Annotated in this window: 54 protein-coding genes, 2 tRNA genes and 1 riboswitch (2 of these 57 only partly in view); of the genes, 26 read left to right on the plus strand and 30 right to left on the minus strand. The window is 63.4% G+C overall.

Annotation, left to right across the window (positions count from 1 at the left end):
- The 3 genes from cobN to VWZ85_RS16820 form a co-directional block, all read right to left on the minus strand.
- A protein-coding gene (gene cobN, locus VWZ85_RS16810; RefSeq protein ID WP_416589220.1) for a cobaltochelatase subunit CobN crosses the window boundary here: on the minus strand, nt 1-51 show its 5' end (the start). 3,195 nt of this gene lie to the left of the window's left edge; the window shows 51 of its 3,246 coding nt (coding positions 1-51); its start codon is at nt 49-51; the stop codon falls past the left edge of the window.
- A 91-nt stretch (nt 52-142) separates the two neighbouring features.
- Entirely contained in the window at nt 143-1,222 is a 1,080-nt protein-coding gene (cobW, locus tag VWZ85_RS16815; protein WP_416534771.1) for a cobalamin biosynthesis protein CobW, read from the minus strand.
- Between the two features lie 4 nt (nt 1,223-1,226).
- Nucleotides 1,227-1,634: a DUF1636 family protein gene (locus tag VWZ85_RS16820; protein ID WP_416589222.1), complete on the minus strand. Its 408-nt coding sequence runs from the start codon at nt 1,632-1,634 to the stop codon at nt 1,227-1,229.
- A 97-nt stretch (nt 1,635-1,731) separates the two neighbouring features.
- Nucleotides 1,732-1,952, minus strand: a riboswitch (cobalamin riboswitch).
- Between the two features lie 50 nt (nt 1,953-2,002).
- Here VWZ85_RS16820 and cobO point away from each other — a divergent pair.
- On the plus strand, nt 2,003-2,638 hold the full coding sequence (gene cobO, locus VWZ85_RS16825; RefSeq protein WP_340544893.1) for a cob(I)yrinic acid a,c-diamide adenosyltransferase: 636 nt from the start codon (nt 2,003-2,005) through the stop codon (nt 2,636-2,638).
- 247 nt (nt 2,639-2,885) lie between these two features.
- Nucleotides 2,886-4,118: a PAS domain-containing protein gene (locus VWZ85_RS16830; protein ID WP_416589223.1), complete on the plus strand. Its 1,233-nt coding sequence runs from the start codon at nt 2,886-2,888 to the stop codon at nt 4,116-4,118.
- 306 nt (nt 4,119-4,424) lie between these two features.
- Here VWZ85_RS16830 and glpD read toward each other — a convergent pair whose 3' ends face one another.
- The 12 genes from glpD to VWZ85_RS16890 form a co-directional block, all read right to left on the minus strand.
- Nucleotides 4,425-6,014, minus strand: a complete 1,590-nt coding sequence (gene glpD, locus VWZ85_RS16835) for a glycerol-3-phosphate dehydrogenase (protein ID WP_416589225.1) — start codon at nt 6,012-6,014, stop codon at nt 4,425-4,427.
- Entirely contained in the window at nt 6,007-6,792 is a 786-nt protein-coding gene (locus VWZ85_RS16840) for a DeoR/GlpR family DNA-binding transcription regulator (RefSeq protein ID WP_416534773.1), read from the minus strand. Before VWZ85_RS16840 ends, glpD begins: the two co-directional genes overlap by 8 nt.
- A 94-nt stretch (nt 6,793-6,886) precedes the next feature.
- Entirely contained in the window at nt 6,887-7,981 is a 1,095-nt protein-coding gene (locus VWZ85_RS16845) for a DUF1513 domain-containing protein (RefSeq protein WP_416589227.1), read from the minus strand.
- Nucleotides 7,982-7,984: 3 nt separating this feature from the next.
- Complete coding sequence (locus tag VWZ85_RS16850) at nt 7,985-9,004, minus strand: imelysin family protein (RefSeq protein WP_416589383.1); 1,020 nt, start codon at nt 9,002-9,004, stop codon at nt 7,985-7,987.
- A 110-nt stretch (nt 9,005-9,114) separates the two neighbouring features.
- Complete coding sequence (locus VWZ85_RS16855; RefSeq protein WP_416589229.1) at nt 9,115-10,749, minus strand: di-heme oxidoredictase family protein; 1,635 nt, start codon at nt 10,747-10,749, stop codon at nt 9,115-9,117.
- Nucleotides 10,750-10,965: 216 nt separating this feature from the next.
- A complete protein-coding gene (locus tag VWZ85_RS16860) occupies nt 10,966-12,234 on the minus strand; it encodes an imelysin family protein (RefSeq protein ID WP_416589231.1) in 1,269 nt (422 codons plus the stop codon).
- A 78-nt stretch (nt 12,235-12,312) separates the two neighbouring features.
- Entirely contained in the window at nt 12,313-12,819 is a 507-nt protein-coding gene (locus tag VWZ85_RS16865; protein ID WP_416540493.1) for a hypothetical protein, read from the minus strand.
- A complete protein-coding gene (gene hemP / locus VWZ85_RS16870) occupies nt 12,816-12,983 on the minus strand; it encodes a hemin uptake protein HemP (protein ID WP_317961085.1) in 168 nt (55 codons plus the stop codon). The genes VWZ85_RS16865 and hemP overlap by 4 nt, the downstream gene beginning before the upstream one ends.
- Nucleotides 12,984-13,409: 426 nt before the next feature.
- A complete protein-coding gene (metG, locus tag VWZ85_RS16875; RefSeq protein ID WP_340544907.1) occupies nt 13,410-15,128 on the minus strand; it encodes a methionine--tRNA ligase in 1,719 nt (572 codons plus the stop codon).
- A gap of 107 nt (nt 15,129-15,235) precedes the next feature.
- A complete protein-coding gene (locus VWZ85_RS16880) occupies nt 15,236-16,459 on the minus strand; it encodes an MFS transporter (RefSeq protein ID WP_340544909.1) in 1,224 nt (407 codons plus the stop codon).
- A 162-nt stretch (nt 16,460-16,621) separates the two neighbouring features.
- Nucleotides 16,622-17,023, minus strand: coding sequence for a rhodanese-like domain-containing protein (locus tag VWZ85_RS16885; protein ID WP_416589233.1), 402 nt, complete (start codon nt 17,021-17,023; stop codon nt 16,622-16,624).
- An 86-nt stretch (nt 17,024-17,109) separates the two neighbouring features.
- Nucleotides 17,110-17,511, minus strand: a complete 402-nt coding sequence (locus VWZ85_RS16890) for a rhodanese-like domain-containing protein (protein WP_340544911.1) — start codon at nt 17,509-17,511, stop codon at nt 17,110-17,112.
- 180 nt (nt 17,512-17,691) lie between these two features.
- On the opposite strand from VWZ85_RS16890, the gene VWZ85_RS16895 reads away from it, so the two are divergent.
- On the plus strand, nt 17,692-18,735 hold the full coding sequence (locus VWZ85_RS16895) for an aldo/keto reductase (RefSeq protein WP_416589235.1): 1,044 nt from the start codon (nt 17,692-17,694) through the stop codon (nt 18,733-18,735).
- 68 nt (nt 18,736-18,803) lie between these two features.
- Here the strand turns inward: VWZ85_RS16895 and VWZ85_RS16900 are convergent, their stop codons facing one another.
- The gene (locus tag VWZ85_RS16900; RefSeq protein WP_260114364.1) at nt 18,804-19,895 is read right to left on the minus strand and encodes a GlxA family transcriptional regulator; all 1,092 of its coding nucleotides are present in this window, start codon (nt 19,893-19,895) and stop codon (nt 18,804-18,806) included.
- Nucleotides 19,896-20,027: 132 nt separating this feature from the next.
- Here VWZ85_RS16900 and VWZ85_RS16905 point away from each other — a divergent pair, with 132 nt between their 5' ends.
- The 4 genes from VWZ85_RS16905 to VWZ85_RS16920 all read left to right on the plus strand — a co-directional run bounded on the left by VWZ85_RS16905 (nt 20,028) and on the right by VWZ85_RS16920 (nt 23,647).
- Nucleotides 20,028-20,945 (plus strand): 3-keto-5-aminohexanoate cleavage protein, encoded by a 918-nt coding sequence (locus VWZ85_RS16905; protein WP_416589237.1) that lies wholly within the window; start codon nt 20,028-20,030, stop codon nt 20,943-20,945.
- A gap of 127 nt (nt 20,946-21,072) precedes the next feature.
- The gene (locus tag VWZ85_RS16910; protein WP_416589239.1) at nt 21,073-21,408 is read left to right on the plus strand and encodes a hypothetical protein; all 336 of its coding nucleotides are present in this window, start codon (nt 21,073-21,075) and stop codon (nt 21,406-21,408) included.
- A complete protein-coding gene (locus VWZ85_RS16915; protein ID WP_416589241.1) occupies nt 21,405-22,877 on the plus strand; it encodes a carnitine 3-dehydrogenase in 1,473 nt (490 codons plus the stop codon). The genes VWZ85_RS16910 and VWZ85_RS16915 overlap by 4 nt, the downstream gene beginning before the upstream one ends.
- Nucleotides 22,878-22,888: 11 nt before the next feature.
- Nucleotides 22,889-23,647 carry an SDR family oxidoreductase gene (locus tag VWZ85_RS16920; protein WP_416589243.1) on the plus strand — a complete coding sequence of 253 codons (759 nt, stop codon included), beginning with the start codon at nt 22,889-22,891 and terminating at the stop codon, nt 23,645-23,647.
- A gap of 78 nt (nt 23,648-23,725) precedes the next feature.
- Here VWZ85_RS16920 and VWZ85_RS16925 read toward each other — a convergent pair whose 3' ends face one another.
- Entirely contained in the window at nt 23,726-24,598 is an 873-nt protein-coding gene (locus VWZ85_RS16925; protein ID WP_416589245.1) for a helix-turn-helix domain-containing protein, read from the minus strand.
- Nucleotides 24,599-24,707: 109 nt separating this feature from the next.
- Between VWZ85_RS16925 and VWZ85_RS16930 the strand changes: the two genes are divergently transcribed.
- The 3 genes from VWZ85_RS16930 to VWZ85_RS16940 are packed head-to-tail and all read left to right on the plus strand — an operon-like array spanning nt 24,708 to nt 26,768.
- Nucleotides 24,708-24,914, plus strand: a complete 207-nt coding sequence (locus VWZ85_RS16930) for a DUF2061 domain-containing protein (RefSeq protein ID WP_340544921.1) — start codon at nt 24,708-24,710, stop codon at nt 24,912-24,914.
- Nucleotides 24,907-25,848, plus strand: coding sequence for a fatty acid desaturase (locus tag VWZ85_RS16935; RefSeq protein WP_416589247.1), 942 nt, complete (start codon nt 24,907-24,909; stop codon nt 25,846-25,848). The genes VWZ85_RS16930 and VWZ85_RS16935 overlap by 8 nt, the downstream gene beginning before the upstream one ends.
- Nucleotides 25,849-25,865: 17 nt before the next feature.
- The gene (locus VWZ85_RS16940; protein WP_340544924.1) at nt 25,866-26,768 is read left to right on the plus strand and encodes a DMT family transporter; all 903 of its coding nucleotides are present in this window, start codon (nt 25,866-25,868) and stop codon (nt 26,766-26,768) included.
- A 32-nt stretch (nt 26,769-26,800) separates the two neighbouring features.
- Here VWZ85_RS16940 and VWZ85_RS16945 read toward each other — a convergent pair whose 3' ends face one another.
- Entirely contained in the window at nt 26,801-27,568 is a 768-nt protein-coding gene (locus VWZ85_RS16945) for an NUDIX hydrolase (protein WP_416534784.1), read from the minus strand.
- Nucleotides 27,569-27,596: 28 nt separating this feature from the next.
- Nucleotides 27,597-28,013 (minus strand): DUF983 domain-containing protein, encoded by a 417-nt coding sequence (locus tag VWZ85_RS16950; RefSeq protein ID WP_340544927.1) that lies wholly within the window; start codon nt 28,011-28,013, stop codon nt 27,597-27,599.
- A 235-nt stretch (nt 28,014-28,248) separates the two neighbouring features.
- Between VWZ85_RS16950 and VWZ85_RS16955 the strand changes: the two genes are divergently transcribed.
- The 4 genes from VWZ85_RS16955 to VWZ85_RS16970 all read left to right on the plus strand — a co-directional run bounded on the left by VWZ85_RS16955 (nt 28,249) and on the right by VWZ85_RS16970 (nt 30,385).
- The gene (locus VWZ85_RS16955) at nt 28,249-28,752 is read left to right on the plus strand and encodes an EF-hand domain-containing protein (RefSeq protein WP_416589249.1); all 504 of its coding nucleotides are present in this window, start codon (nt 28,249-28,251) and stop codon (nt 28,750-28,752) included.
- Between the two features lie 64 nt (nt 28,753-28,816).
- Nucleotides 28,817-29,440, plus strand: coding sequence for an RNA polymerase sigma factor (locus tag VWZ85_RS16960; protein ID WP_416540483.1), 624 nt, complete (start codon nt 28,817-28,819; stop codon nt 29,438-29,440).
- On the plus strand, nt 29,433-29,909 hold the full coding sequence (locus tag VWZ85_RS16965) for a hypothetical protein (protein ID WP_416589251.1): 477 nt from the start codon (nt 29,433-29,435) through the stop codon (nt 29,907-29,909). The genes VWZ85_RS16960 and VWZ85_RS16965 overlap by 8 nt, the downstream gene beginning before the upstream one ends.
- On the plus strand, nt 29,906-30,385 hold the full coding sequence (locus VWZ85_RS16970; protein WP_416589253.1) for a periplasmic heavy metal sensor: 480 nt from the start codon (nt 29,906-29,908) through the stop codon (nt 30,383-30,385). The genes VWZ85_RS16965 and VWZ85_RS16970 overlap by 4 nt, the downstream gene beginning before the upstream one ends.
- A 318-nt stretch (nt 30,386-30,703) precedes the next feature.
- Here VWZ85_RS16970 and VWZ85_RS16975 read toward each other — a convergent pair whose 3' ends face one another.
- Nucleotides 30,704-32,134, minus strand: coding sequence for a diguanylate cyclase domain-containing protein (locus tag VWZ85_RS16975; protein ID WP_416589385.1), 1,431 nt, complete (start codon nt 32,132-32,134; stop codon nt 30,704-30,706).
- A 115-nt stretch (nt 32,135-32,249) separates the two neighbouring features.
- On the opposite strand from VWZ85_RS16975, the gene VWZ85_RS16980 reads away from it, so the two are divergent.
- The 6 genes from VWZ85_RS16980 (at nt 32,250) to VWZ85_RS17005 (ending at nt 38,856) form a co-directional block, all read left to right on the plus strand.
- Nucleotides 32,250-32,534, plus strand: a complete 285-nt coding sequence (locus VWZ85_RS16980) for a DUF3572 domain-containing protein (protein WP_416543093.1) — start codon at nt 32,250-32,252, stop codon at nt 32,532-32,534.
- Between the two features lie 297 nt (nt 32,535-32,831).
- Nucleotides 32,832-33,521 carry an HAD family hydrolase gene (locus tag VWZ85_RS16985; RefSeq protein ID WP_416539306.1) on the plus strand — a complete coding sequence of 230 codons (690 nt, stop codon included), beginning with the start codon at nt 32,832-32,834 and terminating at the stop codon, nt 33,519-33,521.
- Nucleotides 33,522-33,723: 202 nt separating this feature from the next.
- A complete protein-coding gene (locus tag VWZ85_RS16990) occupies nt 33,724-35,283 on the plus strand; it encodes a trimethylamine methyltransferase family protein (protein WP_416589254.1) in 1,560 nt (519 codons plus the stop codon).
- Nucleotides 35,284-35,376: 93 nt separating this feature from the next.
- On the plus strand, nt 35,377-37,164 hold the full coding sequence (locus tag VWZ85_RS16995) for a DUF4153 domain-containing protein (protein ID WP_416589256.1): 1,788 nt from the start codon (nt 35,377-35,379) through the stop codon (nt 37,162-37,164).
- Nucleotides 37,165-37,258: 94 nt separating this feature from the next.
- The gene (locus VWZ85_RS17000) at nt 37,259-37,846 is read left to right on the plus strand and encodes a heme NO-binding domain-containing protein (protein WP_340544946.1); all 588 of its coding nucleotides are present in this window, start codon (nt 37,259-37,261) and stop codon (nt 37,844-37,846) included.
- Nucleotides 37,846-38,856 carry a diguanylate cyclase domain-containing protein gene (locus tag VWZ85_RS17005; RefSeq protein WP_416534817.1) on the plus strand — a complete coding sequence of 337 codons (1,011 nt, stop codon included), beginning with the start codon at nt 37,846-37,848 and terminating at the stop codon, nt 38,854-38,856. The genes VWZ85_RS17000 and VWZ85_RS17005 overlap by 1 nt, the downstream gene beginning before the upstream one ends.
- A 292-nt stretch (nt 38,857-39,148) precedes the next feature.
- Here the strand turns inward: VWZ85_RS17005 and VWZ85_RS17010 are convergent.
- The 6 genes from VWZ85_RS17010 to VWZ85_RS17035 form a co-directional block, all read right to left on the minus strand.
- Nucleotides 39,149-39,223 (minus strand) — tRNA-Glu (locus tag VWZ85_RS17010).
- Nucleotides 39,224-39,494: 271 nt separating this feature from the next.
- Nucleotides 39,495-39,569: transfer RNA gene (locus tag VWZ85_RS17015), tRNA-Glu, on the minus strand.
- Between the two features lie 134 nt (nt 39,570-39,703).
- Entirely contained in the window at nt 39,704-41,446 is a 1,743-nt protein-coding gene (gene recJ / locus VWZ85_RS17020; protein WP_416544083.1) for a single-stranded-DNA-specific exonuclease RecJ, read from the minus strand.
- A 143-nt stretch (nt 41,447-41,589) separates the two neighbouring features.
- Nucleotides 41,590-42,573, minus strand: a complete 984-nt coding sequence (gene glpX / locus VWZ85_RS17025) for a class II fructose-bisphosphatase (protein ID WP_340544950.1) — start codon at nt 42,571-42,573, stop codon at nt 41,590-41,592.
- A gap of 133 nt (nt 42,574-42,706) precedes the next feature.
- On the minus strand, nt 42,707-43,993 hold the full coding sequence (locus VWZ85_RS17030; protein ID WP_340544952.1) for a homoserine dehydrogenase: 1,287 nt from the start codon (nt 43,991-43,993) through the stop codon (nt 42,707-42,709).
- Between the two features lie 213 nt (nt 43,994-44,206).
- Nucleotides 44,207-44,536: a hypothetical protein gene (locus VWZ85_RS17035; protein ID WP_416539309.1), complete on the minus strand. Its 330-nt coding sequence runs from the start codon at nt 44,534-44,536 to the stop codon at nt 44,207-44,209.
- Nucleotides 44,537-44,633: 97 nt separating this feature from the next.
- Here VWZ85_RS17035 and VWZ85_RS17040 point away from each other — a divergent pair, with 97 nt between their 5' ends.
- Nucleotides 44,634-45,251, plus strand: coding sequence for a TetR/AcrR family transcriptional regulator (locus tag VWZ85_RS17040; protein ID WP_340544955.1), 618 nt, complete (start codon nt 44,634-44,636; stop codon nt 45,249-45,251).
- Between the two features lie 62 nt (nt 45,252-45,313).
- Here the strand turns inward: VWZ85_RS17040 and VWZ85_RS17045 are convergent, their stop codons facing one another.
- Nucleotides 45,314-46,225 (minus strand): pirin family protein, encoded by a 912-nt coding sequence (locus VWZ85_RS17045; protein WP_340544957.1) that lies wholly within the window; start codon nt 46,223-46,225, stop codon nt 45,314-45,316.
- A gap of 236 nt (nt 46,226-46,461) precedes the next feature.
- Here VWZ85_RS17045 and VWZ85_RS17050 point away from each other — a divergent pair, with 236 nt between their 5' ends.
- Nucleotides 46,462-46,977, plus strand: coding sequence for a hypothetical protein (locus VWZ85_RS17050; RefSeq protein ID WP_416589258.1), 516 nt, complete (start codon nt 46,462-46,464; stop codon nt 46,975-46,977).
- A 90-nt stretch (nt 46,978-47,067) separates the two neighbouring features.
- On the opposite strand, the gene VWZ85_RS17055 is transcribed toward VWZ85_RS17050, so the two are convergent.
- The 3 genes from VWZ85_RS17055 to VWZ85_RS17065 are packed head-to-tail and all read right to left on the minus strand — an operon-like array spanning nt 47,068 to nt 49,910.
- Nucleotides 47,068-47,667: a TadE/TadG family type IV pilus assembly protein gene (locus VWZ85_RS17055; protein WP_416544086.1), complete on the minus strand. Its 600-nt coding sequence runs from the start codon at nt 47,665-47,667 to the stop codon at nt 47,068-47,070.
- Between the two features lie 3 nt (nt 47,668-47,670).
- Entirely contained in the window at nt 47,671-48,231 is a 561-nt protein-coding gene (locus VWZ85_RS17060) for a TadE/TadG family type IV pilus assembly protein (RefSeq protein ID WP_416540471.1), read from the minus strand.
- A complete protein-coding gene (locus VWZ85_RS17065) occupies nt 48,228-49,910 on the minus strand; it encodes a pilus assembly protein TadG-related protein (protein WP_340544962.1) in 1,683 nt (560 codons plus the stop codon). Before VWZ85_RS17065 ends, VWZ85_RS17060 begins: the two co-directional genes overlap by 4 nt.
- Before the next feature lie 359 nt (nt 49,911-50,269).
- Here VWZ85_RS17065 and VWZ85_RS17070 point away from each other — a divergent pair, with 359 nt between their 5' ends.
- The 4 genes from VWZ85_RS17070 to VWZ85_RS17085 all read left to right on the plus strand — a co-directional run.
- A complete protein-coding gene (locus tag VWZ85_RS17070) occupies nt 50,270-51,700 on the plus strand; it encodes a Glu/Leu/Phe/Val family dehydrogenase (RefSeq protein ID WP_340544963.1) in 1,431 nt (476 codons plus the stop codon).
- 528 nt (nt 51,701-52,228) lie between these two features.
- Complete coding sequence (locus tag VWZ85_RS17075; protein ID WP_340544965.1) at nt 52,229-53,482, plus strand: sarcosine oxidase subunit beta family protein; 1,254 nt, start codon at nt 52,229-52,231, stop codon at nt 53,480-53,482.
- Nucleotides 53,483-53,563: 81 nt separating this feature from the next.
- On the plus strand, nt 53,564-53,824 hold the full coding sequence (locus VWZ85_RS17080) for a sarcosine oxidase subunit delta (RefSeq protein WP_416534798.1): 261 nt from the start codon (nt 53,564-53,566) through the stop codon (nt 53,822-53,824).
- A protein-coding gene (locus tag VWZ85_RS17085) for a sarcosine oxidase subunit alpha family protein (protein ID WP_416589261.1) crosses the window boundary here: on the plus strand, nt 53,824-55,411 show its 5' portion. 1,334 nt of this gene lie beyond the right edge of the window; only the first 1,588 of its 2,922 coding nucleotides appear in the window; the start codon lies at nt 53,824-53,826; its stop codon lies off the right edge, out of view. The genes VWZ85_RS17080 and VWZ85_RS17085 overlap by 1 nt, the downstream gene beginning before the upstream one ends.

The raw sequence follows: 55,411 nt of genomic DNA on the forward strand, positions 1-55,411 counted from the left end.
TGGTGTATCACTCTCGTCGAGGCCGTGGCTTTCGCGGAAGACGACATGCATGGGTCAGGCCTTTGTATTCTGGCAGGCGGCGGGCGCTCTGTGGGCTGCGTCCGAGCCTGGGAGGGTGCGAATGCGCCCGACCGGCATCGGCTCAGGCCCCCAGTTCGGCGCGGATGGCGGCGGCGTCGATGTTGTCATGCTCGGCAATCACCACCAGCTGGGTGCGCCGGGGCATGTCACCCCAGGGCTGGTCATATTGCGCGCGCAGGCGTTCGCCCACGGCCTGAACAAGCATCCGCATCGGTTTTCCTTCCACCGCCACATAACCTTTGACGCGCAGGATATTGCGCTCGCGGGCGAGTTTCACGATGGCATCTTGCAATGCCTGCGGATCGGAAACTTCGCCGAGGTCGACCACGATTGTATCAAAATCGTCATGGCTGTGATCATGGTGGTGATGATCGTGGTCGTGGTCGTGATCATCGTCATGGTGGTGATGATGCTCATGGTGCGACGGGCGCGCATCCAGATCATCTTCGGCCGCGGCCTCAAGCCCCAGAATGACGCGCGGGTCGATCACGCCTTCGGACATCGACAGGATCGGCAGTTTGCGCGGCGCTTCGGCCTCGATCATCGCGCGGGCCTTGTCCAGGCCCTCTTCACCGGCCAGATCGGCCTTCGACAGCAGGATGATGTCCGCGCAGGAGATCTGATCCTTGAACAGCTCCGACAGCGGGGTTTCATGGTCGATGCCCTCATCGGCTTCCCGCTGGGCCTGCACCGCATCCAGATCGGTGGCGAACTGGCCCTTGGCGACCGCTTCGGCGTCGGCCAGCGCAACCACGCCATCCACGGTGATGCGCGACCGGATCGCGGGCCAGTCAAAGGCCTTCAACAGCGGTTTCGGCAGCGCCAGACCGGAGGTTTCGATCACGATGTGATCGGGTTTTTCCGGCAGGTTCATCAGCTGTTCGATGGTGGGGATGAAATCATCGGCCACGGTGCAGCAGATACACCCGTTGGCGAGCTCCATGATGTTCTCTGCCGGGCAGTTCTCATCGGCGCAGGATTTCAGGATTTCACCGTCCACACCGGCGGTGCCAAATTCATTGACCACCACGGCCAGACGCTTGCCCTGCGGGTTCTGCATCAAATGGCGGATCAGGGTGGTTTTGCCCGCACCAAGGAAGCCGGTGATGACGGTGACGGGGATTTTGTTCAGATCGCTCATGGGGTCAGTCCTTGGATAAGGAGGGAGGAGTGGGAGAGGTCGCCGCAGGTGCGGGCGCAGGCGGGATACGGGCGATGGATTGCTTGCGGAACACCACGGGGCGTTCGCGCCAGGGCACCAGACCATCCGTGGTGGCGGCATAGGCGGCAGCGCCGCTCAGGATGTCGGGCACATGCTCGTCGGGATCAAGATCACCGTAGATGTAGCTCCAGCGGGCGTCGCCGCCGCTCAGCACCATGGAACAGCCACGGGTACAGGCCGAGAGGCATTCGACACCGCGCACCGCAATGCCTTTGGGCAGATCGGCCTCTTGCAGGGCGGCCAGCATACGGGCACCGGGGCGGGGGGCCTCCGGGTCGGTCACCTCGCCGCGACGGCAGGTGGTGCAGATCGTCAATGTTACCTCGGCCATGAGCGCCCTTCACTTGGTTCAGCGAGGGGGCTGCGGGCCAGCGGGGGCGCGAGGGTCGCGCGCGGATCCCAGCCGGTCGCGGAACACCCCGTCCGCCCGTTGCATTTCGTGCGTTGGCAGGTCTCCCGGCTTGCGGATGCCAGGACCTTTTTCGGGTCCTGACGGTCATCCTGCCTTCCCGAGTGGTACTCAGTGGCGTCGGAGACCTCTCCGGTCACGGTCGCGGGGGCGGCTGTGCTTTGACGGACCCTGATGGCCCAACTGTCACATTCCCTCTTCGCCTGCCAAATGGCAGGAACCAACAAAACCCCCTTGCGCCATTGCCCCTGTCTTTGTCAAGAGATGGGCGAACCAGTAGGAGAGCCACAATGAGCGATACGCCCGAGACCGACATTTCCGAAGCAGAAGCGGCACGCCATGCGGCGAAAATGGCCAAGAAGAAGGCCGCCCGCGACCGCATGATGCAGAACAAGGATGGCGAAAAGGGGCTGATCATCGTCCACACCGGTCCGGGCAAGGGCAAGTCCAGCTCCGGATTTGGCATGATCATGCGGTGCATTGCCCATGGGATGCCCTCGGCAGTGGTGCAGTTCATCAAAGGCGCCTGGCAGACCGGTGAACGCACCCTGATCGAGGAGAACTTCAGCGAGCTGTGCCAGTTCTACGCGATGGGCGAAGGCTTTACCTGGGAGACCCAGGACAAGGCGCGCGATATTGCCGCCGCACAGAAGGGCTGGGAGAAGGCCAAGGAGATGATCCGCGACGAGCGCAACGCCATGGTGCTCCTCGATGAAATCAACATCGCGCTGCGCTATGACTACATCGACATTGCCGATGTGGTGGAATTCCTTGAGACCGAGAAACCGCCGATGACCCATGTCGTCCTGACCGGTCGCAACGCCAAGGAAGAGCTGATCGAGATCGCTGATCTGGTCACCGAAATGGGTCAGATCAAACATCCTTTCCGCGACGGCATCAAAGCCCAGAAGGGTGTGGAGTTCTGATTTCCTGACGTGATCGTGACATGAGGCGGAAAGCTCCTGCACTATTTTGCGGGGGCTTTTTTTGTTGGCGATTGTTGTTCGGATGCGGGGTCGGTGGCAGGCGGTGAAAGCGGACCCGCAGGGCGGGCTCCGGGCCGGGAGAGTCCGAATTCTTGAAATTTATCTCGATTTTCCACGGTGAATTTACGGCTGTGTAACGCACAAGGTTTAGGCAGGTCACCTACACAAGTAGCGATGGGAAATCACTTTGACGTTCATGGACAGCCGGATCGAAGCGCGCCCGCTCAGGGGAGAGGCTCCCTTTGCGCTCAATGAAGTATTCTACTCCAGAACGGATGGCCGTGGGGTTATTCAAATCGGAAACGAGATTTTCCGGCGGGTGTCAGACTACCCGTGGGGCGATCTGATCGGAGCGCCACATAAGATCATCCGCCATGAGGATATGCCGCATGGGGTGTTCCAGCTGTTCTGGGAGACAATCCAGGCCGGCGATTTCTTTGGCGGCTACATAAAGAACAAGTCCCGCGATGGGCTGCACTACTGGGTTTATGCAGTTGTTGTCCCCTGCGAAGAGGGGTTTCTTTCGGCGCGGATCAAACCGACCAGCAAACTGTTTGATAAGATTGCACAAGGCTATGCGGATCTGCTGAAAGCCGAGCAGGACGGCGGGCTCAGCCCTGAGGAAAGCCGTGACAGGCTGCTGGACTGGTGTCGTGAACTGGGTTTTGAGAACTACCAGCAGTTTGCCGCCAACGCGCTGGCAGATGAGCTGGCGGCCCGCGATCAGGGGATGGAAAATGCGCCTGATCTGGCGATTGAACGCCTGCGGACCATGCTCGCAAACTCGGATGTTCTTGCAGAAGAAACCCGTGGTCTGATCGACGATTTTGCGGCGATGCGCACCATTCCCCACAACCTGCGGGTCCTTGCGTCGCGGATTGAACCGTCGGGCGGCCCGGTGACCGTGCTGTCACAGAACTACGGGTCCATCTCGCAGGAGATGTCGAACTGGTTCGCCACCCATGTTATGGGCAAGGACAGCAATTTTTCAAAGATCAAGGGGCAGGTCAGCCAGAGCCTGTTCGTGGCAGGCGTCGTACGTATTTTCAGTGAATGCAGCAAGCAGCTTCAGCGAGAGAACCATTCCGTGCTGGGTGAGGAGGGCCGGGCGCATGAGCAATCGCTGCTGCGGGCGCTAGCCATGGTACAGGAAGAACATGCTCGCACACAGCTGTCGGATGTGAACCGCGAGGCGGAGCGGATCACCAAGATCTGCGAAAACATGCAGCGCCAGCTGCTGGGGCTGAGCTCGACGCGGGTGCTGTGCAAAATCGAAAGCGCGCGGCTTCCCGAGGATGGTCATTCTCTGTCTGACATCATCGACCAGCTGGGACGATTCCAGCAGCGTATCTCGCAGCGGCTTCAGCACATCAGCAAGCTGTGCTCCAACGATCCGTCGCCCGCAGATCAGACCGCATGAGGCGCGGGAGATCCTTGGGTCGTGCCGGGACATAGCACCGGCAGGCCGCGCCGGACGAAGGCCGCTGCGGATTGTTGATCGAAGGAATATGGCAACGCTTGCTCACCCCGGGCATTGCCGCTCTTGTTGCCAACAATGTCAGCCCCTCTGACCAAATGTTTCGCGTGCGAAACAATCGGACAGGGGGGCTGATACTTTTTGTAGGCGTTGCGCAGGCTGCGGGCGCATAGGGCTGGGATGTGTTGCCGCAGGGTTAAGCCGCGCAGGCTGAAACGAGATGAGGCGCGCCCGCTCTGCAACTGGACCTCAGGCCGTCAGATCGGCGGCCCTTGCACGGATATAGCCGTCAACCGCGGCGCGCTCCTCCTCGGTCAGGCGCAGGGCGAGTTTGGTGCGGCGCAGGAGGTAATCCTCGCCGGTGCGGACCCATTCGCGGGCGATGGTCCAGTCGAGTTCACGCGCGGTGATGGTGGCGCCAAAAGCCTGGCCAAGATCCTCGGCTGAGGTTGCCTCGCCCAATACGTCCCAGGCCTCGGCGCCATAGGCGCGGATCAGGCGGCGGGTCGCGTAGGGGCTGAGGAAGGGATAGTCCTGCGCCAGTTTCGCGGTGAGTTTCGCCACATCGCCGACCGGGAAATCGCCGCCGGGCAGGGCGACACCTGCGGTCCAGTCGCGGGGGAGGTCGGGAAACTGGGTGCCGATTTTCTCCAGCGCGGCCTCGGCCAGTTTGCGGTAGGTGGTTATCTTGCCGCCAAAGACATTCAGCAGCGGCGCGGCAGTGTTGTCCAGCGTCAGCACGTATTCGCGCGTGGCAGCGGTGGCCGAGCTGGCACCATCGTCATAAAGCGGACGCACGCCGGAATAGGTCCAGACGATATCGTCACGGCTGAGCGGATTGGCGAAATACTGCGAGGCGAAATTGATCAGGTAATCCTGTTCCTCGGGCGTGCAGGTCGGGGCGGTTTCGGGATCCGGGTGGTCGGCATCGGTGGTGCCGATCAGCGTGTAGTCCTCTTCGTAGGGGATCGCGAATATGATGCGGCCATCGGTGCCCTGAAAGAAATAGCAGCGCCCGTGATCGTAGAGTTTCGGGACCACGATATGGCTGCCGCGCACCAGCCGTACGCTTTCGCGGCTGTTCTGGCCCAGTTTCTGGCGCAGCACATCGGCAACCCATGGGCCGCCGGCATTGACCAGCATCTTTGCGCGCCGTTCGAAGGTCTCGCCGGTGGCGATATCCTGAAGCTGGATCACCCAGTGGTCATCGCGACGTCGGGCGCCGGTGACCTTAGTGCGGGTCATGATCTCGGCGCCGCGGGCCTCGGCGTCGCGGGCATTCAGCACCACAAGACGGGCGTCTTCAATCCAGCAGTCGGAATATTCAAAGGCGGTCTTGAACTTCGGGTCCAGCGGGCGGCCTGCGGGGTCGCTGGCGAGATCCAGTTTGGAGGTGCCGGGCAGGATGCCGCGTTTGCCGAGGCTGTCGTACATGAACAGGCCAAGGCGGATCAGCCAGGCGGGGCGGCGGCCCTTCATCCACGGCAGAAAGGTGGTCAGCAGTTTCGACGTCGGTGTGGTGTTGTCAAAGCGCATGTCCTTGTGGAACGGCAGCACAAAACGCATCGGCCAGGAGATATGCGGCATTGCCTTCAGCAGCACCTCGCGTTCGATCAGCGCCTCGCGGACCAGACGGAATTCGAAGTATTCAAGGTAGCGCAGGCCGCCGTGGAACAGTTTGGTGGAGGCCGAGGAGGTGGCGGAGGCGAGGTCGTTCATTTCGGCCAGCGCCACCGACAGGCCGCGCCCTGCGGCGTCGCGGGCGATGCCGCAGCCGTTGATGCCGCCGCCGATGATGAAAAGATCGGTGATCTGGTCTTGCGCGTGAGTATCAGGCATTTTCGCTACTTTCGTTTTCGCCAACCCAGAGGATTTGCGTGTCCGCAGCCTCGGCTGCGCGGGAGAATTCAGGGGGGACGGGGCGGTCGGTGATCACCACGTCAAGATCGGCAACATCGCAGATGCGGACCGGGGCGGTGCGCTCGAACTTGCTGCCGTCGCAGACCAACACCCGTTTGCGGGCGTTCTTCAGGATGGCGCGGGCAACCGAGACTTCGCGTGCATCATGGTCGAGAATGGCACCGTCGGCGTCCATGGCCGAAGCGCCGATAACGGCGATATCGACCTTGTAGCGGGCGATAAATTCCAGCGCGTCCTCGCCCACGATAGCGCCATCGCTTTGCCGGATGGCACCGCCGACAAGTATCAGTTCTTTGCTCTCGTCCTCCATCATCATATTGATAATGTTGATATTGTTGGAGAGCACCGTGAGGCCGCGATGGCCGGAGAGCGCGCGCGCGACCTGTTCGGTGGAGGTGCCGATATTGAGGGTGATGGCGCAATTGTCAGGGATCAGATCAGCGGCAAGGGCCGCCATGGCGCGTTTGCCGCGGGCGTTCAGCTTGCGCCGTTCGGCGTAGTCGCGGCTGGCGCCACTGCTGCTGCGCACCGCGCCGCCGTGCACGCGGGAGAGTGCGCCACGGGCGGCCAGATCGCGCAGGTCGGTGCGGATGGTTTGTAATGAGACGCCAAAGCGCTGGGCGAGGTCCTCGACCTCGACCCGGTCCTGCCGGGTCAGCAGGTCCAGAATTGCCGTTTGTCTTTCGGTTGCGTCCATAGCCCGTCCTCTCGCAGGCTTATCTAGGCCTCCGATTGCGAAAAGTCACGAGTTATTTTCGTTTTGCTTTCGTTTTGCTTTCTGCTGGCGCGCGTCAGGGGATTGGAACCAGATGATTGTCCCAGGCGAGATCGGCCCGGCCCAGATGGGTCAGCGTGCCGTCGCGGATCGTGCTGACCTCACCGGCGCCGGTGGTCACGATAAAGCCCGCGCCCGCGCCAGTGAGTCCGCAGACGTCGGCCAGCCGGACCTCATGCCGCAGCGCGCCGCTGGCGCAGTCGGCGATCTGCACCACGCCGCCGCGTGGCGAGGTGACGGCGATCTGTGTTCCATCGCGGGAAAAGGCGAGGGAGCCGCCATAGCCATCAAGATTGCGCAGGCGGGGGTCATCCTCGGCCATCAGGCGGGGGGCGGAGCCGGGATTGTGCAGGCCGATGATTGGCAGATCGGCGCCCGCATCGCCCTGCCACTGCATCGCAAAGCCGACGGTGCCGGAGGCGCTGATGGCAAGGTGGCGGATCGAGTTCAGGCGCATGTCGGCGTTCAGGATCAGCTGGTCCTCCAGGGGGCCACCAAGGCTGAGGTAGCTGAGGTTGGGCTGCATCGTGGCGAGGTTCAGCTTTGCGCGGCCGCTGTCGGGGTGGGTCTGGATGCCGCCGTTGGCCACCACCAGATTGTGCTGGCCGTCAGGGCTGGTGCGCAGGCGGATATCATGCGGTCCGATCCCGCCGGAGGCATGATCGCCAATGCGGCGGTAGCCCGCGCTGGCGTCCCAGATCCCGATGCGACCATCGCCACTTTCATAGGCGTTTTCGGTGGTGAACAGATAGGCGCCGTCCGGTGAGAAGACGCCATGGCCGTAGAAATGATGCCCGGTCGGTGGCGTCAGCCGCGCCAGCGCCGCGCCGTTGCGGCAGTCGATCACATCTGCGAACTGGCCGGGGCGGCGGGCAAAGGCGACGGCTTCGGGGCGGCTCGGGTGTGCGGCTGCGGCATGGCCACGGGCGGGCAGGGCGTGGCGGAACAGGATGGCGCCGCCGCGGTCCAGACCGGCGAGGAGGAAGCTGCCATCGGGGGTTTTACCGGCGGCGAGATAGGCCGGCTGGCCAAGGTCGGCCCAGCTGGCCTGCGGGGCCATGCCTGCGGCGAGTAGACCGGCGAGAAAGCCGCGACGGGAGGGGCCTGCCATGGATCAATCCCCGTCGAGCGAGTTGAACCCGGCAGTGACGCCAAGGGCCGCGCCCAGCCGGGTGGAGATCAGGTCGCGCAGGTCGTTGATATCCTGCTGTAGGGCTTCGATGCGAAAGCGGCGGGCGGGATCGGCAACCCCGGCGAGGGACGGATCGTCCAGCGCGGAGGCGCGTTTCAGCGCCTTGGCAAAGCCTGCGTCGATATCCTGCATCAGCGCGGGGTCGCCCGCCGCAAGGGCAAGGGCAAGCGGTTCCATCGCGGCGAGGTTCAGCGCGATATGGCGCTGGCTGCGGGCGGAGCGGCGGGCCTCGGCGCGGTTGGGGCGGGGGGCGTCGAACTGGCCCAGCGGACGGCCCAGCCGCATGTCGGAGAGCACCTGAAACCCGGTGGTGAGGGTTTTGAACAGCTCCTGCCGGATTTCCGCCTGGGACCGGTAGCGATAGCCCGGCCCGGGGGTCACCAGCGTTGCGGCATAGCTGTTGTGCCAGTCGTTGCGGATCGCGGCACTGGTGCGGGCGATATCGCTGGAGATGGCCGCCACCAACGCGCAGCGTTGTGCGGCGCTGCCTTCGGTCTGCATGTCCGCATCGAACAGCAGATATTCCAGCGCATAGAACCCGCGCAGGGCCACCGATTGGCTGGCAAAGATCTCGGGGGTGGTCAGCTCTTCGCGCGGGGTTTCGGTGACGGCGCGGCGCAGGGTGCCGGGGATTTTGTTGCGGCTGTCGGGCCAGAAGGCGAGGGCAAAGGCACGATTGTCGGTTTCGGTGGGACCAAAGCGCAGATGGCTGACTTTGATCCAGGCATCAAAGGCACGGCCAAAGGCATCGCGCAGGGCCGGATCATCCGGGGTGCAGTGGCGGGCGCCGACCTCTGCCAGGGTGGTGCTATGGGTGGCCAGCTCGTCAAAGCCGGGGAGGATGTGGTGGGTCAGGATCCAGTCCACCTGAAGCGCGCGGCTGAGCGACGCGGGCGGCAGCTCCGGCGCGGTGATCTGAAGCGGCGCCGCGGTCTGGGCCATCAGCGGCGGCGCGGGGAGGGTTGCGCCAAGGGTTGCGGCCAGAGCGAGACCGGTGAGGAGCGCGCGGCAGCGGCGCGATGGCGCGGGGGTGGCGTTGGGGGATGCGGGCATCAGAGCGACTCCAGAAAGCGGATCAGATCGGCGCGGCCTTCGGGCGCAAGGCCCACCACGGTGTCTCGGGCGGATTGGGCTTCGCCGCCATGCCAGAGGATTGCCTCCAGCAGGGTGCGGGCGCGACCATCATGCAGGAAACCTGCGCGGGGATTGACCTGCTGCACCAGCCCCAGCCCCCAGAGCGGCGCGGTGCGCCATTCGCGCCCGGTGGCGCGGGCTTCGGGGCGGTTGTCGGCAAGGCCGTCGCCCATGTCATGCAGCAAGAGGTCGCTATAGGGCCAGATCAGCTGGAAGCTCTGCGCGGGTTGCGCCTCCAGCCGGTTGGTGACGAATTTCGGTGTATGACAGCTGGTGCAGCCTGCGCCGTAGAACTGCGCCTTGCCGCGCAGCACGGCGGGGTCGTCCGGGGTGCGGCGCGCTGGCACGCCGAGGTTGCGGCTGTAGAAGGTGACCAGATCCATATTGGGCTGGTCGATCTCGGTCTCGCGGATGTCATCACCGCCATGGGGCGCGCTGCGGCAGCTGGTCTGTGCGGTGGTGCAATCGCCTGCATGGGCAGGAAACAGCGGCGTGGAGATGCCGATATCGCCGGAGAAGGCGGCGGCGGATTGTTCATGCACCGTGGGCTGCCCGGCCTTGTAGCCAAAGCGGCCGAGCATGATCCGGTTGTGTTCCACCGACCAGACCAGATTGGCGCGCCCGGAGATGCCGTCGCCGTTGCTGTCATCCTCGTCGGCGCCCGCCAGAATGTCGGCGGCCGGGATCGCCTCCAGCAGGCCGAGGCCGATCATGCTGGGGGCGACGCGGGGGGAGAGCATGGCATCGGGGTGCAGCGGGCCATAGCCGAGGGTATTGGCGCTGTACTCGGGGCGTTGCAGGGTGGCGGTCTCGCCGCCTGCAAGTGCGATGGTGTCTTCGGTGTAGGTGACGCCGAGGCGGTATTCCGGGGCGATGCCGGGGGCGGAGAAATCCTGCATCTGGCCGCCATAGGTCGGCTCTGGCGCGGTGCCGATATAGTCGGCGATGGTTTGCATCTGCTCTGGCACCGGGCCGGGAACAGAGACGCGCAGGAACATCGTGGTCGAGGCATAGTCCGGCCTATCCGGCACATGGCCGCGCCCGTCCTTCAGGTGGCAGCGCTGGCAGGCGCGGGAATTGTAGAGCGGGCCCAGCCCGTCGGAGGCGAGGGTGGAGGCGGGGGAGAAGACCCAGATTTTCTTGAACAGCCCGTTGCCGAGCTTGAATTCCAGCTCTTCCTCGAAGCTGAGATTGGCGCTGTGCTGCGAAAACGCCTCGTCATCGGTGCGGGCGCGGACGGTGGCGGCCCCTGCGGGCAGCGCCTCATAGGGTTCGGTCCGGTCGAACTGATCTGCCGGGCGGGTGACGGCGCGGATGCGGGTCTGTTCCTGGGCGGTGCGGGGAAGGGTGGCGAGATGCGCGTCAGTCAGAATGTCAAAGGGGGAGGATTGGCGCGCCGTGGTATTGGCAACATCCCCGGTGAGGGTCTTTGACAGCGGGGTGGCCTGCGGATTTGCCGAGGCGGGCGCAAGCGGCGCGGCCAGTGCGATCAGGCTGAGCCCCACCACGAGGGAGGGCAGGCGCGGACGGCAGGGCGGCGGGACAACTCGCATACGGGCAGGACAACTTTTCTTGGGCGGGCGCTGTGCCTCCTTTCCATGGATAGGGGGAACCGCAGCTGGCATCAACTCTTGCCGGGGCACTAAAGTGCCCCGGTGGGCCGGGGCGGGTCCGGGGGGCAGCGGACCGGCGGGCCGACCCCCGGATAGAGGGGCCACGCGATGCGCGGCCCCTGCCTGATCAGTGCTGCTGGCGCAGCGTTTTCGAGGTTACTGGAAAACCGCCGATGGGTTGTCGAGCGAGTCGGAGCCTTCGATGGCGACGCCGTCGAGGTCCAGCGCTGTGACCACCCGTTCGATGGAGCGGGTCTGATCGACCAGACCGTTGACGCCGCCCATGATCAGCGCCTCGCCGGCCTCATTGCCCTGTTCCAGCATCTGGTCGTAGGAGAAACCAGCCTCGGCTGCGGTTTTGATCTGACCCAGCGCACGCATGGTGGTCGCAAGCTTGCTGCGCATTTCAGCGTCCAGCTCCGGGTCAATATCCTGCACCAGATCGGAGAGCGAGGCGCCGGAGACCAGGCTGCCATCGGCGCGGATATATTCGCCGAGATAGACATTCTGCACGCCCAGACCGTCGTAGTAGTGGCTGTTGTGGGTATTGTCGGAGAAGCAGTCATGCTCTTCCTCGGGGTCGTTCAGCATCAGGCCAAGGCGCATACGTTCGCCTGCGGTCTCGCCGTAGGAGAGTGAGCCCATGCCGGTCAGCATGGCGGTGATGCCTGCGTTTTCGTCCGACAGAAGCGTGGTTCTGGCCTCGCCTTCGCTGTCCCATTGCGCGGCCATCCATTGCAGATCGGAGATCAGCAGATCGGTCGCCGCCTTCAGGTAGTCGCCCCGGCGGTCGCAGTTGCCGTTGGTGCAGTCCTCGCCTGCGGCGAAATCGGTCCAGGCGCGGGTGCCTGCGCCATGGTCGGTGCCGTTCAAGTCCTGCCCCCAGAGCAGGAATTCGATCGCGTGATAGCCGGTGGCGACATTGGCCTCGACGCCGTCGGCCTCATGCAGGGTGGTTTCCAGCAGTTCGGGGGTGATGGTGCTGGCGTCGATGGTGGTGCCGGACAGCTCGAAGCTCGGATTGGCGATGATGTTCAGCGCGGCGAGGGTGTTTTCATCGGTCGGACCGCCATAGCTGGCATCGACATAATCAATCAGGCCTTCATCCAGCGGCCAGGCGTTCACCTTGCCTTCCCAGTCGTCAACGATGGCATTACCAAAGCGGAACACCTCGGACTGCTGATACGGCACGCGGGCGGCGAGCCAGGCCTTGCGGGCGGCTTCCAGCGCCTCGGCGGAGGGTTCAGCGATCAGGCTGTCCACGGCTGTTTGCAGGGTTTTGGCGGTTTCAAGGCTGTCCTGGTATTTGGCCTGGGCAATATTTGCGTAGGTGGTCAGCACCTCAGCCTTGTCGGCCGCAAAAGCGGGAGCCGCAACTGTGGCGAGCGCTGCAACAGCGGTGCCTGCGAGGAAATGCGATGTCATCTGGTTGGTCCTTAGGTGGTCGTCGAAACGGGTAAAGTGGAACGGGTTAAGCGACGGGTGCCGGTCGGCGCCGGACCGTCAGTGAAGAGTTGCCGACAGCGGGGTGAGCGGTGCCGGATGCGCGGAGGGGCGGGCCTGCCGATCCGCGAGCTGGTCGAGTACCAGGCCGATCTTGGCGGCGAGAACGGTGGCGCGCTGCGCCTGTCGGGGCTGCACCATCAGCGCGGCAAAGAGATTGGCATCCTCATATTCGCCACGCGCGGCAGCGGCGACCAGATTGGCAAAGCAGTTTTCGTCAGCGCCAAGGCAGGTGCAGGTCATCCCGTGGCGCACCAGCGGGCGGCGGCCTTCGGTCACGCAGAAGTTGCAGAGGCGGCCAAAATTCTCATAGGTCTGACGGCCAAGAACCGGGCCAAGCAGGTCTTGCAGCTGGTGGCGCAGGGCGATGCGGGTTTCGGCCCCGCTGAACCAGTGGCGCAGATGGCGCACGACCATGGCTTCCAGGGCGGGCAAGTCGGTCAGCAGACCAACAGTGGCCCCGCCCCGTGAGACCGCAGATGCGGCTGTTGCAGTATTGGAAATCATTTTGTCAGGATCAGCTTTCCGGCGCGGGTGATCCGCAGGCTGTAGATCTGGCCGTTGAGCAGAATGCGGGCCTGGTTCCCGCCACGGGCCAGTTCCTCGGCGTGGTAGGTTGGGAAGACTTCGGTGGCCGCAGTTGTCGTGGTGGTGGCGTGGTCAAAATTCATCTGGTTCATCAGGGTCACCCGTTTCTGTTTTCCGACCGATCCAGATACCATTCCAGGCAAAACCCCTGATCGCCGCGCGGCAGCCCGTAGGCGTTCAGGCTGTGCGGTATGCTCCGGCCCTCGGCGGGGCGGTGGCGCAGGGAAAAGAATTGCAGAAGAAACGACACTGGACGATCTCGGTTGAATTGCTATCAGTCGGGCTGGCTGCACAATCACAGGTTGGCTGAACTGCGCTAAACCTGACCGATTTAATCGGAATCGTCAACCTGACTTTTTTAGTCAGATTAAGGTTTTTTGCGCGCCTTGATATTTTTCAGCGCGCAGGTGTGGGTGGTGGCGGTGCCGGGTGGAATGGCCCGCATCCGACGAAAAAGGCCGCTCCCGGTGGAGCGGCCTTGGTCTTTGTCACGGGGCGCGGCCCTGAGATCAGTCGCGGGTGCCGGAGAAGCGCTCCTGCCAGTCTTCGCGCTGTTCGTCGGTGATCTTGGCAAAGAGCACCTCCGGCACGGTGAAGGCATGACCTGCGGGCAGCGCGCTGAGGGCGGCGGCCACATCGTCGGGCCAGCTGCGATCCTCGGTCTGAAGGGCGGCCAGCAGACGCTCGGTCGCGTCGGGGATGAAGGGGGCGGACAGCACCGCATAGAGCCGGATCAGGTTCAGCCCCAGACGCACCTGAGCGGCGGCCTGATCGGGGTCGGTTTTGAAGACGGACCAGGGGGCTACGGATTGCAGGTATTCATTGCCTGCGACCCAGATCGCCCGCAGCTCCTGCGCGGATTTGCGCACATCCATGGCAGCCATATGGCCCTCATAGGCGGTGACGCGGGTGCTGATTTCGTCAATCAGCGCCTGTTCGGCCTCGCCGTAGTCATTGCCTGCGGGAACCGCCTCGCCGTATTTGGAGCGGCAGAATTTTGTGATGCGGCTGACAAAGTTGCCAAGCACGTCGGCCAGATCCTTGTTGACCGATTGCTGGAAATTCTCCCAGGTGAATTCGGAATCACTGCTTTCCGGCGCATGGCTCAGCAGCCACCAGCGCCAGTAATCGGCGGGCAGGATGTCCAGCGCCTGATCCATGAACACACCGCGCCCCTGCGAGGTGGAGAACTGGCCGCCGTCATAGTTCAGGTAGTTGAAGGATTTGAGGTGGTCGACCATCTTCCACGGCTCACCCGAGCCAAGGATGGTGGCCGGGAAGGAGAGGGTGTGGAAGGGGACGTTGTCCTTGCCCATGAACTGGACGTATTTCACATCCTCAGCGCCCTTGTCGGTGCGCCACCAGCGTTCCCAATCGGCGTCGGTCTTGCCGTTGGCGTCGGCCCATTCCTTGGCGCAGGCGATGTATTCGATGGGGGCATCGAACCAGACGTAGAACACCTTGCCCTCCATGCCGGGCCAATCTTCATCGCCTTTCTTGACCGGGACGCCCCAGTCGAGATCGCGGGTAATGCCGCGGTCCTGAAGGCCGTCGCCGTCATGCAGCCATTTCTTGGCAATCGAGGTGGTGAGGACCGGCCAGTCCTTCTTGGAGTCGATCCAGGCATCCAGCTGGTCCTTCAGCTGCGACTGGCAGAGGTACAGGTGCTTGGTCTCGCGCACTTCCAGATCGGTGGAGCCGGAGATCGCGGAGCGCGGGTCGATCAGATCGGTCGGGTCCAGCTGCTTGGTGCATTCCTCGCATTGGTCGCCGCGCGCCTTCTCATGGCCGCAGTTGGGGCAGGTGCCTTCGATATAGCGGTCGGGCAGGAAGCGGCCGTCGGCGTGGGAATAGACCTGTTTTTCGGTCACTTCTCGGATCAGACCCTGTTCGGCCAGCTTGCCTGCGAAATGCTGGGTCAGCGCATGGTTCTGCGCACTGGAGGAACGGCCGAAGTGGTCAAAGCTGAGGCCAAACCCCTTGGCAATACCGGCCTGGACCTCGTGCATTTCGGCACAGTATTCCGCCACCGGCTTGCCTGCCTTGGCGGCGGCCAGTTCGGCGGGGGTGCCGTGTTCGTCGGTGGCGCAGAGGAACATCACCTCATGGCCGCGCGCCCGCTGGTAGCGGGCATAGAGATCTGCGGGCAGCTGACTGCCGACCAGATTGCCCAGATGCTTGATCCCGTTGATATAGGGGATCGCCGAGGTAATGAGAAAGCGCGCCATATCATCCATCCAACTAAAGCTCTGCTGGCCCGTCTAGCGCATGGCGCTGCCGCCGAAAACCCCGTGGTGCGCTTTGCCGCCATTTTCCCGTATCGGGTCGCGGCGGGCTAGCGGCGCTCGCGGGAGCGTTTCAGCAGGCGGCCAATGGTGAAGGAGGTGCGCGGCGCATAGACATAGCGTGTGCGATCCTCGGGGGCGGGGCGGGCGCGCATCCGCAGCAGGCCAAAGACGATCAGCCCAAGGTGGCCCACGGCGACAAAGGCAAACAACGCGCCGGGACCGTAGTTTTCGATCAGCGCCGAGGTGATCAGCGGCGAGGCGATGGCACCAAGGGCGTAGAAGAACATCAGCGCGGCGGAGAGTTCGACGCGCTGCTGCGAGGTGGCAAAGTCGTTAGCGTGTGCGGCCGAGACCGAGAAGATCGGCATGGTGGTAAAACCGAAGAAGGCGGCAGAGGCCATCACCGCCAATGTGCCCATGCCGCTGGCCGCCATGGTGACGCCACAGGACAGGATCGCCACCACCGACAGCCAGATCAGAACCCAGCGGCGGTCGTATTTGTCGGCCAGCCAGCCGAGCGGATATTGCGCCAGCGCACCGCCCAGAACAAAGGTGGCGAGGAAGAAGGCGATCTGGCCGACCTCCAGACCGACCTCCTGACCGTAGATCGGCCCCACCATACGGAAGGAGGCTGAGCTGAGCGCGGCGACGATCACCCCCGCGACGGCGAGTGGCGAGCAGGCCCAGGCCAGTTTCGGGCGCAGGCGCGGGGCGTCGGGGATCTCCGGCTGGCTCGCCTTGGTCATGGTGAGCGGCAGCAGCGCGGCACAGCAGAGGATGGCCAGCAGGTTGTAGGACACGTAGGAGGCCGGCGGCAGCACCGCGATCAGCAGCTGCGCCGCGAGCGAGGCGGAGAGATCCGCGATCCGGTAGGTGCCCATGGCGCGGCCACGGCTTTCATTGGTGACCTTGGCGTTCAGCCAGGCTTCGATCACCGTGTAGCAGCCCGCAACGCAGAGGCCGGAGGCCATGCGCATCACGGCCCAGGCCATTGGATCCTCGGTCAGGGTGTGGCCGATCAGCCCCATGGCGCCGAGCGCGGTACAGACGGCAAAGGCGCGGCTGTGGCCGACATTGCCCATCAGGCGCGGCACCCACCAGCAGCCGACGAAAAAGCCAAGGAAATGCGCCGAGCCGAGAAAGCCGATCTGCTCCTTGTCAAAGCCAAGCGTCAGGCCAGAGATCGCGTCCAGCGGGCCAACGCCGCCGGTCGACAGTTGCAACAGGATCACCGAAAGAAACAGCGCCGCAAAGGAAATCATCATCCGCATAATGGCCAGTCATGACCGCTGCGCCGCGGGATTGCACGGGTGTTTCCGACATTTGCCGGTCAGGAATGTCGTATTGTGCAGCGGCGCGGCAGATTTGCCGCGCAGGCCTGTCAGGCGCGGGTTATTCCGGTGCAGGTCGTTCCGGCGCAGGTGGGGTGCGGGTCAGTCGTCGCGCTGGGCGATTTCGCCGCCGGCCTTGCTCCATGCGGTAAAACCGCCCTCAAGGTGCATCACCGGTCCGAGCCCCATCTCCATCGCCGCCTTGGCGGCCAGCGCGGAGCGCCAGGCGCTGGCACAGTAGAAGACATAGGTCTTGTCCTGATTGAACACCGGTTTGTGGTAGGGGCTGTCCGGGTCGATCCAGAATTCCAGCATCCCGCGCGGGCAGGAAAAGGCGCCTGGAATCATGCCGCTGGCCTGCAATTCGCGGATATCGCGCAGGTCGATGAAGGCATAGGCGTCATCATGGATGGCCTCTTTTGCGGCCTCCACGGACATAGTGTCCACGACGGCGTTGGCCTCGTCAAGGAGCGCCTTGACGCCTTTTGTGATGGTTTGCGGCATGCTGTGCTCCCTCTGGCTGTCAGAGGCACAGGCTGCCGGGTTTTGCGCGGGGTGACAAGCACCGCTTGTCCGGTATCAGCCGGTATTTACCACTTGTAAGGGATGGCATCGCCCCCGTCGGCGATCCAGGCATCAAAGCCGCCTTTCAAAAAGACCACCCGCTGCAATCCCATTTCCAGCGCGGTGCTGGCAGCCAGGGCCGACCGCCATCCGTTGTCACAATAGAAGATGAAGGCCCGATCCTCGGCAAAGACCGGTTTGTGGTAGGGGCTGGAAGGATCAATCCAGAACTCCATCAGGCCGCGCGGGCAGGACAGGGCGCCGGGGATGACGCCGGTGCGTTCAACTTCGCGGATTACCCGCAGGTCGACAAACAGGCTGTCGTCACGGCCATGCAAATCTGCCGCCTCTGCCGGGGAAATCGACACCACGATGGCTTCAGCTTCTGCGATCAGGTCTTTGTAGCTTTTGGACATAGAGAACGTCATGTTGTCACTCTCCTTTTCTAGATTTGCGACAATTTTAATCATATCATATCCATCGTGTTTCACGTCTGGATTGTGCATGAAAGGTTAACGCCCTGATGCACGACGGAGGCGATCTGGTTGCACTGGGCCGCGGGTGGGCTAGGGTCTGTTGCGAGTTGCAACACGAAGGATCTGCGCGAAATGAAAAAGAACCCGCTTGGCCGCACCGGTATGGAGGTGTCGCGTATCTGTCTTGGCACCATGACCTTTGGCACCCAGACGGATGAGTCTGACGCCCATGCGCAGATCGACCTGGCGCTGGCGGCGGGGGTGAATTTTCTGGATACCGCCGAGATGTACCCGGTGAATCCGATCAGCGCCGAGACGATCGGGGACAGCGAGGCGATCATCGGCAATTGGAATGCCCGCAGCGGGCGGCGCGGGGATTACATCCTGGCGACCAAACATTCCGGCGAGGGGTTGCAGGCGGTGCGCGATGGCGCTGCGATCACCGCAGAGACCATTCCGGCCACCGTCGAGGGATCGCTGCGGCGGCTGCAGACGGATTATATCGACCTCTATCAGTTTCACTGGCCCAATCGGGGCAGCTATATGTTCCGCAAGAACTGGCAGTATGATCCGGGTGGCGATGACCGGGCCGAGGTGCTGGACAATATGGCCGGCTGCCTGGAGGCGCTGAAAGCGCAGGTGGACAAGGGCAATATCCGCGCCTTTGGTCTGTCCAACGAAAGCGCCTGGGGCACGGCGCACTGGCTGCGGCTGGCGGAGGAGATGGGCGGGCCACGGGTGGCCTCGATCCAGAATGAATACTCGCTGCTGTGCCGTCTATACGATACCGATCTGGCGGAGCTGAGCGCCTATGAGGACGTCGGGCTGCTGGCATTTTCACCGCTGGCAACGGGCTTGCTCACGGGGAAATATCAGGATGGTGCGGTGCCTGAGGCCTCCCGCAAGACGCTGAACCCGGAACTGGGCGGGCGTGATACGCCGCGGGTCTATCCGGCGGTAGCCGCCTATCTGGAGATTGCCGCGCGCCATGGTCTGGACCCGGTGCATATGGCGCTGGCCTGGTGCCATACCCGGCCGTTCATGGCGTCGGCCATTCTGGGTGCCACCACGCTGCCGCAGCTGGAGCACGCGCTGGCGGGCGATGATCTGACGCTGTCGCCGGAGGTGATGGACGAGATCGACGCGGCCCATCGCGCCCATCCGATGCCTTATTGATCTGGCGGTGCTGCTGGCAGAACGGGCACGCCCGCCGGGGCGTCCGTTCTGATCTGCAAAAGGCTCAGTCAGTAAGAACCGGTTGAGTGCCGTGGCAGCGGTCCGCTCTGGCGCAGCGAGGTCTGGCCCTGCGACAGGGGGGCTTGGCTGAACAGCGGTTTGCTTGCCGCCAGACGTGGCGTTGCGGCGGTTGCGAGGCTGGTCTGGCGCAGTTCGCGCGCGGTGATGCCATGGGCGGTGCGGAAGGCGCGGGCAAAGCTCGACTGCGAGTTGAAGCCGGTGGCCAGCGCGACCTCCATGATCGGCAGATCGGTGTCGGTCACCAGTCGGCGTGCCTCGGCCAGACGCAGTTGCAGATAATGGTCCTGCGGCGTCGTATTCAGCCGCAGGCGGAACTGCTGTTGCAGGCTGCGGGTGCTGGTTCCCAGTTCCTCGGCAATCTCGCTGAGCGGTTTGGGATCGTCCAGCGCGGCCTCCATCAGGGCGTTGGCCCGTGCCGTGAGCGAGGAATGTCTGGAGCTGCCAAGGCGGCTTTGTGGCCGTTCGGTCGAGCCGGGGCCATCGTAGAGGAACAGGCCGGCCACGCGTGAAGCAAAGCCCGCACCATGACGGCTGCCGATGATATGCAGCATCATCTCGATCGCCGGGGTCGCCCCGCCGGAGGTCATCCGCCCCTCGGAGAGCGTGAAGCGATCGTTGCGGCTTTGCACGCCCGGAAAGCGGCTGGCGAAATTGTCCAGATCTTCCCAATGTGTCGTCGCGGGGTGGCCGTCCAGCAGGCCGGCCTCGGCCATCAGCCAGGGGCCGCCGTCGATGCCCGCGATGGTCGCGCCACCTGCCGCCAGACGGCGCAGACCGGCGAGCAGGCTGGGGGTCGCATGGCGCGCGAGCTGGAAGCCGGCGATCACGATCAGCAATTCGCAGCTTTGCAGCCGGGCCAGCGGGATGCCGGGCACCGAGAGGCCGCTGGTCAGCATCGCAGGCTCGCTGGTGGCGGTGACATAGTCCCAGTCGAATGCGCCGCGACCTGCCAGCCGATTGGCCGCGCGCATCGGATCGACGGCAGCGGCGAAGGACAGCGTATTGCTCTCATCAAGCACCAAAACAGCGGTTTTTAGCGGCTGATTCTCGGGCTGGAGGATGTTTTTTGCGGATTTCATCAAGTTCGATTCGCATGTTGACTAGTGGGTGCACCAAGGCTGCGGCACTGTTGAAAGCAACACAAACAGGAATCTGGGGGCAGGCTTGGGGATAACTCGGGCACAACCCTGTACATCGAGGGGAAAACCAAAATGCCTCTGAATATGGCCAAAAACGTCTTTATCACCTGCGCCGTGACCGGCTCTGGCAGCACCCAGGATCGCAGCCCGCATGTGCCCAGATCGCCCCAGGCGATTGCCGAAAGCGCCATTGCGGCGGCCAAGGCCGGGGCGGCGATCGTGCATTGCCACGTGCGTGATCCCGAGACCGGTGCCCCCAGCCGACGGCTGGATCTGTACCGCGAGGTGACCGAGCGGATCCGCGATGCGGATGTCGATGTGGTGCTGAACCTGACAGCGGGCATGGGCGGTGACATGGTGTTTGGCGACACCGAAAACCCGCTGCCGCTGAGCGAGGCTGGCACCGATATGATCGGCGCCACCGCCCGGATGGCGCATGTGGCGGAGTGCCTGCCGGAGATCTGCACGCTGGATTGCGGCACGATGAACTTCGCCGAGGCCGATTACGTGATGACCAACACGCCGGGCATGTTGCGCGCCATGGGCCAGATGATGACCGATCTGGGGGTGAAGCCGGAGATCGAAGCCTTCGACACCGGTCATCTGTGGTTCGCCAAGGAGCTGGTGAAGGAAGGCGTGCTGAACAGCCCGGCGCTGGTCCAGCTGTGCATGGGGGTCCCCTGGGGCGCGCCCAATGACCTCAACACCTTCATGGCGATGGTGAACAATGTGCCGGGTGACTGGGACTGGTCGGCGTTCTCGCTGGGGCGCGATCAGATGGCCTATGTGGCGGCCTCCGTGTTGGCGGGCGGCAATGTGCGGGTGGGTCTTGAGGACAACCTGTGGCTCGGCAAGGGGCAGCTGGCGGAAAACTGGCAGCTGGTCGAACGGGCGGGCACCATCATCGAGAACATGGGGGCCCGTGTGATGGGGCCGCAGGACGTGCGGGAGCAGCTGGGTCTGGTGAAACGCGCACCGGTGGCGACGTAAGCATTCAAAACCGGGGGTGACTGCGTGCACCCTCTGTGCACCCCCTGTGCACCGGCCAATTGGCCCTGCTTGAACTTGGCAGCGAAAACCCAATGATGCGAATCATAACCAAAAAGGGGATTTCAGCATGGTTTTGGTAATGACGCTTCCGTTTGCAGGGATTGTTGGTCTTTCTGCCTTTCTTCAGGCAAGCGATGGCGGATGGAGGTACTTTGCCGCCGCGGTCGCCATGATGGCTGCAGCGTTGGCCGCTCCGGCATTTCTTCATGAGGGCTGGCAACAGAATGGGCAAATTGCGTTTCTCGTGGGAAGCGGTTTCAACGCAGGTGCATTGGTGTTGGCGGGCGCAGTGATCGGTTTGATCGGCAAGCGAATCAGTACAGCGGGAAAAGTAGGAGGCGTGGGATTTCTTGTCGGTATTGCCACGCTATGGACCTGGACTTGGATGAGTATTCTGACATGAAAACAGCAGCAATCATCGGCGGCGGGGTTATCGGCGGCGGCTGGGCCGCGCGGTTCCTGCTGAATGGCTGGAACGTGCGGGTGTTCGACCCGGACCCGGAAGCGGAGCGCAAGATCGGCGAAGTGCTGGGGAATGCCCGCCGGAGCTTGCCCGGCCTTGGCAATGTGGCATTGCCTGCGGAGGGCAGCCTGACCTTCCATGACACCATTGCGGAGGCCGTGGACGGCGCGGCATGGATCCAGGAAAGCGTGCCGGAGCGGCTGGACCTGAAACAGAAGGTTTATGCCGAGCTGCAGGCGCATTGCGCGCCGGATGCGGTGATCGGCTCCTCCACCTCGGGCTTCAAGCCGTCGCAGCTGCAGGACGGGCGCGAGAATCCCGGCCAGATCGTGGTCGCGCATCCGTTCAACCCGGTCTACCTGCTGCCGCTGGCGGAGCTGGTCACCACCGGGGCCAACCCGGCGGGTGTTGTCGACCGGGCCAAGGCGATCATCACCGAGATCGGCATGTACCCGCTGCACCTGAAGAAAGAGATCGACGCCCATGTGGCGGATCGCTTTCTGGAGGCAGTCTGGCGCGAGGCGCTGTGGCTGGTCAAGGACGGTATCGCCACCACCGAGGAGATCGACAACGCGATCCGCTATGGCTTTGGCATCCGCTGGGCGCAGATGGGTCTGTTCGAGACCTACCGGGTGGCGGGCGGCGAGGCGGGCATGAAGCATTTCATGGCGCAGTTCGGACCCTGCCTCAGCTGGCCGTGGACTAAGCTGATGGATGTGCCGGAGTTCACCGATGAGCTGGTCGACCTGATCGCGGGCCAGTCGGACGAACAGTCCGGCCAGTATTCGATCCGAGAGCTTGAGCGGCACCGGGATGACAACCTGGTCGGCATGATGCGGGCGCTGGGCGCAAACAACTGGGGTGCGGGCGCGCTGCAGAACAGTCATGACCTGAACCGCGAGGGCGAGGCCGGGCTGGTGCGCGCGATCGGGGACCTGAAAGACCTGAGCCAGCCGGTTCTGACCCAGAGCCGCGTGGTGCCGCTGGATTGGACCGATTACAACGGCCATATGACCGAGAGCCGCTATCTGGATGCGTTCGCGCAGTCCACCGACCGGCTGATGATGATCATCGGCTGCGATGCGGAGTATATCGCCAGTGGCGGCAGCTATTTCACCGCTGAGACCCATATCCGCCACATCGACGAGGTGCACGCGGGTGATCCGATCCAGGTGCGGACACGGGTGATCATGGGCGCTGGCAAGAAGATGCACCTGTGGCATGAGATGTATTCGGGCGAGCGTCTGCTGGCGACCGGCGAGCATATGCTGCTGCACGTGGACCTTGCGACCCGCCGCTCTGCTCCGCCTGCGCCGCATATCGAGGCCAATCTGGTGAAGCTGGCCGAGGCTCATGCGGCGCTGCCCGCGCCCGACGGGCTGGGCCGCGCCATCGGCGCGCCACGGTGAGTACCGAGGGCATGAGCCGGGTTCTGATCACCGCCGGCGGGTCAGGAATTGGCCGCGCCCTGGCCGAGGGCTTTGCCGCCGCCGGGCATCAGGTCTGGGTCACGGATGTGAGCGCCGTCGCACTGGCAGACGTGCCGGAGGGCTGGAGGGCGACGGCAGTGGATGCCACCGATGAGGCGGGCGTCAAGGCGCTGTTTGCGGAGATCGCTGACGCCTGGGGCGGGCTCGATGTGCTTTGTGCCAATGCGGGCATCGCTGGGCCGACCGCATTGATCGAGGATATTGCGCTGGAGGACTGGCGCAAATGCGTGAGCGTCAATCTGGAGGGCTGCTTTCTGGCGGCGAAATACGCCGCACCTTTGATGAAGGCGGCAAAGGCCGGGTCGATCATCGTGACATCCTCAACTGCCGGGCAGTACGGTTATCCGAACCGGGCACCTTATTGTTCGGCCAAATGGGCAGTGATCGGGCTGATGAAGACGCTGGCGATGGAGCTTGGCCCCTTTGGCATCCGCGCCAATGTGATCTGTCCCGGCGCGGTGGAAGGCCCGCGGATGGAAGGGGTGCTGGAGCGCGAGGCGGCGGCCAAGGGCATGACCCGGGATGAGGTCTATACGGGCTATGCCTCCGGCACCTCGATGGGACGGTTTGTCGAGGCCAGCGACATTGCCAATATGGCGGTTTTTCTGGGGTCGGACGCGGCGCGGCTGGTATCGGGGCAGGTGATTGCGGTTGATGGCCACACGGAGAATCCGGACCCGAAGCTGTGACGGTGGAGTGGCGGGCGGAAACGCTTGCCCAACGGTGAAATGTTCTGCCCGGCTGCAAGGCAGGCGCAGCCCTCGGTGTTAGGTGGAACCGCTGCTGATCGCGGCGCTGAGCGCTCTGAGCCGTCCCGGCAGCTGCCGGGCGGTGATATCGGCCTCGCGCACCAGATTGTCGAAATGGCTGGTGAAGGTGGCAATCCGCTCCTTGTCGCGGAAGGCCAGATAATGCGAGCCGGCATAGAACACCCCTAGGAGCGGGCCGAAGATGGTGATCGGTGAGGAATAAAGCCGCTTGGCATCAAAGAGATAGATGCGCAGGCGGGGGTAGAGCTGCTCACAGAGGCGTTCAAAGTGGGTAAGCTGCTCCCGCCGGATCTCTGCCGACAGCCCCTCATAGTAGCCGACGCCCTGAGCAAAGCTCTCCAGCTCATAGATGGGCATGGCGATTTCATAATCGGAGGCTGATTGGCGCATCCATGTCAGACGATCCTCCGACGCGCCGATGGCCTGATCGGCGGTGCGGCCCAGATGCGGGGCATATTCCCATTCCAGCAGGGCGCGGGTTTTCAGCATGTCGGGCAGGGCGGCGGGTACATGGCGGATCTTGTAGCCCTGTGCCTCCTGGTGCCATTCAAAGATACGTTCATCCACCAGAGCGCGGGGGGCCTCGGTCATCGTCAGGCTGGCGGCCACCAGATCGGCGGCGTTCTCCGGGCGGTCCGAAAGGCTGAGGAGCCAGTCGGCAGAGACGCCGAGGGCCGCGGCGCAGGCGCCGACCACATGGGCGTTCGGCAGCCGCGCGCCGGCGTCGGTCAGCAGTTGCGAGATGGTGGAGCGGTCGACGCCGATGGCGCGGGCCAGCGCGCTCTGGCTGAGGCCGCTGTCGCTGAGCGCGCGGTTGAGACGCAGGCGGAACTGTTCGGCGCGTAGCCGTTTGTCCAGAATTTCAATCATGTGGTGATTATTATCACTGTTGCTGAATTTTGTTAATCATATTCCGAATTCTGCATCGTGTCGCGCCGGGGTAGGCCTGAGGGGAGCCGAAAAAAACAGGAGGATGCGGATGGAAACGCGGGCGCGATCCGTGGCGAAGGCGGTGATCTGGAACCTGCTTGGCCTGATAATGATGGCGGGCGTTGGCTGGCTGGTGACCGGATCTGCCGGGCTGGGCGGCAGGCTTGCGATCCTGAACAGCTGCGTCGGGTTCCTGTGCTATGTGATCTATGAACGGGTCTGGGCAGGCGTGGGCTGGGGGCGGCGGCATGTCTGATCCGCATACCGCCCGCAGCGCTGGCCTAGACCGTTTCGTGCTTAATCCGGGGCGGGTCGAATGGGGCACGCTGGGGCTGATGCTCGGCTGTTACGCGGTCTGGGGCGCGGCGCTGATCTGGCTGCCACCTCTATCTGTCTGGCTGGCGGTGCCGGTTCTGGCCTGTCTGATCACGTTGCATTCCTCGCTTTGTCATGAGGCGCTGCATGGGCATCCGTTCCGCCTGAGGGCGCTGAACGAGGCGCTGATGGCGCTGCCACTGAACCTTGCCATTCCTTATGGCCGGTTTCGCGACACCCATCTGGCGCATCACCGGGATGAGCGGCTGACCGATCCTTATGATGATCCCGAAAGCAATTACCTGGATCCGGCGCGCTGGCGGCGGCTGGGGCTGCCGGCGCGGCTGCTGCTGCGGGTGAACAACACGCTTCTGGGGCGGGTGCTGCTGGGGCCGCTGCTGGGGCAGATCCGTTTTATGGTGGCGGACTGGCGGCTGATCCGGGGCGGGAGCATGGCAGTGCTGCGCGACTGGCTGCTGCATATCTTGGGGGCTGGGCTGACGTTGTGGCTGGTGGGACAGAGCGCGCTGCCGCTATGGGCCTATCTGCTGGCGGCCTATCTGGGGCTTGCGATCCTGAAGATCCGCACCTTTCTGGAGCATCGCGCCCATGTCAGCCCGGCGGCGCGCACGGTGATCATCGAGCGGGGCGGTGTTCTGGGGTTTCTGTTTCTGAACAACAACCTGCATGTGGTGCACCATAGCCATCCGGGGGTGCCCTGGTACGCGTTGCCGAAGCTGTACCGAAGTCGGCGCGCGGAGTTTCTAAGGCGCAACGAAGGCTATGCCTATCCGTCTTATGGCGCGGTCCTGCGCCGATATGCGCTGCGCGCAAAGGATCCGGTGGCACATCCGATCTGGTCAGAGCGCCGATAGCGCCCCATAAGGGCGGTATGACATTGTGGATCCCCATCGCTATCGCCGCGGCCAGTTTCCAGACGGTTCGCTTCATGCTGCAAAAAGTGCTGAGCAGCGTCACGCTGTCGTCGGCCGGCGCGACCTTTGCCCGGTTTGTCTATTCGGCGCCGGTGATCTGGGCCGGATTGCTGGCCTATCTGGCGATATCGGGGCAGGGGATGCCCGCGCTGACCGGGCGGTTCTGGGTGTTTGCCACCATTGGCGGGACGGCGCAGATCCTTGCGACCGTCTGCGTGGTGGCGCTGTTTCGCCAGCGCAATTTTGCCGTGGGCATCACCTTCAAGAAAACCGAGGTGATTCAGACCGCGCTGGTGGGGCTGGTGGTGCTGGGCGATCAGATCACGCCGCTGGGCTGGCTGGCCATTGTCATCGGCCTCTGCGCGGTGCTGGTGCTGTCGAAGACGCCTGAAAGCAAGGGGCCGTGGTGGCGGCATCTGTCCAGTCCGGCGTCGCTGCTGGGGCTGGGATCGGGGGTGCTGTTTGCCTTTTCCGCGGTGAGCTACCGCGCCGCCTCGCTTGAGCTTGACGCGCTGGCGCCTGCGTTTCGTGCCGGGGTCACGCTGGCCATTGTGGTGAGCCTGCAGACGCTGTTCATGCTGGTCTGGCTGAAGTGGCGGGAGCCGGGCGAAATCGCGCGGGTCTGGGCGGCGCGGCGGGTGGCGATCTGGGTGGGCCTGACCAGCATGGCGGGATCCTTCTGCTGGTTCTGGGCCTTCACCCTGCAGAACGCGGCCTATGTAAAGGCGCTGGGACAGATCGAATTGCTGTTGTCCCTGCTGGCATCGGTGCTGTTCTTCAGGGAACAGATCACGCGCCGGGAAATCCTGGGCATGGGCTTGCTGATCCTGTCCATTCTGGCACTGCTGCTGGCGATCTGAGCGATCGTGCGGGCAAGGCAACTGGCCGGGGGTCAGCCGTCCTGCGGCATCGGATAGCCGTTCAGCCGCAGAAAATGGCTCGATTCATCATCATTGCGAAAGAACGGCACGCTTGCGGGCGGGCCTTCCTGGCGGATGCGGCGGGTGACCTCGGCGAGCACCACCTCGGTGATGAAGGGCAGATCATAGGTGCGCACCTGGCTGAGCGGGATCCATTGCAGGTGCGACAGCTCATCCGAGGCGCGGGAGAAATCGTCGATATCGCTGCTGACATGCGCCGCATCCACCAGAAAGAACCGCGCATCAAAGCGGCGCGGGCGACCGGGGGGCGTGATGGCGCGAAAGACAAATTGCAGCGCCTCGGCGGCAGGCAGATGACCGGTCGCGGCAAAATCGACCCAGTCGGGGGTGGGGGCTGTCGGCCAGCTGCCGGGCTGCCCGAGGATGAGGCCGGTTTCCTCCCACAGCTCGCGGATGGCTGCGGCGGCAAGAGCGTGATGCAGATCCTCCTGCGCCTGCTCCGTCAGCCGTTCGCGACAGAGGGGCGGCAGGGCGCTGGCGAGCGGGACATCGGCGTCGCCCGGATCGACGGCGCCGCCGGGAAAGACCACCTTGTTGGGCATGAAGGCGGCCTTTGCCCCGCGCTGCCCCATCAGCACCTGAGGGTCGTCGCCCATCCGGTCGCGCACGGCGATAATTGTCGCGGCGTTGCGGATCGGTGTTGTGTCCCGGCGGGCAGTGGCGGCATCGGCGTAGCCGGTGTCCATGGTTGCCTGGGCCGGGCTGGGCGATTTGCTCATGTCTGGGTCTTCCTGTCGATTTTCGGGATCAGCTGTCCTTGCCGAAGCCGTGCATCCGGCGTGCCCATTGATAGGCGATCACGATGCCTTTCATCCGTGGCAGGAGGAACAGCGAGGACAGCAAACAGCCCAGCGAGAACACCGTGAAGGTGACCATCGGCTCGGGCCGCCAGGTGAAATAGACCACATGCAGCAGCGGGGCCATGATGTGGCCGACCAGCAGAATGGTCAGATAGGCCGGGCCGTCATCGGCGCGCGCATGGGTGAGATCAAGCCCGCAGTTGGAGCAGCTGTCGTTCACCTTCAGATAGGAGTGCAGCAGCTTGCCTTCGCCGCAGTTGGGGCATTTGCACCGCCAGCCGCGCAGAACCGCGGGCATGGTGGGGCGGTCTTCCTGATCGTTCGATTGAATATCGGCCGAAAGGGCCACAGATGACTCGGTCATGACAAATCCTATCTTTTGTCCGCTTATCTGAGCGTTTCTCCCATAAGTTAAAAGAGGCAGTGCGCCACAGTGCGTCGGCATGCCGCAAGACTGCGCTGCCAAGTGCTTCAGTGCAATGGACGGTTGAAACTTTCTGCGACGGTTTTGAAGTTTTTGCGACGGAACCCGGATGGGGCTGCGTTTTGTTTCTGTGATCGGCAGCATGGGGCTGCCTGCTGCAAGAGGACGCGCAGATATGAAGCATACCAATTTTATTGCCGCTGTTGTTGCTGTCGGAGCTCTGATCGGGGCCACCGGTGCGATCGCCAAACCGGGGTTTGCGGGCAAGGGCGGGCATGGTCCAAGGATGAGCTTTGAGGAGATGGACACCAATGGTGATGGTCAGGTCACCAAGAGCGAGATGGAAGGTCTGCGCGAGGCGCGCTTTGCTGCGGCGGATGCGGATGGCGATGGCAAGCTGACGCTGGCTGAGATGGAAAAGGCTGCCGAGGCCCGTGCCAAGACCCGTGCCGCAGCGATGCTGGAGCGGATGGACGCCAACAAGGATGGCGCGCTGAGCCTGGATGAGTTGCCGAAACCGCGCCGGATCGGAAAGATGTTTGACCGCGCCGATGCCAATGACGATGGTGCAATCAGCAAGGATGAATTCGAAGCTGCCCGGGCAAAGTTCCGTGACCGCCATGGCGCTGGTCACCGACCGCGCGCCGGGGCGCAGGACAGCGGGACGGAACAGAACTGATCCGATACGAGAGGTGCATAATTCTGCCGATACCCTGCAGCGGGCCCGTGATGAGGGCCCGCTGATGTCACCGCCTGACGTCAAAGCGGCGGCTGATGCGGGCGCTGTGGATGGTCCTGTGTTGGATGATCCCGATGGCGCCTTGCTGATCCGATTTGCGGCGGGCGACCGCGATGCGGCGGGTTTGCTGACCTCGCGGTTGGCGCCTCGGGCCTTAGGGGTCGCGATGCGGGTTCTGGGCAACCGGGCCGAGGCCGAGGATATCGCCCAGGAGGCAATGGTGCGTCTGTGGCGACAGGCGGAACATTGGGAACCCGGACGGGCGCGGCTGTCGACCTGGCTCTACCGTGTGGTGATGAACCTCTGTATCGATCACAAGCGCCGCCTGCGCGGGGGGCATGTGGATCTGGATGCGATACCCGATCCGCCCGATCCGTCGAAATCCGCCGCAGAGAAGATGCAGGATGGCGCGCGGCAGGATGCTTTGCAGGCGGCTTTGATGCAGCTGCCGGAGCGTCAGCGGCAGGCGGTGGTGCTGCGCCACATTGAGGATCTGCCGAACCCGGAAATTGCCGGGATCATGGACATCAGCGTCGAGGCGGTCGAAAGTCTGACCGCGCGGGGCAAGCGGGCGCTGGCGGCTCTTCTTGCCGGGCGGCGGGCTGAACTGGGGTATAGTGATGGTTGATAAAACTGGAAAAACTGCGCCCGCGGATATGGGCGATGATGCGCTGCATGAGCTGGATCCGGCGGCGCTGGAAGCTGCGGAGCTGGTGCTGGACGATCTGTTTGCCGAGGCGCGAACCGCCGCACCGATGGCGCTGCCCCCGGCATTGGAGCGCGCGATCCTGAGCGATGCACAGGCGACGCAGGCGGCGATCCTGCAGCGCAGCGTGCCTGTGGAGGTTCTGGCGGCTGAGCCCGCTGATATGCGCGACCGGATTTTTGCCGGGCTGCGGGATCTGTTGGCCGGGCTGGGCGGATGGCCTGCCCTAGGAGGCCTTAGCGTGGCGGGCGCGGCGGGGCTGTGGATCGGGCTGGCGCCGCCGTCGTTCCTGCCCGACCCGGTGAGCCTTGCCGGGCTGGAGATGAGTGAGGATGCGTTGCCGGATGACAGTTACGACCTGGCGATGGTGCTGAGCGAGGAGATGGAATGACCAACGAACCCCCCAGACCTGAGCGGCGTTGCTGGATGCGCTGGCTTCTGATTGCCTCTCTGGCGCTGAACCTGGTGATTGTCGGCATTGTGGGCGGGGCCGCCTGGCGGTTTGCGGGCGGCAGGGCCGCTGCCGGGATGCCACCGCCGGTGGGCGCGATATTGTTCCGGGATCTGGAGGTCGAGACCCGCCGTAGCCTGCGCAAAGCGGCAGAAGGCGAGCACGGCAGCTATCAGGGACGGCGTCAGGCCGAGGGGCGCAAGGTGGTGGATCTGCTGCGGGCCGACCCCTTTGATGCCGAGGCGCTGAGCGGAATGCTGGATGAACACGCCGAGCGGCGGCATGGGTTCCAGCGCTCGGTGCAGGCGGCCTGGCTGGATCAGGTGGTGGCGATGAGCCCGCTCGAACGGGCGGCCTATGCCGACAATCTGGAACAGCGGATCAAACATCCGCGTCGGCGCCGGTGGCCGCATTGAGCCATTGCTGCGCAGGCTAACAGGCATGAGGTGCGTATGACCGGGATATAGCACCTCGTCGAATTGCAGCCATACCAAACGGGGCAGTGAGAGGATCGCTGCCCCGTTTCATGTTTCTGGACCCTTTGGCTGCTCGGCCGGTCCTGCCTGCGTCTGTGCCAGTGGCCTGCCGGGTTGTCCCGGTCTGTGGCCGCTGGCGCCCATAACACTGTCCCGTGTCTGGTGGTCGTGGTCTGTGTCCTGCGCCGCGCCATGGTCCGCGCGGATATCTCTGAGCCGTTTGCCCCGCAAGAAGTCCCGGAGCCGTGGTGGACTGCGTCAGGCGGCAAGCTCCGCGAGCGAGACCTGATTGCGTCCGGCATGTTTGGCCGCGTAAAGCGCCCGGTCGGCATTGGTGATCAGGGCGCTGACGGCGCTGTCCTGATCCTGAGGCGACAGCGCGGTGCGGCTGTGCTGATCTGCCGGGGTCGATCGCCCGCCGATCACCGCACCGATGCTGATGGTCACATAGATCGGTGTCTCGACACCGGCGATGTGAAACGGCTTGCTGTTGATCCGGTTACAGAGATCGCTGGCGGCGGCCTCGGCCATGGCCTCGCCGATCGCGGGCATCACGATCATGAATTCCTCGCCGCCGATGCGGGCGAGCAGGTCTACCGGGCGCAGCGCGGTCTGCAGGCGCTTGGCCGCTTCGATCAGCACGGCGTCACCGACCGGGTGGCCGTAGAGATCATTGATCTGCTTGAAGTGGTCCAGATCGGCCAGCATGACGGCAAATGTCTCGCCGGTCTTGGCCGATGTCTGCGCGACGCGCTCCAGAAATGGCTTGGCATAGCGGCGGTTGAAGAGGCCGGTCATCGGGTCTTCGACGGCGGCGCGCAGCCCGTTGCGCAGATTGTCGCGCAGCTGGTCGATCCGCGCCTTGTTGCGCAGCTGGCTATCCAGTCGCAGCGCCAGTTCGGCGACATCGAACCCGGACTGGAGCACATCATGAGCGCCCCGGTCCAGAGCTTCTGCGGCGATGGCGGGATCGGCGGGGTGGACGACAGCGATGACGACGGATTTCCGGGTGGCGGCGCGGGCGCGCAGGTCGGCCAGCAGGCGCAGGCCCTGCGCCAGCGTATTGCGGCCGAGTTCGATCACGATGGCATCCGGCACCGGTTCGCGCATCAGCGGATGCACGGCGCTGAACTGGTGGTTGCACAGGTGGTAGGGAACCCGCGGCGCGAGCTGCGCCTGCCAGTAGACGGCAGTGGCGGTCTGTTCGGTGACCAGCGCGACATGGGCACCGCTCAGACCGGCGCTGATATGCGGGCTGGACAGGGGAAGGGCATAGCCATGCGAGCCGCCCTGTTGCAGATGCAGCTCTTCGTGGGTGCTGCTGGCGCGCAGCAGGCTGCGGATGCGGGCCTGAAGCATGGTGTCGTCGAGCGGCTGGCACAGCACGTCGTCGATGCCGGCGCTGAGAGCGGCCAGACGGCGGTCGGCGTCGTTGTCGCGATCAATGGCGATCATCGGGATTTCGGCAAGCTGGTCATCTGCGGCCAGCGCCTGTTTCACATCCATCGCCTCGCCATCGGGCAGCGACATCGCGCTGAGGATCAGGTCGGGGCGGCAGCGTCTGGCGGTCTTGGCAATATCGGCGACCGTTTCGGCCTGAACCACCCGGTAATAGGCGGCGGACAGCTGGACCTTTAGCATGATCCGGTTGGTCGCAACCCCGTCGATGATGAGGATAGTGCCCTGCACGTGGTGCCCTTTCGCCCCTTGCATTGGAATTGACTCAAGTTTTAATGAGACTGGTTAACAAACCCTTTCGTATTTTCATCAATTTGACAGCGAAGTGTCAGGAATGTGTGCCCATATGCTATTTTCCGCCGATGCAGCCGAGACTTTGGGCTTAAAAGCGCTTGCCTGGCTGGCGGGCAATGATGAGTTGCTGCCGGTCTTTCTGGGCGCAACCGGAGCGAGCGAGGCGGATCTGCGCGATCAGGCCGCAAATCCCGAGTTTCTGGGGTCCGTCCTTGATTTTCTGACCATGGATGATGCCTGGGTCATACAGTTCTGCGACAGTGTCGGGCTGGCCTATGATCAACCGATGCAGGCGCGGATGGCGTTGCCCGGCGGTTCGCAGGTGCATTGGACCTGAGCCACGCGGCAGGGACGCCCAGTCACGACTCCCAGCCGGGGCGGCAGGTCTGCAACGGCTGTGATGGCGGGAATGTGACGCTGACGTGCGCGGCCGGTGGGCGCGGTGTTAACGGGTTTGATTAACCTCTCTGAACCAGGCGATCTGGGCGGTGCTGCCGCGCTCTGGCGTGGGGCGTGGCAATCGCCTATGACTCGGGCGACGTCTCCGGCGGCCTGCGGGCAACCGTTCCGCGTCTGACCCGTTGCGCTGATGTCAGGGCGCGGGATGAAACAGAGCTTTGATCTAGGAGAGCCCATGCCCGTTGATGCCCTGTTGTTCGACAAGGACGGAACCCTGTTCGACTTTGCCGAGACCTGGAACCGCTGGACCCGGCGGATGCTGGAGCTGCTGTCGGACGGCGATGCCGAGCGGTTGCAGGCGATGGCGGCGGCGATAGATTTTGACCTGGAGACGGGAAAGATCCTGCCCAGCAGTCTGGTGATCGCCTCGACCAATCGACAGGTTGCCGAGGCTCTGGCGCCATATGTGTCGACGATGGATCTGGATGCGCTGGAGCGTTACATGGCTGAAAGCGCCGGGGCGGCAGAGCTTGCAGAGGCGGTGCCATTGGCGGCCTTCCTTGATGATCTGCTGGCGCGGGGCAAGGTGCTTGGGGTGATGACCAATGATGCGGAACTCTCGGCCAAATCGCAGCTGAGCCGCGTCGGTGTGCTGGATCGCTTTGCCTTTGTGGCGGGGTTCGACAGCGGCCATGGCGCAAAGCCGGATGCCGATCCGCTGCTGGCCTTCTGCGCCGCCACCGGGATCGCACCTGAGCGGACGGCGATGGTGGGCGACAGCCTGCACGATCTGGAGGCCGGTGCGGCGGCGGGGATGCGACGGATCGCGGTTCTGACCGGCCTTGCCGGGGCGGCGGAGCTGGAAGCGCATGCCGATGTGGTCCTGCCGGATATTGGCCATATCCCGGCCTGGCTGGATCGCTGACCGGCGGTCAGGGTTTGACGGACTGGACACATATGCCCAGAAATATGTGTTCTGAGACGGTTTGGCGCTGAAAAGCGACAAAACCTGTCGGGAACAGGCATTCCTGCCCGGTGTGAACAGGGCCTGCTGAGAGACATGAGCCGACGGTCGGGCGCATCTCAATGTGTCTGCTGCGGCTGGATGACAGCAGGGGAGGGCCGCCATGACATCCGAGACCACATCCAGACGGCGCGGTGGTGGGCGCGCGGGGGCAGCTGCCCGGCGCGGCGATGCGGTGATCGAACAGATGCCCTGGTCGATTCCGCGCAACATCGACCGCCCGGTGGAACCGCTGGGGCCTGAGGGGGTTGCGGCGATCCATGATGGCGCGATGCGGATCCTGGAAGAGATCGGCATCGTGTTCCTCAACGATGAGGCGCTTGCGATCTTCAGGGAAGCGGGTTGCAAGGTGGTCGGCGACCGCGTGCATCTGGATCGTGAGTTCGTGCTGGAGATGATCGCCAAGGCACCGTCTGAGTTCACCATCACCCCGCGCAACCCGAACCATAGCCTGCCGGTGGGCGGCAATCACCTGCTGTTCGGCAATGTCTCCTCACCACCGAACTACTGGGACATGTCGCTCAATGCGAAGGTGGCTGGCACCCGCGAGCAGTGCCAGAACCTGCTGAAGCTGACCCAGTATTTCAACTGCATTCATTTTGCCGGTGGCTACCCGGTGGAACCCGTGGATATCCATGCCTCGGTGCGGCATCTGGACGTGGTTTATGACAAGCTGACGCTGACCGACAAGGCGATGCACGCCTATTCGCTGGGCAAGGAGCGGGTCGAGGATGTGATGGAGATGGTGCGCATCGCCGCAGGGCTTACTCATGAGGAGTTCGAGGCCCGTCCGCATATGTATACCAACATCAACTCCACCTCGCCGCTGAAACATGATCAGCCGATGATCGACGGCTGTCTGCGGCTGGCGCGCCGTGGTCAGGCGATTGTCGTGACGCCCTTTACCCTGGCGGGGGCGATGGCGCCGGTGACCATGGCCGGTGCTGTTGCGCAATCCATCGCGGAGGCGCTGTCGGCCATTGCCCTGTTTCAATATGTGCGCCCGGGGACGCCCTGCGTGATCGGCACCTTTACCTCCAATGTGGATATGAAGTCCGGCGCCCCGGCCTTTGGCACACCGGAATATATGCGCTCGACCCAGATGACCGGGCAGATGGCGCGCTACTATGGGCTGCCGATGCGATCCTCCGGTGTCTGCGCGGCGAATGTGCCTGATGGGCAGGCGATGTGGGAGACCTCCAATTCGCTCTGGGCGGCGGTGCAGTCCGGCACCAATATGGTCTATCACGCGGCGGGCTGGCTGGAAGGCGGGCTGATCGCCAGCCCCGAGAAATTCATCATGGATTGCGAAATTCTCCAGCAGATACAGCGCTATATGCAGCCTGAGATCATTGGGACCGGCCCTGAGGATATCGCGTTGGACGCCATTCGCGAGGTCGGGAACGACGGCCATTTCTTTGGCATCCAGCACACTCAGGACCGCTACAGCACCGCGTTTTACCAGCCCTATCTGAGCGACTGGCGCAATTACGAGGCCTGGGAGGCGGCAGGCGCCATCTGGACCCCGCAGCGCGCCCATAACCTGTTCAAGGAGATCATCGCCCGGTTTGAGGCTCCACCGCTGGATCCCGCTCTGCGCGAGGAGCTGGCGGAGTTTGTCGCACGGCGAAAATCCGAGGGAGGTGCCCCCACGGACTTCTAATCCCGGTTGAGGGGAAGTTTCGCCTGTTCGGACCTCTGCCATTAATTGATGCGATTGTATAAATCAGGGCGGTCTAACGAGAGAATCGCAACCATGACTGATCCGGATACCGCGACCTTGCTACGGGCCCGCTTGCCGATGGTGGCGTTGGGGGCTGGCAGCGGGTTTGCCTTCTGGCTGCTGGCGCGGTCCTGGGATCAGACGGTCCTGCCGGAGGCCGGGTTCCTGGCGGTATTTGCCTTTCTCTCCAGCTTTTGCGGTGCGGCGCTTGCGATGATTGGCCCGGTATCGCTGGCGCGGGCGCTGCGGGGGGCGCTGTGGATCGCGCTGCCGATCACGGGTCTGATGCTGCTGGCGGGAACGCGGTACGAGGTCGCAACAGGTCTCTTTGACAACCAAGTTCTGGTCCTGGTGGCCGTGGTGCTGGTGGCGATCGCCTGCCCCTTTGTTCTGTTGCGGATGTCGCAGCCGGGGCGCTGGATGCGTTTTGCTGATCTGTCGTCGGCCAGCTGGGGGATGCTGTTCCGCCTGTCCTGTGGTGCCGGGTTTGTTCTGGTGTTCTGGATCCTGGGATTTCTGTCCCACGCGCTTCTTGATCTGGTGAACATCACCCTGCTGGAAGATATCGCCGAGATCGACTGGCTGGCGCTGATGCTGAGCGGCGCTGTCTTTGGGCTGGGGCTGGCGGTGGTGCAGGATCTGGGTGGCAGCGGTGCGCCTCAGCTGCTGTTCCGGCTGCTCAGCCTGCTGTTGATCCCGGTTGCGCTGGTGGTCGGCCTGTTCCTGGCCGCTATCCCTGTGCAGGGGTTGTCCAGCGCCTTTGGCCAGCTGTCGTCGGCGGGAACCCTGATGGCGATGGCTCTTGTGATGATGATGCTGGTCTGCGTGGCGCTGACTTGGCAACAGCACCCGAGCGGGGTCAACGGGGCTGCCGCGCGCCTGCTGGCGGGTGCGCTGATGCTGGTGACCGGGCTTGCCGTCTGGGCGGTGCTGATGCGCGTGCGGCAATATGGCTGGACCCCGGATCGGGTCTATGCGCTGTGGTTCGCGGCGGTCTTGCTGCTGCATGGGCTGGCCTATGCAGGCTGTGCCGTCTTTGGCGGGTCAGGGTGGTCCGGTCGGCTGCGCCGGGCGGCTGTTGGCCTTGCGCTGGTGACCGCGGCCGCCTTGGCCCTGATCCTGACACCGGTTGTGGATGCCGGGCGTATTGCCGCCAAGAGCCAGGTGGCGCGGGTGCTGGCGGGCGAGGCCGAAGCGGCGGAATTGCCCCTGTGGCAGATGGCGCATCGGTGGGGGACGGCCGGGCGCGACGGGCTGGAGCAGCTGGCGGCCTATGCCGAGGCCTCGGGCAACACGGATCTGACGATGCGGCTGCAAGAGGCGCGCAGTGCCGCGACCTATTGGGAACTGGCGGCGGATGTGCAGGATGTCACCGATGATCTGCGCCGGGACCTGCTGGAGGTGATGCCGGTGCAGCCAGCCGGAGCGGCGCCGACCCCTGAGGATTTCAGGGGGCTGAGACGTTATCAGCTGGTCCGCTGGATCCGGGGCTGCAAACAGCTGTTGCCGGATGGCGCCGCCGGATGTGTGCTGGTTCGCGGGCCACTCGGGGTGAGTGCTGATGCGGCCGACGATCAGGCGCTGCTGTTGTTCAGAGAGGGCCGCAACGGTGCCCAGCTTGAGAGTCTGGCCCTGCGGTTTGGCCCGGATGGGGCCGAGATGCTGGGCAGCGTTCTGCTTGGAGAGGCGGCCCGGACAGAGCAGACCATAGCGCAGGTCGAGGCCCTGCTGGCGGCGGCGCAGGCGGGTCGTTTCGAAATCTCGCCCGCGCGGCAAAATACGTTGAAATTGGGCGATTTGGAGGTTCTGATAACCCCCTGATCGACGGTTGAGGGAAAACCGTAGCAATTTTAATTGTTGGCCCTTTATTAACCAGGCTGGGCCAAAAGTAGAGACATGTAGCAAGGGGCCAGTGATGCACGGTCTGATCAACAGGGCATTCCAGGCGTTTGTCAGCACCACCTTCGGAACGGAGAGCTGGCAGGCGATTATGGATTCGGCAGAGCTCGGCTTCAGCGAGTTCGAAGCCATGCTCACCTACACGGATGAACAATCCCAGACCATGCTGCACACCGCCGAAGAGCTACTGAGGCGTCCGCTGCCTGAAATGCTTGAGGATATGGGCACGTTTCTGGTGTCGAACCCGCAGCTGGAGTCGCTGCGCAGATTGCTGCGGTTTGGCGGGGTTAACTATGTGGAATTCCTGCATTCTCTGGACGATCTGCCGGATCGTGCGCGGCTTGCGGTATCGGATCTGAACCTGCCCGGACTGGAACTGATCGAACAGGCGCCGGGGCAATTCGAACTGCATTGCCAGCCGGGTCTGCCGGGCTATGCCCATGTTTTGATGGGCGTGCTTCGGGCGATGGCGGATGACTACGGCGATCTGGTCTTCCTTGACCACTCCGGCACGCAGGACAATGCCGAGGTGATATCGATCACATTGGTCGAAACCGAATTTGCCGAAGGCCGGGCCTTCGATCTTGGGGCCCATTCGCTATGATGCTGAGCATGCAGGAAATCTCCTCCATCGCCAATGAAATCTGCCCGATGCATGTGGTCATTAACCATGACGGTCGGATTACCGGGGTCGGACCGACGCTGCGAAAGCTGCGCCCGGATACGGAATGGCTGGGCAGCAGGTTCTTTCGGATCTTTGATCTGGCGCGGCCGCGCCGGGTGCGCTCGACCGAGGATCTGATGAAGACGGCGGGGGCCAAACTGCACCTGAATTTCCGCGATGCGCCGCAGACCGGCCTGAAGGGGGTTCTGGCACCGTTTCCAGAGGGGAAGGGTGGGTTCATCAACCTGTCTTTTGGTATTTCCGTGCTTGAGGCCGTGCGTGATTATGACCTGACCAGCGCCGATTTCTCCCCCACCGATCTGACCATCGAGATGCTCTATCTGGTTGAGGCCAAATCGGCCGCGATGGAGGCGTCACGCCAGCTGAATCTGCGCCTGCAGGGGGCAAAAATCGCCGCCGAGGAACAGGCCTTCACTGATACGCTGACCGGGGTCAAGAACCGCCGCGCGATGGACCATATCCTCAACCGGCTGATTGCCTCGGGCCGGGATTTCTCGTTGATGCATGTGGATCTGGATTTCTTCAAAGAGGTCAACGACACGCTTGGTCACGCCGCCGGCGATACCGTGCTACAGCGGGTGGCAAAGCTTATGGTGCAATGTACCCGCCAGAACGACACCGTTGCCCGGGTCGGCGGGGATGAGTTTGTTCTGATCTTCGAGGGGCTTATTGACCGGATCCAATTATCGGGCATCGCGCGCCGTCTGATCGCCAGCATAGAAGAGCCGATCCCTTTTGGCGACAAGACCTGCAAGATCTCGGCAAGCGCAGGCACCGCGCTTTCTACGATGTTTTCTGCCGGGCTGGATGCCGCGACACTGCTCAATCAGGCCGATGTGGCGCTCTATGCGGCGAAAAACGCCGGGCGCGCGCGCCATTTCTTTTACCAACCGGGTATGGAAGACAAAGACACCGTCAAGCCGATTTAAGCGGCTGTTCCGCGGCGGCGCGACCTGCGCGCGGCCTTCAGGCGTCTGATGCTCCCTGCGGCCTGATTTCGCGACCCGCGAGTTGGACCTGTCTCATCGGCAGACGTCGCAGGAGGCGCATCGGAGGCAGTTTTTCAGATGGATTTGCCAGATCACCCGTTGCGCAGGGGCTCAGCATCTGCGGGGAAAACGGGTGATATATTCGAGACCCGGATACCCTTTGAACCCACCAATAGGACCAGTTGGGTCTCAAGCGCGTAGGCATCTCTAAGCAAAATCTGGGGAGATACAGTGGCAGCCCGTAGGGGAATCGAACCCCTCTTTCCAGGTTGAAAACCTGGCGTCCTAACCGATAGACGAACGGGCCACTTGGTCTGTGAGGGGGTGTTTACTGAGTACGCTGCCCCGGTGCAAGAGGGATTTTCACAAGAAGACCAGTTTTTTCCAAATCGCAAAAATCTCTGCAAGCTTCTGAAAAACCTCAGAATATAATCAGAGCTTTTCGGATTTATTCGAACGGGCCGTTTGCCGGTGTTGCAAGGGAACATGACGGCGGGAGACCCGCAGGCAGGCCACGCAGACGCGCAAAAGGCAACAGGGGCGTCACTATCAGCAGGGATATGCAAGGGGAGGAAAAGTGGCAGCCCGTAGGGGAATCGAACCCCTCTTTCCAGGTTGAAAACCTGGCGTCCTAACCGATAGACGAACGGGCCACTTGGTGTGAGCGGGTATTTAGTGGCTCAGGCCGGAAGCCGCAAGCCAAAAAACACCGGCATCGCGATTTATTTTGTCCCCGCCAAAAGCTGGAGATTGTTGTGCTCTCCCTGGCTCTGCTGGCGGCGCGCGGTCAGGCCTCTGCCGCATCCTCCAGTCGCAGCTGCACCGACTGTCGGCCGCCCCAGGTGTTGATTTCAAGGCGCCCGGCAAAATGGAACCGCGCGCCGCCGTGGTCCAGCAGGCGCTGTCCCAATGGAGTGTCAAAGGCACCAAAGCAGATGGCGTCAATCCCGCTGCTCAGCCCGTCGCTGAGCGAGAGTTTCAGATGGCTTTCACCAACCCGTTTGGCAAAGCGTACCTGCAGATCGGGGAACCCGTAGCGCGGGGCCGGTGCGCCCGCGCCGAAGGGGCCCGCCTGTTCAATCTGTTCGATCAGCGATACCGTGGCGGCACCCGGCATCAGCATTCCGTCGAGCTTCAGGGCGCTTGGCCCCAGATCACCGGCGCCTTGCTTCGCCAACAGCTCGCTCAGCCGTGCCATGGCGGGCTCCAGCTGGTCGCGCGCGACAGTCAGACCAGCGGCCATCTTGTGACCGCCGCCCTTGATCAGCAGCCCTTCGGCGGCGACCCGCTGGATCGCGGCGCCAAGGTCGATGCCGCTGACAGAGCGGCCCGACCCCTTGCCCTCGTCGCCGTCAAGGCCGATGACAATGGCGGGGCGACCTGCGGCTTCCTTCAGGCGCGAGGCGACAATGCCGACAACGCCCGGATGCCAGCCCTCGCCTGCGGCCCAGACCAGCGGTGCATCCAGTCCGCGCGCCTCCGCCTGTTCCAGCGCCGCGGCGCGAACGGCGTTTTCAATATCACGACGCTCGGTGTTCAGCTCATCCAGCCGGGCCGCGATTGCTTCGGCCTCGGCAGGATTCGTGGTCGCCAGCAGGCGCGCGCCCAGATCGGCCTTGCCGATGCGGCCACCTGCATTGACCCGAGGCCCAAGCAGGAAGCCGAGGTGATAGGTCGAAGGGGCCGAATCCATCCGCGAGACATCGGCCAGCGCCACCAGGCCGGGGCGCTGGCGGGCGGCCATCACCTTCAACCCCTGACGGACCAGCGCCCGGTTGGCCTCGATCAGCGGCGCCACGTCCGCAACGGTGGCCAGCGCCACCAGATCCAGCAGCGCCATCAGGTCCGGCCCGGTGCCAAGTCCCTTGTCGCGCATCTGGCGGCGCAGCTCGACCAGCATCAGGAACACCACACCCGCGGCGCAGAAATAGCCCAGATCGCCGTCCTCATCCTGACGGTTGGGGTTCACCACCGCCACGCAGTCGGGAAGGGTTTCGCCGCCCAGATGGTGGTCCAGAACCACCACATCGGCGCCTTTGGCGGCGGCAATCGGGCCATGAGACAGCGTGCCGCAATCGACGCAGACGATCAGATCGTGATCTCGCGCCAGGGCGGCCATCGCCTCGTCATTGGGGCCATAGCCTTCGTCGATGCGGTCCGGGACATAGAGCGTGGCGCTCAGGCCGACCTGGTTCAGCCAGACCAGAAGCAGTGCGGCAGAAGACCCGCCATCCACATCATAATCGGCAAAGACCGCAATCCGCTCGCGCCGCTCCACCGCCTGCAGAAACCGGGCGGCGGCCTTTTCCATATCTTTCATCCGGCGCGGGTCCGGCAGCAGCTCCTTCAGCTGCGGGGTCAGAAAGCCGCTGGCCTCATGCGCCGGGACGCCGCGTCGGGCCAGCACCTGACAGACGGCCGGGGGCAGGGTGGTCTGCTGTTCCATCATCTCGGCGGCGCGGGCGGTGTCCACGTCTGGACCGATCCAGCGACGACCGGTGAGCGAGGTCTCAACTCCCAGAAAGCTCATATCTGCGCCCCTTTCCTGCGTGCCCGCCCCTAGTCCGATACCGGGGCTGACCATGGCAAAGGCCGGATCTGCGCGGACCCGGCCTTTCACCTTTCTTCAAATACTCAAATCCCGACCGGTGCTGCAAGCCGCACGGTCAGAGCTTACTGATGCGCGCTCAGCGGAGTGCGATAGCTCATCCGGCGGACCGAGCCTGTCTTGGATCGCATCAGCAAGGTGGTGGTCTCAACCCAGCCCGGCTGGCGCTTGATCGACGGCAGCAGCGAACCGCCGGTGACGCCGGTCGCGGCAAAGATCACATCGCTGGTCACCATTTCATCACGGCTGTAGACCCGGTCCAGATCGGTGATGCCAGCCTTGGCGGCGCGGGCTTTCTCATCGTCGTTGCGGAACAGAAGACGGCCAAAGATCTGCCCGCCCATACATTTCAGCGCAGCGGCGGCCAGTACGCCCTCAGGCGCGCCACCCTGGCCCATATACATGTCGATGCCGGTGATCTCGCTTTCGGCGCAATGCATGACGCCCGCAACGTCGCCATCGGTGATCAGGCGGATCGAGGCCCCGGTTTCGCGGACCTCGGCGATCATGGCCTCATGACGCGGCCGTTCCAGAATGCAGACGGTGATATCGCCGGGCGCGCAGTTCTTGGCCTTGGCGAGGGCTTCGACCCGTTCACGCGGGCTCATGTCGAGGGAGACGACATTCTCGGGCAGGCCCGGGCCGACAGCCAGCTTGTCCATATAGGTGTCAGGTGCGTGTAGCATGGAGCCGCGCGGTCCCATGGCAATGACGGTCAGCGCATTGGGCATGTCCTTGGCGGTCAGCGTGGTGCCTTCCAGCGGGTCCAGAGCGATATCGACGCCGGGGCCGTTGCCGGTGCCGACTTCCTCGCCGATATAAAGCATCGGCGCCTCGTCACGCTCGCCTTCGCCGATGACCACGACACCTGCGATGTCCAGCAGGTTCAGCTGCTCGCGCATGGCGTTGACGGCGGCCTGATCGGCGGCTTTCTCATCGCCGCGGCCGATCAGCGGTGCCGAGGCCAGAGCGGCCTGTTCGGCCACACGGGCCAGGCCGAGCGACAGCAGGCGGTCGTTGAATGCGGCGTCGTTGGTGTCAGAAGTCATAGCCAATGTCCTATCTCAATCCCGGGTCGGTGCCGTCGCATACCCTGCATCTGGCAGCGCGGGCAAGGGCAGTTGGCGGTAACGGCGCGCTGCAATCGGCGCCGCTACCGGTGTTTTTCTGCGTTTGGGCCTGTCAGACCTCTTCAATCCGCAGGGCAACGGGTTCGCTTGCCACCACATCGGTCTTGGCGAGGTCTTCCAGCGCGGTCTGCAGGGTGCTGGAGGTGCATTTGTGGGTGACGATCAGCACAGGAGCGGTCGGTTCGGTATGGCCGTATTGGCGCATCCGGTCGATCGAGATGCCGGCATTGCCGAGGGCCGCCGCCACCTTGGCCAGCGCGCCGGGTTTGTCCAGCAGCGCCAGGCGCAGGTAATGCGGTGCGGCCAGGCTGGTGCGGGCGGCGGGGGCATCCTCCAGCGAGGTGGCAGGCTGACCAAAGGTGGCCAGACGAGTGCCACGGGCCAGATCGCAGATATCGCCCAGGACCGCGCTGGCGGTTGGGCCCTCGCCGGCGCCGGGGCCGCGCAGAACGATCTGTTCAACTGCGTCACCTTCGATCACGACCATATTGGTGCCGCCTTCCAGCTGGCCAAGCGGTGAATCCGCCGGCACCAGACAGGGGGTCATGCGCTGTTCCAACCCACGCCCGGTGCGCTGTGCAACGCCGAGAAGCTTGATGCGGTAGCCCATGTCGGCGGCGTGGCGGATATCATCCAGGCTGATGCGCTGGATGCCTTCCAGCTGCACGTCGTCGAAGGCGGGCTTGGTGCCAAAGGCGATGGCCGAAAGGATCGCAAGCTTGTGCCCGGCATCAATGCCGCCCACATCAAGGTTCGGATCGGCCTCAAGGTAGCCCAGGCGGCCGCATTCCTCGAACAGGGCATTGTAGCCCTGACCGGTGGCTTCCATCTGGGTCAGGATGTAGTTGCAGGTGCCGTTCATCACGCCCATGACGCGGGTGATCTGATTACCGGCCAGACCTTCGGTCAGGGATTTGATCACCGGAATGCCGCCGGCCACAGCGGCCTCGAAACGGATCACACGGCCTGCGGCCTCGGCCTGTTCGGCCAAAGCCTGACCGTGGATCGCCAGGAGCGCCTTATTGGCGGTGACCACATCCTTGCCCGCCGCCAGCGCGGCCTCGGTGGCGGCCTTTGCGGCGCCTTCATGGCCGCCCATCAGCTCGACAAAGACATCCACATCGTCGCGGGTTGCCAGCGCCACGGGATCGGTTTCCCAGGCGTAGTCGCCGAGCGGGACGCCGCGATCCTTGCTTGCGTCGCGCGCCGAAACCGCGGTGATCTCGATGCGGCGTCCGGTGCGGGCCTCCAGCATGGCCGCCTGCCGACGGACGATCTTGACCACGCCGGTGCCAACCGTGCCCAAACCTGCGATACCAAGGCGAAGCGGCTCTGTCATAGCTGGGGATCCTTTAATTCCGAAAGACGTCTCCCCGCCTTAGCGGGTTCGGCGCAGCGGTGCAACGGCAGCGGCGGCTCCGGGCGGACAATTCCGAAGAGCGGGTTTTGGCGGCAGCAATGCAGCCGCATGAGACGGATCAGCAGGGGCTGGGACCAGCGCGCAGGATCCACGCGCAGGGGGATCTCGACCGGCGCCCAAGGCAGGTGTCGCTTAGGGCTGGGCTGCGCGCAGCGCATCGGCGCGGGCCTGAAGGCGGGCAGCGCGCGCCTCCAGCGTCTGCTCGAGCGCTTTGCTCTCCTCGGCGGGGGGCGTCTCGGGGTTCAGGGCCTGCTCCAGCGGAACAAGGGCCGGATAATCGGCACCGCGCAGGTCTGGGGTCAGCCGGTCTTCCAGCTCCGGCACCCGCGCGCAGCCGCAGAGCAGCACGGCCGCGGTCAGCAAGGTCAGGCGCATGGTGGTCCCGTGGCTGATCCATGCCGCCCGCTCGTTATCAGTTGCGGGCATCTGCGGCCGGTTCTCGGGCTCTGCGGTCAACTGCATCAAAACCATCCTTGTTCGCTGTTCCCTTGATGCACATATTGGTGAAAAGGCACAAGCGGGGCTTTTATCTGAACACCTGTTCAGATATTGTTGAGGCATGGCACGTACCCAAGGTTCACATTCCGATATCACAGGCCCACGCATCCGTGCCGCCGCCCTGCAGCTGTTTGCCCAGCATGGGTATGCGGCTGTTTCAATGCGCCAGATCGCATCAGAAGTCGGGGTGCAGGCGGGGGCGCTCTATAACTATACACCAGACAAGCAGAGCCTGCTGTTCAGCCTGATGGAGGGTCACATGACCGAGCTGTTGCAGGCCTGGCAGGATCAGCGCAGCCCCGATCAGGCGGTTACAACCGGCAGTGCCGAGGACCATGTGGTGGCGCGGCTTGAGGCCTTTACCCGGTTTCACATTCGCTTTCACCTGGAACGGCCCGATGCGGTTTTCATCGCCTATATGGAGCTGAGAAACCTGTCAGAGGACAATTTCGCTGCCATCGAATCCCTGCGCCGCGAATATGAAAATACGCTGGAGACCATCCTGAAGGATGGCGTGCGGCTGGGGGTGTTTCACATCCCCGATACCAAGATCGCGACGCTGGCGGTGATTGCGATGCTGAACGGTGTGATGACCTGGTATCGCAGCGGTGGACGTCTGTCGCTGGATGAGGTCGAGGCGATTTACTGGGATATGGTGCAGAAATCCGTGCGCGCCTGACAGCCCGACAGCGGGCGCGGCGCTGTTGACGCCGCACCCGCCGGGGCGGTGATGTTTGAGGTCTAATGCGCCGGACGGATAAAGCTGCCGTTGCGCAGATCCCTGAAGGCCTGCCGCAGCTCTTCCTGGGTGTTCATCACGATCGGGCCGTGCCAGGCCACGGGTTCCTCGATCGGCGCGCCTGAGATCAGCAGGAAGCGTAGGCCATCGGGGCCTGCCTGCACAGTAATTTCCTCGCCGCTGCCAAAACGCACCAATGTGCGATCCCCTGACATGTCGCGGATATGCAGCTCTTCGCCTGCGACCTCTTTTTCCAGCAGGACCCCCTGTGGCGGGGCGGCATCGACAAAAGCGCCCTGACCGGCAAAGACATAGGCAAAGGCCCGTCGATAGGTGTCGATGGAGAAGGTCTTTTTCACGCCGGGCGGCACCGAGACATCCAGATACTGCGGGTCGGCGGCAATTCCGTCCACCGGGCCGCGCTTGCCCCAGAATTCGCCCACGATGACCTTTACGCGGGTGCCGTCATCGTCGATGACCTCGGGAATGTCCTTGGCGGTGATGTCCTGATAGCGCGGCGCCGTCATCTTCTGGCTGGCGGGAAGATTGCCCCAGAGCTGGAAGCCGTGCATCTGACCCTTTGCGTTGCCCTTTGGCATTTCCTGATGCAGGATGCCTGACCCTGCGGTCATCCACTGCACGTCACCTGCGCCCAGGACACCGTTGTTGCCGAGTGAGTCGCCGTGCTGAACGGTGCCGTCCAGAACATAGGTGATGGTCTCGATCCCGCGGTGCGGATGCCAGGGAAACCCCGCTTCGAAATCCGCAGGGTGGTCATTGCGGAAGTCGTCAAACAGCAGGAACGGGTCCAGTTCACTGGGGTCGTGGAAGCCGAAAGCGCGATGCAGTTTGACGCCTGCGCCCTCCAGCGCCGGAGTGGCGGGGCGGGTCTCTAGGATAGGGCGGATCGACATGGCGGGTCTCCGGTTGCTGATTGCTCCGTCATAGATAGGCCTGTGCGAGTGTGTCGAAAAGCCCTTCCGGTTAACGGCTGATGTGCGGGAGCGCACAGCCGCAGTCGGTACTGCCCCTGGTGCAGCGGTGCCGCGACAACAGGGGGGCTATGCGGTCAGACGCAATCAGGGTACATCCGCCCGGACCGACCCCATGATGCAGGCGGGGCGCGACGAACAGGCTGAGGGAGCAGGTGATGGGCGAGATGACTGGATCGGGCGAGATGAGCGATGAGATTTTGGCAACCATCAATGCCTCGGCGCCGCGACGGCTGCTGGCAACAGTGATGCTGGTCGTGGTGGGGGCGCTGGTGATCTATGTTGCACTGGCCACGCCGCCTGCCGCGCATTGGCTGGTGTTCCTGCTGGCCATCGGCGGTTTCTGCCTGTGGCTGGCGATGCGTCTGTGGCAGGCGACAGCGTTGCGGATCGAGCTGACAGAACAGGTGCTGCGCAGCTCTGACGGGGCAGTGATCGCCGAGGTCGCAGATGTCGTCGCGGTGGATCGCGGCGTATTTGCGTTCAAGCCGTCAAACGGGTTTCTGATCCGCACCGCCTCAAAGGGCGACCGCAGCTGGCGGCCCGGGCTTTGGTGGCGGTTGGGACATCGCATTGGCATTGGGGGTGTGACGCCGGGGGCGCAGAGCAAATCCATGGCCGAGATCCTCGCCATCATGATTGCACGGCGTGAGGCGGGGCAACCACAGGTCTGAGACCGAATTTGTTCGACGAACATAGTAAGGCGCCACCGTTACCGGAGGCGCCTTTGTTGTTCGATCCACTCTTGGGTGGTCCGTAGGGTGTCAGTCTGTTGACGGTGTGCTGTCGTCATGGCCGCCGCCGCTGCCATCCTGACCTTCGAATTTTACCTGTGGTGCAAAGCGGGGTCGGGTGAAGACGAAATTCTCGATGTCCATGGCTGGCAGGCCGATGTTGAACGCAGGGTCGATGTCGTTGCGGGTTTCCACCAGAATGACCCGCTCCTGATCGGGCATGTTTGGCAGGTTGGCTTTTACCTGCTGGATCGTGGCGTCCTGCCATTCCGCGAACTGTCCGCCGCGCACCTTGGACCAGTCAACGTAGTAGCGGTTGTCCGTCTCGTCCCAGCGGATCACCGAAATTCGCAGGGAGATCGACGAATCCACGCGGATCAGCAGCTTGGCCAGCTCGTGCATACTGTCGATATAGTCCTCGTTGAGCGTGGAGGTCTCCCGCGAGATGAGGTCCGAGATCGTATAGGCGGCCTTGAGGTTCACACCTTCCTGCCGGAAAGCATCGAAATAGGTGTAGATCGCCGCAAAGACACCGAGCAGCAGCGGCATATAAAAGGCGAATTCCACCGAGACGGAACCGTCGGTCTCTCGCTTGTAGCGGCGAAACAGGGCGCGGATATTGGTCAACATGGCTTACCGAGGCTCCTGAACAAAGGCGGAGGTCGCATAGAGGCGGATCCGGCCGTCGGCGTCATTGTCCATGTCATCGGCAAGGCCCCAGTGGGGAAAGACCGGTTTGAACGCCATGCAGGCGCGGATGAACATCAGCTCGTTTGACGCCCCTGTCACGAAGGTTCGGACCGGCTGCACGTCCTCGACCCGGTTGATGCAATCGGGCTCGGGATCGACGGGCATCCAGGCGTAGGGGTCGACCTGGACCATTTCCAGCCTGAGCGATGTGCCGCAGTCGCGGATAAAACCGGACCGGCTACAGACCTCATCGCGGATTTCATTGTGCTGTTTGGGCACGCCGGTCGACAGGCGCAGGCCGCGCACTGTCTGATCCAGCGCCCGCTCCAGCATCGACTGCTGGATGGTGATCATGCCCAGTTCCACGGTATTCATCAGCAGGAACAGAAAGGCCGGGATCACGATGGCAAATTCAACCGTGGCATTGCCGTCTTCGCGATCGCGAAACAGGCGCAGCGCCCGGCGCAGCCGATGGAGGCCCTTATGCGGGAGGTGACAGGTCATTGGGTCAGCCTCAGCTGGCGGATCGACGTGGCGATCGAGGCAAAAGCGTCGTTGATCTCCAGCCCGTTGACGTCAAAGTGATGGGCATCCGAGCTGGCACAGTCCTTCAGCACCGCAGTGCCGCCGCTGGGCGCTTCAAAGCCGATGGTATAGACCACGATGCCCTGGTTCTTGGCAGCGGTGCAGATGGCGCTGGTGCGGGCGTTTTTGACGCTGGTGTTCCAGTAGTCATAGACACCGTAGTACCAGACGCTGCGCGCCGAGGACTGCCCCATCCAGTCGCCATAGAGGTTGGAATAGAGATACTTCAGCGACGTGTCGGCAAAGAGATCCGCGTAGCTCAACCGTTGCACATTGGCAGGCTCGCCCTGTTCGTCCTGCCACCAGCAGCTATAGCTGTCGCATTTGCGGTAGCTGCCCTGACCATAGGCGTGGTCTTCCCAGCGGTTGAGGCGATCCCACCAGTATTTGTCGCGCTGCGGGTCATAGAGCGAATAGCGCGGATTGGATCCGGTCGCCGCCGAATTGTACCAGACGTCGGATGGCCCCTCGCGGTGATCCTGCTCCACATAATACTGCGCCGTGTTCTGACCGTCGGTCATCAGGACGATGACCTTGACGGTTTCACTGTCGTTGAAATTCGCAGGCCGGTTGGCAAAGGTTGCCGGAACCATAGAAGCGCCCCCCGAGGCCAGCGCGCTGATGGCCGGGCGGGCGGAGGGATCGAGCAGGGCGGTTCCCCATTTCATACCGACGTCAATCGACGTATTGCCTCTTGCGTAGAGGTTGTCGATGAAGGTTTTCAGTGTGTTTGCATCTTTCTGGAGCGGCAGCGTCTCGCGGTCTGCGCGATCTTCGCAGACGGGGCTTGCGACGAGGTCCGAGCTGCGACGGTAATCACCGCTGGACCATGGGCTGAAGTGCATTGTGCGCTGCAGCTCGATCCCGGTCGACAGGGCGGTGCTCTGGAAATGGGCGCCGGTGAAATTCACACAGTTGGAGTATTCGTGTTCATCGGTCGTTGTGTATTGGTCCATCAAATCCGCCGGGAGGCTGACCTGAGTGGCGTAGGGGATGATCGAGATCGACATCTTGTTGTCGATGGTATTGGCGACCATCGTGTCGATGAAGTCTTTGGCCGCAACCTTGAGGTTGGTCAGGCGGCTGTTGGAGTTCATCGAGCCGGAGACATCCAGCACCAGTGAAATCTCCAGCCCGTCAATGCTCTCTTCTGCGCGCGAGGTCGCATAGAGAGGCATGTCCTGACCGCTGGAGAATTTCAGCATATGGGTTTCAAATGTGGTGTCGATGGTGCTCTGCACCTTTTTGAAACCGATCCCGGTTTCGGCCACCGGTGGGGTGTAATATTTGTTCAGCCCGGCCTTGTTGAGATAATCCTGAACAACCACTGCAGGCGGCAGTGGCTGATCGAGGTCAGCTGCTGCCAGAACCGCACGGTCGAGCGTATATTGCAAGATGGTCCGGTCGCGCTCCATGCGCATCAGATCGACGCCGATCCCGCCGACGGCCAGCATCGACAGCAGAAATCCCACCATGGGTTTCAGCAGCACGCCCGATTCATCCGCGCGGAACGCCCGCAGCCGCGCATCGCCACGGACACAGGCGGTCAGGCAGGCCTTGCGGGCCGCGATGGATATCTTGTCAAAACGCGTAGTCATAAGTCGAACCCCCAGCCGCTTAACCCCCCGGCACAGCGCCATCAGAAATGGAATTTCACACTTATTAATGCTTTATGAAGGTGGCGGAATTGGGGCGTATACCGGACCAAATCGCGCGAATTGTCGTCAATTCCAGGCCCAATGAGGTCTCGGCGCGCCGGTTGTTCGGGCGCTGCGAACAAATCGACGGTAGCTGCGAGCAAGAGGCGACTCAGTCAAATGCCCACTGTTTTCAAATTGCCTAAAAATAAATCTTTTTGCATGGGAATGGTCAAAAAGGTCGCACCTTCTTAATCCAAGAGTCATAGTGTCCGAACACTATCTCACTGAGTCGACGCAGAAGCACGGAGTACAGCCTGATGAGCAGTGCAACAGAACCCAGTTTTCGCCAGAGTGTGGACCTGATGTTCAACAGGGCAGTTGCCCTGATGGACCTGCCACCAGGCCTGGAAGAGAAAATCAGGGTTTGCAACGCGACCTATACGGTGCGTTTTGGCGTTCGCCTGCGTGGAGGCATCCAGACCTTCACCGGCTATCGCTCGGTTCATTCCGAACATATGGAACCCGTCAAAGGCGGTATCCGCTATTCGATGGGAGTGAACCAGGATGAGGTTGAGGCGCTGGCGGCGCTGATGACCTATAAATGTGCGCTGGTCGAAGCGCCGTTTGGCGGCTCGAAGGGCGGGCTCTGCATTGATCCGCGCCAGTATGAAGAACATGAGCTTGAACTCATCACCCGCCGTTTTGCCTATGAGCTGGCCAAGCGCGACCTGATCAACCCGTCGCAGAACGTTCCGGCCCCCGATATGGGCACCGGCGAACGCGAGATGGCCTGGATCGCCGACCAATACGCGCGGATGAACACCACCGACATCAACGCCAAGGCCTGTGTTACCGGCAAGCCGCTGAATGCCGGCGGGATTGCCGGCCGTGTGGAGGCCACCGGCCGTGGCGTGCAATACGCTCTGCGCGAGTTTTTCCGCAACCCCGAGGATGTGGCTGCGGCCGGTCTCGAAGGGAAGCTGGACGGCAAGCGGGTCATCGTTCAGGGTCTGGGCAACGTGGGCTACCACGCGGCAAAGTTCCTGATGTCCGAAGACGGTGCCAAAATCACCGCAGTGATCGAACGCGATGGCGGTCTGGTCGATGAAAACGGTCTGGACATCGAAGCGGTGTCCCATTGGATTGCCAACCATGGCGGCGTCACCGGTTACCCGGATGCCCGCTACGTCGAAAACGGCGCGGTTCTGCTGGAGGAGGCCTGTGACATCCTGATTCCGGCGGCGCTGGAAGGGGTGATCAACCTCTCCAACGCGGCAAACGTGAAAGCGAACCTGATCATCGAGGCGGCCAACGGTCCAATCACTGCGGGCGCTGACGAGATCCTGCGCAAGAAGGGCGTGGTGATCATTCCCGACATGTATGCCAACGCGGGTGGTGTGACGGTTTCCTACTTCGAGTGGGTGAAGAACCTCAGCCATATCCGTTTTGGCCGGATGCAGCGCCGCCAGGAAGAGGCACGCCATCAGCTGGTCGTGGATGAGCTGGAAGCGCTGTCGGAAAGCCTGGGCAAGACCTGGACGCTGGATCCGAAGTTCAAGGAACGCTACCTGCGGGGCGCCGATGAGCTGGAGCTGGTGCGGTCGGGGCTCGATGACACTATGCGCACGGCTTATCAGTCCATGCGCGAGGTCTGGCATGGCCGCGACGATGTCACCGATCTGCGCACCGCCGCTTATCTGGTGTCCATCGACAAGGTCGCCAAGAGCTACCGCGCCAAGGGGCTTTGATCGTCACGCGAAGGACCCGAACCGGATCGGGTCCCCGCAAACACACCGGGCGCTGACGCGGTTTTGCGCCCGACCTACAGGAAACCTCGCCAGCTTGGCGGGGTTTCTTGCGTTTTGGATGTCCGCTGCGACGCGTTGGAATGCCGCCGATGCCCTTAGGAAACCCCGATAAAGCAGTAGCGCTGCGATCAAGGCGGCCCGCTGGCCAGGTCCGAGGCGCGATCCGGCAATGCTGGCTTCTTTGCTCTGGACACATGTGTATTGAATGTGCTGCTGATAGCGGGCGGTGTCGTTTGCCAGGGCGGATCAGGGCAGGTGCAGCGCCGGTCGGCACGGGTGTCCCGGCCAGGGCTGGAACCGGGAACAGGGCGCGGGCCAATCGGTGCATCAGGGCTGGTATCGGGATGCGGAACGCGCCAGACTGTCGCCCAAGAGGGCGCGGCGGCTGGCATGAGATCACAGCGGGTGCAGGTGGCCTGGCCTGCGGACGACCGGGGGATCAACCGGGATACAAAGGGGGGAGCGGGGATGCGATTTTCTGGCTGGCGTGTGCTGCGCGAAGGGCTGACAGGCAACCGGGGCTGGCAGGCCCATTGGCGCGACCCGGATCCCAAACCCGAATATGATGCGGTGATCATCGGCGGCGGTGGTCACGGGCTGGCCACGGCTTATTACCTGGCCAAGGACCATGGGATGCGCAATATCGCCGTGCTGGAGCGCGGTTATATCGGCGGTGGCAATGTCGGACGGAACACCACCATCGTGCGGGCGAATTACTATCTGCCCGGCAATTCGGAGTTCTATTCCCATTCGTTGAAGCTCTGGGAGGGGCTGGAGCAGGATCTGAACTACAATGCGATGATGTCGCAGCGGGGGATCCTGAACGTGTTCCACAATGACGCGCAGCGCGACAGCGCGGTGCGGCGGGCGAATGCGATCATCAATCAGGGCGATGATGCCGAGATCCTGTCCCGTGACCAGCTGCGCGAAATGGTGCCGCTGCTGAACTATGACAATAACCGGTTTCCCATCCAGGGGGCGCTGTTGCAGCGGCGGGCGGGCACGGCGCGCCATGATGCGGTCGCCTGGGGCTTTGCGCGGGGGGCGGATCAGCGCGGTGTCGATATCCTGCAGAATTGCGAGGTCACCGGCATTCGGACCGAGGGCGGCAAGGTCATCGGGGTGGAAACCCCCCGTGGTCTGATCCGCGCGGGCAAGGTTGCGATGGCCGCCGCCGGGCGCTCCAGCCAGGTAGCGGCCATGGCGGGGCTGACCCTGCCGATCGAGAGCCATGTGCTCCAGGCCTTTGTCTCCGAAGGGCTGAAGCCGATTATCGACCACGTCATCACCTTTGCGGAGGGGCATCTCTATATCAGCCAGTCCGACAAGGGGGGGCTGGTGTTTGGCAGCTATCTCGACCTCTATGCCTCTTATGCGGCGCGGGGCAATCTGCCGATGGTGGAACACACGATGGAGGCCTGCATGGCGATGCTGCCGGCCATCGGCAAGGCGCGGCTGCTGCGCAGCTGGGGCGGCATCATGGATATGACGCCGGACGGATCGCCGATCATTGATCGCACGCCGATTGAGGGTCTCTATCTCAATGCGGGCTGGTGTTATGGCGGCTTCAAGGCAACCCCTGCCTCGGGGCAGTGTTATGCGCATCTGATCGCCACGGATCGCCCGCATCAGGCGGCGGCAGCGTTCCGGCTGGACCGGTTTGAGACCGGTCGAGGCCTGATGGATGAGGAGGCGACCGGTGCGCAGCATAACCTGCATTGACCGTCGCGTGGTCCGCGCCGGCGTCGTGGCTGGCGTGACGGCGTATTTGAGTATTTCTGGAAAGGTGAAAGGGCGCCCGTCATGAGGATTACCTGTCCGCTCTGCGGTGAGCGTGATCGTCGCGAGTTCTATTATCGCGGGGCGGTGCTGGAGGCGCCGGAGGAGGGCGCGCCCCTCGAGGTCTGGCATGCTCATGTCCATCTGCGGCTCAACCCGGCAGGCCCGCTGGAGGAATGGTGGTACCATCAGCACGGCTGTGGCAGCTGGATCAGGGTGCGGCGCGACACCTCAAATCACGAGATGCTCGCCGCCGCGCCTGCGGCAACCGGGGAGGCGGGCTGATGCGGGTTGCAGGTTGGGGCGGCATGGCAGAGCCGCGCGAGGTCGATTTCAGTTTCAATGGGCGTGTGTTGCGGGGGCATGAAGGTGAGCCGCTGGCGGCGGCGCTGTTGGCCAATGACATTCACCTTGTCGGGCGCTCGTTCAAATATCATCGGCCACGCGGCATCCTGACCGCGGGCAGCGAGGAGCCCAATGCGCTGGTTACCCTGGGCGAGGGGGCGGCGCAGGAACCCAATCTGCGCGCCACCACCCTGCCGGTATACCAGGGGTTGGCGGCGCGGAGCCAGAACTGCTGGCCCTCGGTGGGCTTTGATGTGATGGCCGTCAATGATCTGGCGGCCCCGTTTCTGGGCGCGGGGTTCTACTACAAGACCTTCATGTGGCCTGCGGTCTTCTGGGAGAAGATCTACGAGCCGGTCATTCGTCGTGCAGCAGGGCTGGGGGCGTTGTCCGGGGCGCCGGATGACGGGACCTACGAAAAGGCATTTGGATTCTGTGATCTTCTGGTCATCGGCGCGGGACCTGCGGGTCTGATGGCGGCGCTGACGGCGGCGCGGGGTGGTGCGGATGTGATCCTTTGTGACGAAGATAGCGCGCCCGGTGGTCGCCTGCTGAGCGAGCGCGAGACCATCGCAGGGCAGCCGACACGGGACTGGGTGGCGGCTGTGGTTGCGGAGCTGGACAGTCTGGACAATGTGCGGCGCATGGCCTCGACCACGGTGACCGGGGTCTATGATCAGGGCACCTATGGTGCGCTTGAAACCACAGCTGCCGGGTCCGGCAAGGCTGCGCGCAGCTGTTTCTGGCGGCTGGTGGCAAAGCGCGCGATCCTGGCATCCGGCGCGCTGGAGCGGCCGGTGGCCTTTGCCAATAACGACCGACCCGGCATCATGATGGCAGGTGCGGTGCGAAGCTACCTCAATCGGTGGGGGGTGGCGCCCGGTGAGCGGGTGACGGTGTTTGCCAACAATGACGATGCTCATCGGACGGCACGGGATCTGGCGGCGGCGGGTGTTCATGTCGCGGCGGTCATCGACAGCCGCCATGACGCACCACAGAGCGATGAGTTCCGGGTGATCCGGGGCGCTCAGGTCTGCAATGCCTCAGGCCGTCAGCGATTGGAAAGCCTGACGCTGCGCTCTGTTGCGGGGGAGGAAAAGCTGCAGACCGACTGTCTGGCCATGTCCGGTGGCTGGAATCCGACGCTGCATCTGACCTGTCACCTGAACGGGCGGCCGCGCTGGCGGCGCGATCTGGCCTGTTTTGTGCCGCAGGAGGGCGCGGTGCCGGGGCTGGCGGTTGCCGGGGCCTGTGGCGGAGCTTTCTCCACTGCGGCGGCCTTGCGGGATGGGGCGGAAGCGGGCGCACGCGCGCTGGAGGCGCTGGGCAGGCGCGCTGTGCCCGTGGAGCTGCCGGAGGCCGAGGATGCGCCCTGCCGGGTGACGCCGCTTTGGTCGGTGCCGGGGCGCGGGCGGGCCTGGGTGGATTTCCAGAACGATGTGACGGTCAAGGACATCTGTCAGGCGGGGCGCGAGAATTTCCGCTCGGTCGAGCATATGAAGCGGTATACCACGCAAGGCATGGCCA

It is taken from the genome of Phaeobacter sp. JH20_29 (assembly GCF_048056175.1).
Classification (GTDB): domain Bacteria; phylum Pseudomonadota; class Alphaproteobacteria; order Rhodobacterales; family Rhodobacteraceae; genus Phaeobacter; species Phaeobacter bryozoorum.

Bases quoted from the DNA above. Each gene is read 5' to 3' on its own strand.
- VWZ85_RS17060 (WP_416540471.1), bottom strand. From the start codon at position 48,231: ATGACCTGTCACCTCCCGCATAAGGGCCTCCATCGGCTGCGCCGGGCG.
- VWZ85_RS16935 (WP_416589247.1), top strand. From the start codon at position 24,907: ATGTCTGATCCGCATACCGCCCGCAGCGCTGGCCTAGACCGTTTCGTG.
- VWZ85_RS16895 (WP_416589235.1), top strand. From the start codon at position 17,692: ATGAAAAAGAACCCGCTTGGCCGCACCGGTATGGAGGTGTCGCGTATC.
- VWZ85_RS16955 (WP_416589249.1), top strand. From the start codon at position 28,249: ATGAAGCATACCAATTTTATTGCCGCTGTTGTTGCTGTCGGAGCTCTG.
- VWZ85_RS17000 (WP_340544946.1), top strand. From the start codon at position 37,259: ATGCACGGTCTGATCAACAGGGCATTCCAGGCGTTTGTCAGCACCACC.
- VWZ85_RS17040 (WP_340544955.1), top strand. From the start codon at position 44,634: ATGGCACGTACCCAAGGTTCACATTCCGATATCACAGGCCCACGCATC.
- VWZ85_RS16985 (WP_416539306.1), top strand. From the start codon at position 32,832: ATGCCCGTTGATGCCCTGTTGTTCGACAAGGACGGAACCCTGTTCGAC.
- VWZ85_RS16950 (WP_340544927.1), bottom strand. From the start codon at position 28,013: ATGACCGAGTCATCTGTGGCCCTTTCGGCCGATATTCAATCGAACGAT.
- VWZ85_RS16990 (WP_416589254.1), top strand. From the start codon at position 33,724: ATGACATCCGAGACCACATCCAGACGGCGCGGTGGTGGGCGCGCGGGG.
- VWZ85_RS16890 (WP_340544911.1), bottom strand. From the start codon at position 17,511: ATGACGTTCTCTATGTCCAAAAGCTACAAAGACCTGATCGCAGAAGCT.
- VWZ85_RS16840 (WP_416534773.1), bottom strand. From the start codon at position 6,792: ATGGACGCAACCGAAAGACAAACGGCAATTCTGGACCTGCTGACCCGG.
- VWZ85_RS16885 (WP_416589233.1), bottom strand. From the start codon at position 17,023: ATGCCGCAAACCATCACAAAAGGCGTCAAGGCGCTCCTTGACGAGGCC.
- VWZ85_RS16910 (WP_416589239.1), top strand. From the start codon at position 21,073: ATGGTTTTGGTAATGACGCTTCCGTTTGCAGGGATTGTTGGTCTTTCT.
- cobO (WP_340544893.1), top strand. From the start codon at position 2,003: ATGAGCGATACGCCCGAGACCGACATTTCCGAAGCAGAAGCGGCACGC.
- VWZ85_RS17035 (WP_416539309.1), bottom strand. From the start codon at position 44,536: ATGCAGTTGACCGCAGAGCCCGAGAACCGGCCGCAGATGCCCGCAACT.
- VWZ85_RS17070 (WP_340544963.1), top strand. From the start codon at position 50,270: ATGAGCAGTGCAACAGAACCCAGTTTTCGCCAGAGTGTGGACCTGATG.
- VWZ85_RS16900 (WP_260114364.1), bottom strand. From the start codon at position 19,895: ATGAAATCCGCAAAAAACATCCTCCAGCCCGAGAATCAGCCGCTAAAA.
- VWZ85_RS16945 (WP_416534784.1), bottom strand. From the start codon at position 27,568: ATGAGCAAATCGCCCAGCCCGGCCCAGGCAACCATGGACACCGGCTAC.
- VWZ85_RS17065 (WP_340544962.1), bottom strand. From the start codon at position 49,910: ATGACTACGCGTTTTGACAAGATATCCATCGCGGCCCGCAAGGCCTGC.
- VWZ85_RS16925 (WP_416589245.1), bottom strand. From the start codon at position 24,598: ATGATTGAAATTCTGGACAAACGGCTACGCGCCGAACAGTTCCGCCTG.
- VWZ85_RS16965 (WP_416589251.1), top strand. From the start codon at position 29,433: ATGGTTGATAAAACTGGAAAAACTGCGCCCGCGGATATGGGCGATGAT.
- VWZ85_RS16820 (WP_416589222.1), bottom strand. From the start codon at position 1,634: ATGGCCGAGGTAACATTGACGATCTGCACCACCTGCCGTCGCGGCGAG.
- VWZ85_RS16880 (WP_340544909.1), bottom strand. From the start codon at position 16,459: ATGCGGATGATGATTTCCTTTGCGGCGCTGTTTCTTTCGGTGATCCTG.
- VWZ85_RS16865 (WP_416540493.1), bottom strand. From the start codon at position 12,819: ATGATTTCCAATACTGCAACAGCCGCATCTGCGGTCTCACGGGGCGGG.
- glpX (WP_340544950.1), bottom strand. From the start codon at position 42,573: ATGACTTCTGACACCAACGACGCCGCATTCAACGACCGCCTGCTGTCG.
- VWZ85_RS16915 (WP_416589241.1), top strand. From the start codon at position 21,405: ATGAAAACAGCAGCAATCATCGGCGGCGGGGTTATCGGCGGCGGCTGG.
- VWZ85_RS16995 (WP_416589256.1), top strand. From the start codon at position 35,377: ATGACTGATCCGGATACCGCGACCTTGCTACGGGCCCGCTTGCCGATG.
- VWZ85_RS17030 (WP_340544952.1), bottom strand. From the start codon at position 43,993: ATGACAGAGCCGCTTCGCCTTGGTATCGCAGGTTTGGGCACGGTTGGC.
- VWZ85_RS16850 (WP_416589383.1), bottom strand. From the start codon at position 9,004: ATGGCCCAGACCGCGGCGCCGCTTCAGATCACCGCGCCGGAGCTGCCG.
- VWZ85_RS16930 (WP_340544921.1), top strand. From the start codon at position 24,708: ATGGAAACGCGGGCGCGATCCGTGGCGAAGGCGGTGATCTGGAACCTG.
- VWZ85_RS16940 (WP_340544924.1), top strand. From the start codon at position 25,866: ATGACATTGTGGATCCCCATCGCTATCGCCGCGGCCAGTTTCCAGACG.
- hemP (WP_317961085.1), bottom strand. From the start codon at position 12,983: ATGAATTTTGACCACGCCACCACCACGACAACTGCGGCCACCGAAGTC.
- VWZ85_RS17045 (WP_340544957.1), bottom strand. From the start codon at position 46,225: ATGTCGATCCGCCCTATCCTAGAGACCCGCCCCGCCACTCCGGCGCTG.
- VWZ85_RS17050 (WP_416589258.1), top strand. From the start codon at position 46,462: ATGGGCGAGATGACTGGATCGGGCGAGATGAGCGATGAGATTTTGGCA.
- VWZ85_RS17005 (WP_416534817.1), top strand. From the start codon at position 37,846: ATGCTGAGCATGCAGGAAATCTCCTCCATCGCCAATGAAATCTGCCCG.
- VWZ85_RS16905 (WP_416589237.1), top strand. From the start codon at position 20,028: ATGCCTCTGAATATGGCCAAAAACGTCTTTATCACCTGCGCCGTGACC.
- recJ (WP_416544083.1), bottom strand. From the start codon at position 41,446: ATGAGCTTTCTGGGAGTTGAGACCTCGCTCACCGGTCGTCGCTGGATC.
- cobW (WP_416534771.1), bottom strand. From the start codon at position 1,222: ATGAGCGATCTGAACAAAATCCCCGTCACCGTCATCACCGGCTTCCTT.
- VWZ85_RS16920 (WP_416589243.1), top strand. From the start codon at position 22,889: ATGAGCCGGGTTCTGATCACCGCCGGCGGGTCAGGAATTGGCCGCGCC.
- VWZ85_RS17075 (WP_340544965.1), top strand. From the start codon at position 52,229: ATGCGATTTTCTGGCTGGCGTGTGCTGCGCGAAGGGCTGACAGGCAAC.
- VWZ85_RS16980 (WP_416543093.1), top strand. From the start codon at position 32,250: ATGCTATTTTCCGCCGATGCAGCCGAGACTTTGGGCTTAAAAGCGCTT.
- VWZ85_RS17055 (WP_416544086.1), bottom strand. From the start codon at position 47,667: ATGTTGACCAATATCCGCGCCCTGTTTCGCCGCTACAAGCGAGAGACC.
- VWZ85_RS16860 (WP_416589231.1), bottom strand. From the start codon at position 12,234: ATGACATCGCATTTCCTCGCAGGCACCGCTGTTGCAGCGCTCGCCACA.
- VWZ85_RS16855 (WP_416589229.1), bottom strand. From the start codon at position 10,749: ATGCGAGTTGTCCCGCCGCCCTGCCGTCCGCGCCTGCCCTCCCTCGTG.
- VWZ85_RS16970 (WP_416589253.1), top strand. From the start codon at position 29,906: ATGACCAACGAACCCCCCAGACCTGAGCGGCGTTGCTGGATGCGCTGG.
- VWZ85_RS16960 (WP_416540483.1), top strand. From the start codon at position 28,817: ATGTCACCGCCTGACGTCAAAGCGGCGGCTGATGCGGGCGCTGTGGAT.
- VWZ85_RS16845 (WP_416589227.1), bottom strand. From the start codon at position 7,981: ATGGCAGGCCCCTCCCGTCGCGGCTTTCTCGCCGGTCTACTCGCCGCA.
- glpD (WP_416589225.1), bottom strand. From the start codon at position 6,014: ATGCCTGATACTCACGCGCAAGACCAGATCACCGATCTTTTCATCATC.
- VWZ85_RS17080 (WP_416534798.1), top strand. From the start codon at position 53,564: ATGAGGATTACCTGTCCGCTCTGCGGTGAGCGTGATCGTCGCGAGTTC.
- metG (WP_340544907.1), bottom strand. From the start codon at position 15,128: ATGGCGCGCTTTCTCATTACCTCGGCGATCCCCTATATCAACGGGATC.